Here is a 55,219-nt window from a genome sequence, read left to right as displayed (position 1 = left end):
GCGGCGGCGACCGGCAGCAGCACGTACGGGTACGACACCAGCGTCAGCACCACGAACGCGCCCGCGAACCCGGTGAGCTCCGGCGCCACCGAGATCCAGGTGAACCCGGCGACGTACGACGGCACCGCGAGCGGCAGCACCAGCAGCACCCCGAAAGCCCGCCGCCCGAACAGATCCGAGCGCGTCACGAGCCACGCGCTGAGCACGCCCAGCACGACGCACGCGGCCGTCACCGCTACCGCGAGCGATAGACTGCGCAGTGCCAGTTCCGCGGTCCGGGTCCGTGCCAGCACGTCCCACACGACTCCTCCGCCGCGTTCGAACGAACGCACGGCCAGGTACGCCAGCGGCAACACGGCCACCGCGGCGACGAGGAGCGAAAGCGTGGTCAGTGCAGGTGCGGCCCGGTGCGCGGGCCTCAGGACAACCCCGCTTCCTGCAACAACTTCACTGTCTCCTGCAGCGACGACAGCTTGGAGAGGTCGATGTCGGGCGCCTGCAGATCCGTGATCGGCGGCAGCTGGTGCTTGCCCGGCTTCACGCCCGGATTGGCCGGGTACTCGGCGGTCACGTCGGCGAAGTGCCGCTGTGCCCGCTCCGACAGCAGGAACCGCACGGCCTTCTGCGCGGCCTCGCTCTGGTTGGAGCCCTGGATCACCGCCACACCGGCCACGTTGACCAGTGCGAGCGGATCACCACCGCCGGCCCGGTGCAGCCTGGCCTTGACGTTGGCCTCGCCACCCTTCTCCGCGACCATGGCGTACCAGTAGTAGTGGTTGATCAGTCCAAACGGGAGCTGACCGTCGTCGACCGCTTTGAGGATGTTGTTGTTGTTGTCAAAGCGCTTCGGCTCGTTGGCGGCGAACTTCTTCAGCCATTCCCTGGCGAAGTCCTCGCCCTTGAGCACGCGCACCGACGTCACGAACGCCTGCCAGGACCCGTTGGTGGGCGCGTAGCCGATCTTGCCCTTCCACTTCGGGTCGACGACCTCGTCGATCGACTTGGGCAGCTCGTCCTCGTCGACCACGCGGGGGTCGAACGCGATCACGCGGGCTCGTGCGCTCGTCGCCACCCAACGCTTGTCGCGCGCCTGGTAGTTCTCCGGCACCATGCCGAGCACGTCCGCGGGCAACTCGGCCAGCCTGCCCTGCGCCCCGACCGCGCCCAGCGCGCCGGCGTCCTGCGAGAGGAACAGGTCCGCCTCAGTGCCCTGGCCTTCTTCCAGCAGCTGCGCGGCCATTTCTCCGCTGCCGCCGTAGCGGACCTCGACGTCGATTCCGACGGCGTCCTCGAGCTGGTCCAGGAGGGCCCCGACCAATTGTTCGTTGCGGCCGGAGTAAATGATCAGGTCGTCTGCTGAACTGCAAGCAGTCAACGCCGACGCCAACAGTGCTGCCACCAGCGTCACGGTGCGTGCACGACGCCTCACCAGCGGTCCTCCTCGACTCACCCCCAGGTCAGAACGGGCGTCGACAAGGTAAAGCTAACCTAAGGCACATTCAAGATGTGGATGCCATTACGTGATGCGACGACGGACACATCACCTGTTCGGCCCCTTACTGTCGGCGAGTTCGTGTTCGGCGCCGAATTGTGGTGGTGAGATGCCTGGTGTATGGACACGTGGACTTTCGTGACGCCGCCGGAGGACGTCTCGGGGCAAACCAGGAGAACTCGCCTCGCCCAGTGCCGGCTCGGTTTCGTGAAGGTGCGGGTTGTGGGCTTTCCTGCGGACCGTCACACCGGGAGCGGGCCGGGACGTGAAGTTCGCGCGGCTCGTGCGTCCGGACCTGGTCAGGCCGGGCGGGTGCACGAGTGCCATCTGTTCACGGTAACCCGTCGGTCACACGCGGGCGATGAACTTGATCTCCACCAGCTGTTCCGGGAACGCGAGCCCGGTCGTGCCGACGAGCGTGCTCGCGACCTGCGGGTCGGGCCTGCCGTACGCCTCCTTGCGCACCTTGCCCGCGACGGCGAACGCCGCGGGGATGTCCAGCACGTAGACGACCTCCTCGACCACGTTGTCGAGCGTGGCGCCGAACCGTTCGAGCAGCTTCGCGGTGTTGATGTAGGTCTGCCGCATCTGCGCTTCCATCTGCTCGAAGCTCGTCGCCCTGCCGTTCTCGACCGGGGCCGGCGCGACGAGGTCCGCGCCGTCGTGCGACAACTGCCCGGAGATGTAGATGGTGTCGCCGTGCTTGAGCGCCTGCACGTAGCCGTAGGCGGATTCCCAAGGCACGTCGTGGTTGTGCGTTTCCATGCTGCTGAGCCTTGCGAAGATCGCGTGCGGAGACGATCCGTGTTGGTGCCGGAAACCGCAAGGATCGTGACACCCGGAGTACGGTCGGGTGCGTGCTGACCGTCGCGATTCTCGCGCTGCCCGACGTGTACCCGCTCGACCTCAGCATCCCGGCCCACGTGCTCGGGACACAGCCCGGCTACGCCGTCGAGGTCGTGCGCGAGCTCAAGCCGGCCGACGTCGTCGTGGTGCCGGGCTACGAGAACCCGGAGACCGCGCCCGCTGCCGAGCATCTCGAAGCCCTGCGCGAGGCGCACGCTCGCGGCTCCCGGATCACCGCCATCTGCACCGGCACGTTCGCGCTCGCCTTCGCCGGATTGCTCGACGGCCGTGACGCCACCACGCACTGGCGCTACCTCGAACTGTTGCGCGTGCTGCGGCCGTCGGTGAACGTGCTGGAGAACCGGCTCTTCGTCGAGGACGGCACGTTGCTCACGTCGGCGGGCGGTGGGGCAGGCATCGACGCGTGCCTGCACCTGATCCGCACCGACTTCGGTGCCGCCGCTGCGCATGAGGCCGGACGTGAGGTCGTGGCGTCTCCTGCCCGTGACGGCGCCGAACCGCAGTACATCGACGTGTTGAGCCCGGCGCGTGCGGACCTGACCGCGGTGCGGTCGTGGGCGATGGCGCACCTCGGCGACACGATCACGGTCGACCAGCTCGCGGTGCGGAGCAACCTGGGGCGGCGGACGTTCATCCGGCACTTCGAACGGGAGACGGGGTACTCGCCGATGAGGTGGGTGACGATGCAGCGGGTGCTGAGCGCGCGGCGGCTGCTGGAGACCTCGGACTGGCCGGTGGACCGGATCGCCGCTGCCACCGGTTTCGGCACGGGGTCGAACTTCCGGTCGGTGTTCCGTCGTGAGGTGGGCGCGACGCCGAGCGGGTACCGCAGGGCGTACCGGGGGACTCTGGGCGAGGCGATGAGCGGGGCCCAGGCGGGGGAGCTGTCCACCTGATCGTCCCGAATCTCTCCCCGGCCAGACAACTCGCGATCCCCGCCGCCGGCTCGCCACCCCGCCACAGCACCTCGAAGTACAGCCTGCGCCGAGGCTCAGGATGATCCGAGCGGGCAGCAAGCGAATCGAAACCGTGCTTATTCGCCTGATTCGACCCGCTTCGGTAGCTGTCGGCGGGTCATCCGCGTTGTCGGCGAGCACGCGAGGCAGCCCAGCGGCGCAGGTGCTCGGTGATCTGGGCCTCGTAGCCGTTTTGGGTGGGCTGGTAATACGTCTCGCGGTCCATGCCGCCGGGGAAGTAGTCGGCACCGGAGAAGCCGTCTGCGGTATCGGGGTCGTACTGGTAGTCCTTGCCGTAGCCGAGGTCCTTCATCAGCCGGGTCGGGGCGTTGAGGATGTGGGCGGGTGGCATGAGCGAGCCGGTGCGTCGGGCTGCGTCATGTGCCGCGTTGAAGCCGCGGTAGACGGCGATGGACTTCGGGGCGGTGGCGAGGTAGACGACTGCCTGGGCGATCGCCAACTCGCCCTCGGGGGAGCCGAGGCGTTCGTACACGTCCCAGGCGGCGAGCGCCTGCTGAACCGCGTGCGGGTCGGCCATGCCGATGTCCTCGTTTGCGAAGCGGACCAGTCGGCGGGCCACGTACAGCGGGTCCTCGCCACCGTCGAGCATGCGGGCGAGCCAGTACAGAGCCGCGTCCGGGTCGGAGCCGCGCATCGACTTGTGCAGCGCGGAGATCAGGTTGTAGTGGCTCTCCTGCGCCTTGTCGTACAGCGGGGCGCGCTGCTGGATGTGGTGGGCGAGCGCGATGGTGTCCAGGGGAGTCTCGACGTCGGGGATGGCCTGGAGCTGTTCAGCCATGTTGAGGAGGTAGCGGCCGTCGCCGTCGGCCATGGCGATCAGGGCGCGACGGGCGTCGTCGTCCAGGGGCAGCCGGTGGCCGGTGAGCTGCTCGGCGCGGTCGAGCAGCGTGGACAGTGCGGCTTCGTCGAGGCGTTTGAGCACGAGGACCTGGGTGCGGGAGAGGAGGGCGCCGTTGAGTTCGAAGCTCGGGTTCTCCGTGGTGGCACCGATCAGGGAGATCGTGCCGTCCTCGACGTAGGGAAGGAAGCTGTCCTGCTGGGCGCGGTTGAAGCGGTGGATCTCGTCGACGAACAGCAGGGTGCCCTGGCCGACACGACGCCGATTCTGTGCGGCGGCGAAGACCTTCCGCAGCTCGGCCACACCGGAGAAGGTGGCGGACACCGATTCGAAGGCGAGGTTGCTGCCGTCCGCGAGGAGCCGGGCGATGGTCGTTTTCCCGACGCCGGGCGGTCCCCACAGGATGGCGGAGCCGAGGCGCTGCTGGGCGACCATGCGGCCCAGCGGGGCGTCCGGGGCCAGGAGGTGGTCCTGCCCGACGACATCTTCCAGCCGGGTGGGGCGCAGGCGGTCGGCGAGTGGCCGGGCGGGCTCCTCGTCGAAGAGCGGCAGGGTCGGTTCGATCGGTTCCATCGGGACTCTCGGGTGGGAGGCGGGACGTGTGCGGACGTGGCGAGCGTTGCACGGGACACCGACAATTGAGAGCTCAGCCGCCGGCGGGGGCGAGGGCCTCGCCGGGGTCTGCTTTGAGGATCACGACGGGACGCCCCGGGATCTCGGTCATCAGCATGAACACCTTGCCTCGTACCTTGAAGACCCCCAGTCAGGGCCGAAGGGATGCTCCAGCCCGGCTCCGGGAAATTCCTCCGACACTCCGGGCCGCGCGGTCAGGCTGGACCGGCCGCAGTTCGGCTGTACGGGTTCCAGTCCCCGGTCGGCACTCCGTACGGGCTTGAGGTGACCACCGTTGAAGACTTCTTCGCCCAGCACGACGACTGGCCGTGGAACCCGCCCCGTCCGGGCCGCGCCACCTTCCACTACCTCATCCTGGTCACCGCGGGCGAGCTCCTGCACGATGTCGACTACGTCACGCGGACCATCGCCCCAGGCCAGTGGTTGTGGGTGCGTCCCGGACACGCGCAGTGCTGATGCTCGGCACCGCCCACCTGCTGACCCCCGCTCACCGCGCACGAGGCGCCCGCCGTGCTGAGCCCGCACCCCGATGACGCCTCCTGGCTCGAGCAGACGGCACTCCAACTGCTGGACGAACACCGGGCGCTCGGGCGCCGCCCTCTCGATGTCCACCACGCCCTGCGCCGCAGCCTGCTCGAATCGCTGTTGCTGCGCCTCGCCAACGCCCCCGGCGTCGCCCCCGCCGACACGACGGCCGGCGAGGGCCGTGGTGACACCTACGGACGATTCGGCGGTTGCTCGAAGCCCGGCGCTTGCTGGGAGGCGCCCGGTGGGATGCCCGAACCGTGAGCACCATCGTCACGGCCGTCGAGCTTGCGAGCAGATCGAGTCGATGTGCGCGATGACCTTGTCGCGTCCCGCGATCAGTTCTCCGTCGCCCAGGACGACGACGTGCTTGCCCGGCGTGATGCCGGACTCGACGTCGGTGTCCCACCGCCAGGAGGCCCGCACCGCGGCACCGAGGCAGATGGCTCCGAACAGGAGGGGGAGTGCTCTTGGAGTCACGCTTGCTGTTGGGCGCGAACGGTTTCACGGTCCGGGCTGGTCGCCATGGTCGCCGACGGCGCGGTGCGGGGCCAGGTCCAGGCATACCTCACGATGAGGGCGAGAAGGATCAATTCCAGTACGACGCCAAGGCCGTAGAAGTACAGCCAGGACTCGCCCACCGCGTTGAATGCCGTGACGGGGACGTAGAGCGAGGCGACAGTGAGGTTGGTGATGCGGTTCGCCCGGGCGGGCAGCGTCATCGACAGCACGACCATGAGGATCGGGATGGCCACGAGGGTCAGCGCCGTGGTCGAAAAGGTCTGGGAGAGGTCGAACTCGAAGACCTTGCCGTTGAGGATGTCCTGGATGACGCCGGGAGTGAAGAAGTTGAGAATGTCCACATAGGCGTACAGGAACATGAAGCTTGTCCACGTAGCGGCGAGCTTGGCTCTCACCGAGATCCGCTGGTCTTCCAGTGTGGCGGTGGTGGGTTGACGTGTTCTCATCATGGGCTCCGTTGTTCGTGGTGAGGATCGGTAGGCCCACGATCGCTGAACCCGGCGGCGGGCGCCCCGGCCCGGAGGCTGAGGTTCGCCTGGCCGATGGCATGGTCTCTCTCCTGTTCTTTCGGCGGGTACACCGAGGCACGCCGATCCCTAGGCTGGTGCCGTGGTCACTGTCTGGCGCTCCATCTGGCGTGAGCCGCGGCCTGCTGACGCCCCACCCATCGGTCGGCTCGACTGGCTGCTGGTGGGTGTGGTCGTGGCCGCCACCTTGGTCGAGGGCATCGCTCGGCCGGGCTTGGCCTGGCAACCCCTTGTGACGGTGCTCGCCCTGGCGCTGGTGCCTGCCCTGCTCTGGCGGCGGGGCCGCCCCCTGATGGCCGCCCTGGTCGGGTGGGGCGTCGCCGGGCTGCTCTCGGTCCTCCAGCTGATTGCGCACGCCGGGGAACTCGGCCTCTACTCCACGATGGCCGTCCTGATCCTGCTCTACTCCCTGGTGCGGTGGGGCTCGGGACGGGAGATGGTCTTGGGGACGGCGTTCGTGACGGTCGTCGTCGCGCTGGGGACGTACGCCTCCTCCGCGGGCTGGGCCGACGTTTTCGGCGGGAGCGTCCTCTTGCTGTTGTTCGTCGCCCTCGCGGCGGTGGTCCGCTACCGCGCGGACCTCTGGCATCGCCAACAGCGCGAGATCCGCAATCAGGAACGGGTGGCGCTGGCGCGCGAGCTGCACGACACAGTGGCCCACCACGTCTCGGCCATCGCGGTGCAGGCGCAGGCCGGTGGTGTGGTCGCCGGCATCCAGCCTGAGAAGGCTGCCGAGTTCCTGGCCGTGATCGAGTCCGAAGCGTCGCGAACCCTGGCGGAGATGAGATCCATGGTGCGGGTGCTGCGGGAGGAGGAAGCCGTCGCCTACTCACCGCAACTGGGTGTGGCGGACCTGCCTGCTCTGGCGCGCGCCGACGCGACGCCCACCGTCGAGGTCTCGCTGGACGGTTCGTTGACTCGGCTGGCACGACCCGTGGACACCGCGCTTTATCGGCTCGCGCAGGAGTCGCTGACCAACGCCGTGCGGCACGCCCGGAGCGCGACCCGCGTCGGGATCGACGTACGCCGGGAGGGCGGCGCCGTCAGGCTGCGTGTCAGCGACGATGGACAGACCGAGCCGCGGCCAGCTCCGGAGCCCGGGTTCGGCCTGCTGGGCATGGCCGAACGTGCCCAGCTCCTCGGCGGATCGCTCTCCGCGGGGCCGGGGCCTGAGGGTGGCTGGGTGGTCGAGGCCGTGCTGCCGGTGGAGGCGTTGGGATGAGCATCCGTGTTGTCGTAGCCGACGACCAGGACTTGGTCCGGATCGGGCTGGTGACGATCCTCGGCGCGCAACCCGACATCGAGGTCGTGGGGGAGGCAGCAGACGGGCTCGCAGCGCTCGACCTGGCGACCCGGCTGCGTCCTGATGTCCTCCTCGTCGACATCCGGATGCCTGGGCTCGACGGCGTCGAGGTGACGCGGCGCCTGGCCGGGTCAGACGTGACGGACCCGATGGCGGTCGTCGTGATCACCACCTTCGACCTCGATGAGTACGTCCTCGGCGCCCTACGCGCCGGCGCCCGCGGCTTCCTGCTCAAAGACGCCGGCCCGGCGCTCCTCGTGCAGGCCGTCCACGCGGCGGCCAACGGGGACGCGCTGATCGCCCCCAACGTCACCAGTCGGCTGCTGGCGATCTTCGCCGGCCAGGCGCCGGTGGTACCGGTCCAGCCCATCGACCCGCTCACCGAGCGCGAGGAGGAGGTGCTCGCGCTGGTGGCACGGGGCCGGACCAACGCCGAGATCGCCACCGAGCTCTTCGTCGGCCTGAGCACGGTCAAGTACCACGTCGCATCGTTGATGACCAAGCTCGGCGCACGCAACCGCGTCGAGATCGCGATGTGGGCATACGACACCAGACGCGTGAGAGCGACTTAGTGGGGGACCAGAACGGGTGGATGTTGAGGCATTCGTCGCGCAGGCCATGGCGAGCACTTCGCCGGTGATCGAGCACTCGACCAGTGAAGTGTTCAGCAGTCGAAGGCGAGGTGCTCCTCGAACCGGTACCCGGCGAACGCTTTGCGTAGATCGTCCAATGTGGATCCCGAGCGAATGCCGCCGATCTCGGTACGCGCAGTCCGGTCCGCTCCAGAGACGCTGATGGCCAGGACGCGTCCGGTCGCCGACTCGACGCTGAACCCCGGTGATCCTTGATCTTTGCTGTAGCGGACGCAGGGAGCGTTGGCACCCTGGTACTGGTTTCCCTTGTCGGTGTAACCCTTTGCCAGCAGGTCTTTGGCGGTAAGTCGCAGGGTCGACTCACCGATGCCGTCGAATCTGACCACGGTCCCGCCAGCTGGTGGAGTGGCCTTTGGTTTGACCTTGGTGAAGAGGGTGACGGTGAACGCACCGGCGTCGAGCATCAGCGTCGTGGCGGCGTCGGTGGTCACGAAGGTGATCTCGGCGATGGCGAGCACTCTGCCCAGTGCACGTTTGGCGGCGTTTGCTGATCGCTGAACAGCCGCTGCCAAGCCCACGACGGCGTGACCGGCGAGCTGACCACCATTGCTCCGCCTCGATTGTTGGCGATCTTCACCACCGCGACCGCGGCGTTCTTCGGATCCGCGCCGACGCAGACCCTGATCGGGCCGTTGATGTCGTCGAGGAAGATGGTGTCGTCCAGCCACTCGGGCGCCTTGCCTTCACACTTCGGTGCGTCCGCTCGGGTGCCGAAGAACTTGCCCAGCGCGTTGGAAGTTGCGCTGATGACGCCTTCGAACCACGACTTGAAGCTGAGGTGGTCCACCGACACCGTGCCGGTGCGACGGTCGGCGGACATCTCAGCGACCCGGACGTGGGCGTTGGTGACTGCTGTGGAGTCGTCCACGGCGGGGTCGTACCCGCTGCCGTCGCCGGAGTCGTCGACGAGGTAGAGCACGTGGTCGTCAGGCAACGGTTGGTCGGCCCGCCAGACGAACGTCCACGGCGCGCTCGGCTGGCCGCTGGTCAACGGGCCACAAGAACCAAGTCACGAGCGCGGCCACGACGAAGGTGGCCAGGCCGGCTGTAAGGAGGAAGCGACGCCGTCGGGGTCTAGCAGGATCCGCAGCGGCTAAGTGCTACGGCATTCGGGTGAGCGCCGTAACCACGACAGGTGACTTCACCCGTGCCAGGCGCCACACGTCCCGGTTGTCCACTACGCCTGGGGCTTCGTCGCGCCTCTCCGGAATTCATTGCCAAAAAGCGTCGACTTGCGAGCATCCGCCGGTACTACGATTCGTCGCCGAAAGACGAGGATGGACGCGTGCTCGGCCGGACCACGGTTAATCGGACCGGCTACATGTCTGGTTGTGGGAGAGCCGATGAGTGACCGAGTTTTTCTGCTCTGGCACGTGCATCACGTTGCTGAGGGCGAGGACGGGGAAACCCGGCACTTCTCCGATGACGGTGAGTTCCGGGCCGACGAGGAAGAAGGTGACGACGTCAAGCTCCTCGGCGTCTATTCCACACGGGAGCAGGCGACGGCGCGGATCAATCGTGCCAGCCAGCTCGAAGGGTTCCGGGACGAGCCGGAGTGCTTCTACATCGATGAGTACGCGCTCGACGAAGATCAGTGGACTGACGGGTTCATCACGATCTGACGGAACTCGAGCATCGCAAGTGAGAGCGCACGCAACTCTCCCGCGCGTCGCCGGGCTGCTCGACGTCCGGCCCGCCACCCCGGTGCTGTCGGTCTCGTGGCTCGGCACCGACCTGCGCGGGGTGGCGGTCGAGCGGTCGCGGGTCGTCCTGCGTGGCGATCGCGCGCGACTCGGGCTCAGCGCACCTGCTCGGCCTTGAACTGCATCCGCGGCGTCGCGTAGAACTCCTGGGCCTGCACCAGCCGCAGTTCGCGCTCACCGGAGCGGTAGGTCAGGTCGATCAGGTCGAAGACGCTGGACGCGGTGCGCTCCAGCGCCAGCGCCGCGTCGTTGGTCTGGACGTAGTGGGCGGTGAACAGCGCGGCCGTGACGTCGCCGGAGCCGTTGGCCTTGAACGGCAGGTGCGGGGTGCTCACGAGCCACGACCCGGCGGTGTCCACGACGAGCATCTCGATCGTGTCCTCCTCCCGATCGGGCCGCTCGACGCTCGTGACCAGCACGGTCGACGGGCCCATGGCGCGGGCGAGGTCGGCCGACGCCAGCGTCTCCTCGACGCTCACCGGCTCGGTGTCGGTGAGGAAGCCCAGCTCGAACTGGTTCGGGGTGATGATGTCGGCCGCCGGCACGACCCGGTCGCGCAGCAGCACGGGGATCTCGGGTGCGACGAAGCAGCCGGACTTGGCGTTGCCCATCACCGGGTCGCACGCGTAGAGCGCTGCCGGGTTCGCGGCCTTCACCCTGCGCACCGCGTCGATGATCACATCGGCGATGCCCGTGCCGCCCTGGTAGCCGGACAGCACGGCGTCGACCTGCGGGAACACTCCGCGTTCCTCCACCCCGAGCAGGATCTCGGCCACGTCCGACGGCGGCAGGAGCGGACCGCGCCACGCGCCGTACCCGGTGTGGTTGGAGAAGTTCACCGTGGGGATCGGGACGACCTCGACCCCGAGGCGCTGCAGCGGGAACACGGCGGCGGAGTTGCCGACATGCCCGTGGGCGACGACCGACTGGATGGACAGAACCTTCATCCGCCCACCCTAGAACGGACGCCTGGACGTCGTGGTACCGCCGGACCACGTTGGTGTTGGTGGCGCATCTGTTCCTGGCCGTCACGATCGCCGCTGAACGGAATCCTGGTGACTCCCGTGGCGTAAGAGTGGCACTGGGAGACTTGTGCCGGTGTGGTGACCGGGAGCGGCACAAGCCGTGGCGGATGTCGGTTGAGCTGGCACACTGAACACGACCACGAGGGTCGTCTGTTCTGCTTCGGTGACCGGGCGAGGTTCGCCTCCCGGTTGGCCGTGGGGGTACAGGCGCTCCTTCTTCGCCGTGCGAAGGAGAGCTGCGCATGCTCAGTCCGCGTGAATACGAAGTGCTGCGGGAGTTGGCCGAGGACAGGACCGACCGCGAGATCGCGCGGCGGCTCGGTATCAGCGAACGGACCGTCCGCGCCCACGTCAGCAGGATCATTCTCAAACTCGGCGTCGCGTCACGGGTCGGCGCGGCGGTGACGTTCGTGCGGTCGAGCTTCGGCGGCGGTTCCGACCTGGCGTAACCGCCAATAGCTGCACGGCGCGTCGACGCGCGAGGCTTGTTCCAGATCGTCAGGCGTGGGGGCGCTGGTGGGGGTGTCGATTCGTCGGGCCGGCTCTGCCGTGGGGGAGCAGAGCCGGCCCGGCCTGCTGACGCGGGTGGGCTCGGCCTCTCGAAGTGGGTGACTCGCCGTGTTCGAGTCCTGGCCGGCGAAGATCGAACTCGTGCGCTCGCTCGTCGAGTGCGGAACAGTCCTCCGTGTGAACCCGTACCGCCACAATGGAATCCCGCGGTATGTCCCTGCCGTGCAACGCAGGATCGTGCCCACTCCAGATAGGACACGAACGCGGCGCGGACCTCAGGATCGTCCGGCAGCGGCTCGGCAGCGGGTCTCCTCGATCGGCCTGCGCAGGGTGGAGTAGAGCTCGGCCGCTTCGAGGAACAGCGCGGCCGCCTGGGTGGTCTGCCCGGCTGCTCGGCGCAGTTCGGCTCGGATCTCCCACAGCGCGGCCGACCACGGGCCGCCCTGCCACAGTCCGGTGATCCGTTCCGCGTCGGCCAGGTGCCGCCGGGCCCGGCCCAGCTCGTTCGCACGGGCGCAGGCCCGTGCCGCCTCGATCCGGAAAGCCATCGAGCACGGGTCGCACACATGCGTCGCCTCGTCGAGCATGCGTTCGCCATCGCGGACCGCGCCGAGCGCCTCGACGAGCCCGCCGGCGGCGAGCACGCGCAGTCCGTGGATCCGGATGACCAGGTGGGACCGGATGGCCGACGAGTGAGCGAGCGGCACAGCGCGGTCGAGCAGAGCGACGGCGACGACCCGGTCTCCGCGCCGGACGTTCGCTTCCGCGGCACGTTCGAGCGCGATGCTCTGTGCCGAGAGGCAACCTGCCCGCTTGGCGTCCGTCAGCGACTGCTCGAGATGTTCACATGCCTCGTCGAGGTGGCCGGACAGCAACGCGAACTCACCGAGCAGCAGGTGGGCCAGTGCCCGGCCGGCCGGCGAGTCCGCCTCGGTCGCGATGCCGAGCAGGTCGCGGCCGAACGACTTCGCGCCCTCATGGCCGTCCGGACCGTACAGATAGAACTCCTGGAAACACAGATGCGCGTCGAACACGGCGCCTTCCAGATTCGCGGACCGCCGGACGGAGTCGGAGAACTCCTGCCGGAACTGTTCGTGCCACGTGCCTCGCGCGTAGGCGACGAGCGCCAGCAGCGTGGACGCCTCGCCCAACTCGTACCCGAGGTTCGCGTCCAGTGCCAGCGCACGTGCGCTCTTGGCCAGTCGCTCGGCCTCTTCGACGTTGCGTCGTCCCCAGGCGACCAGCCCGTTGGCGAGGGTCACCGCCACCGTCTGCGCCACCGACGGCGGTTCGGCACCCTCGGCCAACGCTGTTTCGTAGAGGGCGACCGTCTCGGCGTCGGGCCCGACGCCGATGCGTTCCCGCAGCGCCGCACGGAGTTGTTCGAACTGGCGTAGCGCTTCGCGACGCCGCCCGGCCGCGAGATGGCGCCGCATGATCGCACGGTGCGCCTCTTCGTCGGTCTCGTCCAGCTCCAGCAGCCGGGTCCAGTCGCAGGCGGTCCGCAGCAACTCGATGTAGCGGGTCCTCGCCCTGCTCCGCCGTTCCTCCGCCCACCACTCGTACCGGTCGTCCGGCAGCAAGTCCCCGCCGTATGCCGCGGCCGCGGCGGCGCACGCCCGAGCGTTGCCCGACTCCAGCGCGGCGTCCGCGGCCCGGTCGAACCGCGCGAGGTCGCAGTCGAGGCGACCGTCCGGCCACAGCACCAGAACGTGGCTTTCGACGCCGATCGAGCCGGGGCCACCGAGTGCCCGGCGGGCGTAGTGCACGGCCTTGCGCAGGTTCGCCCCCGCCGCCTCGGTGGGCAGACCCGGCCACAGCAGCTCCATGACCTGCTCGCGGTGCAGCCGGTGTCCGGTCTCGATCGCCAGGAGTTTCACCACGTCGGCGGCTCGCCGGCTGCGCCAGGCGTGGGACGGGACGGGCTGGTCGTCGACTGTGACGCCGAACCCGCCGAGCACGCGCACCTGGCAGGTGGTTGGCATGGGCCGACCCTACGTCGGCCGGCGTGGGAACGCTCGGGGAACGCGGTGCGGCCTAGCCTCGCCGAACACTCGGAAAGAGGAGGCCCCGATGTTGTTCATGGATGTTCACAACGCACTGCCCGATGGCGCGACAGCGAAGGACGTGGCGGAAGCCCACGAGGCCGACCTGCGCACCCAGGACGAGCACAGCGTGCGGTACCTCAACTACTGGGTCGACGACCAGGCGGGCAAGGTGTTCTGCCTGGTGGAGGCCCCGGACGCGGAGGCCGCGCACCGAGTGCACCGCGAAGCGCACGGTCTCGTCGCCGACGAGATCTATCCGGTCGTGCAGGGATAGCGCCGTCCACATCGGACAGCAAACCCGGTGACCTCGCCACGGCGCACGAGATCTGCCTGCGCCGTGGCGTCGAGCGTGGCGAGCTCGGTCACCTCAGTCCCACCGTGACGAAGTGGACCTGGCCGTCCTCGAGCCTGGCGCCGATCCGGTAGGTGTACCCGGCGGTCGGTCCCTTGGTCTGCCAGTTGTAGATGTACTGCTGTGCCGTGGCATCCCAGCGGAACGTGCCGTCACCACGACGACGCAACTGTCCACACCGGACACGGCGTCCGTGGCGGTGCAGGTGGGAGCCGGTGCGGTGAAACGGTAAACCGCGCCGTCGGCCACGCTGACCGACTCGATGACCGGGCACGCGGTGTCGATGTTGATGCCGCCGACGGTCTTGCCCTGCGCTCCTTCTCCCTCGGCGGCACCGACCACCGCACCCACACCGAGCAGAACGCCGCCATCAACTACGCATGGTCTTGAACGTGCGCTGCTGTTCCGGCGACTAGAGCGGGGCGCTTGTTCAGGTCCGCGAGTTGGGGCGCGTGCAGGAACATCTCCGAGGTGGGCGCGCGAAGCTCCCGCTTGAGTGCGATGGCTTCGTGGGGTCGGCCGGCTTCGTGTAGCAAGTCAACGCAGGTTTTCAACGTCGCGCGCAGCTCCTTGGCGTGTACCGGGCCGAGCTGTTGGTAAAGCTCGACGGCCATCTTCGCGGCGAGCACGGCGTCGTCGAGTTCGAGCTTGGAGACCATCCTGACCCATGCGAAAGACCGCAGGCATCCCGCCGTCTGGTGCGCGTTGCCGATATCCCTGATCCGTTCGACTGCCAGCTTGGTCGCGGCGAGCGCTTGGTCGCGACGGCCGAACTCGACGAGGCGGGCGCCGAGGTTGGCGAGAGACATGGCGGAGTCCGCACGGTGGGTCAGGTCGATGTGGGCGAGCCGCTCGTGGATGGCTGCAGCCTGTTCGGCGGCCCGGAGTGCGTCTGTCTGCCTTCCGAGCGCGACGTGGCGGGTGCTGAGATTGCTCAAGGTCCTGGCCAACTGCGCTTCCAGCGTGATGAGCCTGGCAGCCACGGGGGTAAGCAGGTCGGCGTGCTGTGGAAGGCTGACGCAGATCGCGGCGGTGAGCTGGTGCGCGGTCGTCGACCGTTCGGCGAGTTTGTCCGTCGACTGTGCGAAACCGCGCGTGGACTCCAGGAAGATCTCGTTCACCTGCTGCTGTAGTTCGCACGCGCGCTCGGGCAACGGTTCGCGCGCTTCTTCGGCCGCCAGTGGTTCGGTTGACTCAGGCGACTCGGAAGTGCGCGGAGAGTCGGGTAGCGCGATGCCGAGTTCGATCAGCATGGTGTTGAGCTGCAGTTCGTAGGCGCCGAGCTTGTCCTCGAAGATGGTTGATCTGAGCAGCCAGGCCTGGCGTGCAGAGGCCAATGCCTGCTCGTGGTTACCGATGTGGGCCAGGTAGATGCCTTGGTTGTGCAGTGAGGTGGCGAGTTCTGCCTGGAATGCGGCACGGCTGACCAGTACGAGATTGTTGTGCAGGTGGACGGCCTGCCCGATGGAGCTCACCGCGTCGTGGGCGCGGCCGAGCCGGAAGTGCACGGCGGCGAGTTCCCGCAGGGACGCGGCGAGTTCGGGTTCGAACCTCGACGGGTTCGCGTTTGCGAGCCGCTTGCGGATGGCGACGGCTTCCTCGGTTGCGATCAGAGCCAGGCTCCAGCGGTCTAGCTGTGCGCTGTGGTGTCCGAAGTTGTGCAGCGATGCCGCAAGGTCGGGTTCGAACAGCATTCGGTTCGTTTTGGCGAGCTGGAGGTGCAGTTGCATCGCCTCGCGGGCCGCCTCGAACGCCTCCTGGTGGCGCCCGGCGTCGGAGAGGTGCATGGCGACGGTGTTCAAGGCCGTCGCGAGATCCGGTTCGTGGAGTGAACGGTGTCCGGCTGCGAGGCGCCGCTGGATCGCCACCGCTTCTTGCGCGACACGCAGCGCCGGGCCGTGCAGACCTACGTCAGCCAGGTCGAGTGCCTGGTTGTTCAACGACGATGCCAGGCTCGAATCGTGCGCGGCCGGGTTCGACTCGGCCAGCTGCCTGCGCAGTGCCACCGCTCTGTTCGTGGCGTTCAACGCGCGTTCGCCGTAGCCGGCTGCCGCGAAGTGCGAGCCGAGGTGGTGCAGCGCCTCGGCCAGGTCGGCCTCGAACCAGCCGGGACGTGCAAGCACCATGCGCTCGTAGATGTCGACGGCCTGCTCGCTGGACTTGAGCGCTGCGTCGAAGTCCCCGGCGTTTGCCAGTTTGCGCCCCAGCACGAGGTGGAGCTTGGCCCTCGCGGCCGGATCGCCTGTCCTGTCGAGTCGCAGTGGGGTGAGGCGTTGAGTGAGCCTGGCCGCGGGGTAGTCGAGATCGACGTGGCGGTGTTCTGGCAGATGAGGCTCGATCGCGGCGAGCAAGTCGGGATCCGCTGTGTCGACGACCGCCATCACCGCGCTGCCGCCGGCGGTGATCAGCCGGTCCGGGTCTTCGCGGACGAGCGAGGCCAGGTGATGGGTGACGTGCGGCCACCTCTTGCTCGCTTCAGCGAGCACCGTGATCACCTGAGCCCGGCGTAGGGCAGGCAGTGTCAGCATCCTGGAGATCAGTTCGGGGGCGCGTGGATCGCCGGGTTCGTCGCCGCCCGGCAGGCACCGGGCGATGAAGTCCTCGCCCATGCGGTCGGGCGACAGCGAGGTGAGCACCGCCGCGTCGTCTGCCGACGGGTAGCAGGCAAGGTGGTCGTCGAGCAGGCGACCGGCCTCATCGTCGTTGCCGGCGAGACCGGTGATCCGCAGGGTTTCCGAGCCCTCCGAGTAGGACATCGGGCCGGTGAGCGTGGCGAGGAAGACGAGGCGCGCCACCACGTTCGTCGAGGACTCGATCGTGCCGGCCGAGCGCATCCGCGCCCAGTGGTCGGCTTCGCGGTCGAGCAGGTAGCTGGCGAGTGCGCCGGGGTGTGCTGGTGGGGTCCGATCACGGTCGCACGCATCCACTGCGGCCAACGCGGCCATGTGGATCGTCAGCACTGATCGATACGCGTTGTCTGTCAGCGATCCGGCAGGACGGACACCGGTGATGTCGGTGCCGAGCACGGAGGCGAAGCTGTCGCGAGCGGAGTTGAAGACGGCCGTCCGTGACCGCGCGTCGGCGGCAAGCTCGGTGAGTCGCTCGGTACTGGTGCGGATGCCGAGCTTGTGCAGGGGATAGCGCAACGGGTCCCACCAGCACGAGCCGGATCGGGCCAGCAACAGCACCCTGGCGGGCCCGCTGTGGCGGATCCGGCCGTCCTCGAACAGAGCCAGGAGGTCGCTGCGCGGCCACCGTTCCGCGTAATCGACGATGACGAGGAGCCCTCGGCCTGCCGGATGTGAAGTCCGTTCGTAATTCGAGCCGGCGAAATCGCTCGCATGATGCGCGACGACCACCGTCCAGCCCGCGCGTGCGGACTCCGCCGCGAATTCGTCAGCGAGACGCGTCTTGCCTTGACCGCCGGGACCGAACATCAGCGTCGCACCGATCCGCCAGGGCTCGTTCAGCCACTGTCGCAGGCGAGCCAGTTCGGTTTCGCGGCCCGTGAACGGAACGACTCGGTTGGCCGCGAGCAGAAGCTGACTGGGCTGTACGCGCAGCTCAGCAGGGTCTGGACGGCGTGGCTCCGAGAACGGGCGCAGGTCGTAGCGGTGCCGCTGCGGGTGCAGGTGAACGTCACCGTGAACGCTGCCTGCCTGGAACACCAGGCCGCTGGCAGACCCGGTGAACTCATTGCGCACGTAGGAATCGAGACCGCCTCGATTCCTATTTCCGTCGCCCCGCATCGATTCTGTCCCCTGAGCGCGTGGATTGAGGCGGATGAGCGTAGCGGAGCCGCTGTGGCCTGGATTACGTGGCCATAAAATGGCACAGAACGTGTCGGCGTTGCGCAGGTATGAGAAGTGTGGTTTTGGGACGTGCGCTCGTCGTGGACCGCGCTGAGCGCGTATGCCGAGGCGGTCGTGCCAAATTAGAGGAGTCCGGCGGCTTCCTCGTAGCCTTGAGTGGAGGTCAAAGCAGTGGCGGCTCCCTCCTCGTGTGGAGGTCCTCCAAGCCTGGCTTGGTCTGAGCAACGAAAGTTGTCGTTGAGCGGGATCCGGACGGCGAGCTCCGCGGATGAACGCGCAGTGCGAACCGATCATCGGCAGCATCCGCCGTGAGATTCTCGACCACGTCCTCATCATGGGAGAAAGTCATGCGCGTCAAGTACTCGCGGCCTACCAGACGCACTACAACGAGCACCGGCCTCACCAGGCCCGCGACCAGCTACCGCCAGACGTTCAAGAACACACCGGAACGGTGCACGATCTTGACGTTTCTGGCTGTCGACCTGTCCGCACGCGGATCCTCGGTGGGGTGATCAACGAGTACCGATATGCGGCTTGAGCTGCAGCGATGACTATTTGAGCGGCACAAGATCGTCGGCCGACAGCGCGCGTTCGAGCACCAGATCGGCGAGAAACGTGATGAGGACGTCCGCATATTCGGGCAACGGCTGGTGACGGCGCGCGAACTCGGTGACTTCGGCGATGTACTCACGGCGGAGCTGCCGCGCGTCGGGATCAGGATGTACATACGGCGCCTGGGACACTGGACCCCCGACCATCCGTGAGACCAGGAGTGCACCGTGCAGCAGGGAACCGTCCGTTGGTACGACCTCGAGCGCGGCTTCGGCTTCCTCGCCCCCGACGACGGCAGCGACGACATCTTCGTGCACGTCTCGCAGGTGCAGGGCGAGGGCGCGGCCCGGGCGCTGCGCGAGGGCCAGACGGTGGAGTTCGAGACCGGTGAGGGACCCCGCGGTCCGCAGGCGCTGCACGTCGCCGTCACCGGGGACGTCGCGCCCGACGCGGCCCTGGGCGTGCTCGCCACCGTCTCCTGGTACGAGCCGGCCAAGGGCTACGGGTTCGCCGCGCCGGACGGCGGGGGTGCGGAAGTGTTCGTGCACTCCTCCTCCATCGTCACCGGGGGCGTCCTCGCCGCCGGGCAGCGGGTGGCCTTCGTCATCATCGCCGGGGAGAAGGGGCCGCAGGCCCAGCACCTGGTGCCGCTGAGCTTCGACGCCGGGGTCCGCAGAGCCCCTCTGGTCGCGCCCGGCGACGGCGCCGACGGCTCCGTCCTGTGGTTCGACGAGGAGAAGGCGTTCGGCTTCGTGGCCGCCGACGACGGGGCGGGCGACGTCTTCCTGCACGTGCGCGCTCTGGTCGACGAGGTGTACCTGCCGGCCGAGGGCGACCGGGTCTCGTTCACCACGGTCACCGTGGACCAGGGTCGTCAGGCGCGCGAGGTGCGGTTCGTGGCCACCGGCGAGCCGGTGGAGGCCGCCGCGGCCCCCAGCCAGGCCCGTTCGGTCGCCCGGCCCGCAGCCCGCGCCGGCGACGGCTCGGTGGCCCGCTACGACGCCGACCGCGGCTTCGGCTTCATCACCCCCGACGCGGGCGGGCCCGACCTCTTCGTGCACGTCTCGGTGGTCTCCGGCGAGCCTCTGGTGGCTGGCGAGCGGGTGCGCTTCCGCATCCGGCAGAGCGACCGGGGCCCGCAGGCCGATGCCGTCGAGCACGCCTGACCGTCCGGGACGGTCCTACGACGCCTTGAAGCGGGCGATGTAGCGGCGCTGCCACGGCGGGTCGGTTCATGAGCCGGACTACGCGGCCGCGCGGACGCTCACGGTCGCGGCGTTGGAGACATACGGTTTGCGGTCCTGATGGTGAAGTCGACCGGTGCGGACCTCGCACCGGTCGGAGCGGCGAGTTCGAGGACATCTTCACCGTGGCGATTCGGCGCTCGGCCAGAAGCGGTCCCGGAAAGCGGCTGGGGTCGTCCCGGTGCGGTGCTGGAAGTACTTGGAGAAGTTGGACGGATCGTCGAAGCCGAGTTGTCCGGCGATCCGTACGACTGGGTCGGGTCCGTGGGCGAGGAGGCGTTTGGCTTCGAGCACGACGCGCTCGTCGATGAGTTGCTTGGCGCTGAGGCCGGTGTTCTCGCGGGCGAGTCGGTTGAGGGTGCGGGTCGAGTAGCCCAGGCGGGCCGCGTAGTCGGCGACCTTGTGCCTGGTGCGGAAGCTCGCTTCCAGCTCGTCGCGGAACCAGACGAACACCTCGTGCGTAGGCAGGCGGTGGCCGCTGCCCTCCGGTTCGGTCAGGACGAGCAGGAGCAGCACCGCGGCGAGAGCGCGGGCCAGGGCGGCGTCACGGATGTCCGCTGTGGAGGGTGCCGATGTCGCGGCGGCGGCCTGCGCGGCGTCGAGGGCGGCTGAGGCCGCCGTGCCCGCGACCGTGGCGGCGGCCCAGTGGTTGGGGGTGATCACACCCGCCGACCGGATCAGTTCCCACGTACCGGTGTCGATCGCGGACGGGGTGAACAGGAAGACCGGGCCCTCGATGTCGTCGATGGCGCCCCACTGCTGCACCTGCCTGGCGCGCACCCATACGAGGTCGCCGGGTTCGAGCGGGTAGCCGGTGAAGTCGACGGTGTGCACGGTGCTGCCCGACTCGACGCGGATCAGCAGGTCGAAGTCGAGGCGCTGGGGTGCGATGAACTCACGTGGACCACCGCGTTCCCGCATGCGCGCCAGAGAGGTGAGCTCGATCTCTCCGGTGACACCGGGCGGCGGCGCATACCGGACAGGCCGGATGGCCTCCGGGAGTGTGGTTCCCATTTTTACCATGTTACGTCCCCCAGCTACCGTGAAAACCGCAGCTCAGGTCCATAGGCTTCTGGTCATGGCAATGAGATTGACCTATGTGTTCGACGCCTACTGCGGCTGGTGTCACGGCTTCGGCCCGGCGGTCCGAGGCTTCGCCGACGCCAACGCCGGGCGGGTCCGGCTCGACGTCGTGAGCGGGGGCCTGTTCACCGGCGCCCAGGTCGCGCCGATCGGCACCATGACGTACGTGGCGGGCGCCAACGCGCGCATCGCCGCGCTGACCGGTGCCGAGTTCGGACCCGGCTACCACGGGCTCGTCGCCGACGGCCGCTTCAAGATGGATTCCACGGCCGCCGCCACCGGATTCGCCGCGCTGCGGGCGGCCGCTCCCGACCGTGCCCTGGAGTCTGCGGAGGCGATGCAGCGGGCGTTCTACGTCGACGGGCTGAGCCTGTCGGAGGCGTCGACCTACCGTCACATCGCCGAGCAGCAGGGCTTGGACGCGGACGCGGTCGTGAGCGGGTTCGCCTCGCCCGCGAGCAGGACCGCGGCGGCACAGGACTTCACTCGCGCGGCCCGGCTCGGGGTCAGTTCCTACCCGACCCTCCTGTTGCACACCGACACCGGCGTGATCCGGCTCGGGGGTCCCACGTCGACGGCCACCCAGCTCACCGATGCGATCGACCGGCACCTCGCCCTCTCCGAGTGACAATCCGAAGGAACACAGCAATGAGCGCCCTCACCTACAAGATCATCGACGCGGCCGCGAGCTCGCTCAACAAGACCAGCACGCTCGTCACGGGTGACACCGAGGCAGTCGTGGTGGACTCGGCCTTCACCAGGGCCGACGGGCACCGGATCGTCGCCGAGGTTCTTGACTCCGGCAAGCGGCTGACCACCGTGCTGATCACAGCCGGTGACCCGGACTTCTACTTCGGCGCCGAGGTCGTCGCAGACGCCTTCCCCGAGGCCGTGTTCGTGGCACCGGCCGACGTCATCGAGCACATCCGCGAGACCTACGAGAAGAAGCTGGCCGCCTGGGCACACCTCGGCGACAACCTGCCCACCAGGTTGGTCGACATCGTGCCGCTGACCACGCCTTCGGTCACCGTGGACGGCGTCGAGCTCGAGGTGCGCCGCGGCAGCGACGCTCTCGGCGACCGCGCCTGGTACGTCTTCGAGCCCGCTGGCCGCGCCCTGCTTGGTGGTGTGCTGCTGTTCGAAGGGCTGCACGTGTGGACCGCTGACACGCCGAGTGTCGAAGAGCGCGCGGAATGGCTCCGCTTCCTCGACGGTCTCGAAGCGCTCGACCCCACCTTCGTCGTCGCCGGCCACCGCGTCGCCGATGCGCCCACCGACACGACCGCCATCCGGCACACTCGCGACTACCTGCGGCTCTTCGAGAAGACCGTGGCCGACGCCGACGACGCCGCAGCGGCCGAGGAAAGCCTGCTGGCCGCCTACCTGGACGCCGGGCTGCGGATCGCCGCCTCGCTGGGCACCAAGGTCGCGAAGGGAGAGATGACGTGGGGCTGACCCCGGCCGACGACACGGCACCTGCCGCCGTGGTCCGGCGCCAGTACCTCGCCTCCGCCGCGGGCGACCTCACGGCCCTGCGCGCGACCCTCGCTCCCGACGTGGAGTGGACGGAGATGGCGGGTTTCCCGCTCGCCGGCACCTACCGCACACCCGAGGGCGTGACGAGCGGGGTGATGGAGGAATTGGCGCAGGACTGGGACGGCTGGGTCGCCCACGACGACACCTACGTCGTGGACGGCGAGGACGTCGTTGTCCTGGCCCGCTACACCGCGACGCACAAGGCGACCTGCAAACCGCTGAACGTTCGGGTGGCGCACCACTTCACGGTGCGTGGCGGGTTGATCGTTCGGTTCGAACAGTTCGTCGACACCGCGCTCGTCCGCGACGTTGCCACCCCATGATGCGCCTGAGATGGAGCACCCGCGCCACACAGGTCAGCCGGTAGTGATCACAGCGTCTCACCGGCTGTGCGCGGGTGTCCGTGTTCGGCGCACCCGCGAACGACTGTCGTTGCTCTGGGAAGTCACGAGCCGGGAGTTCGGAGTGTTCGCTTTGACGCGTGAGCGCCGGGCGAGTGCGGCAGCGGTAGCCGTACCGATGCTGAGACCGCCAACTGCAGGCGGGTCAACGCTCAGTCGGCGACGCACCAACAGCAGTCCAATGTGAACGACACGAGAACCACGTCACGGTCGTTGCGTTCGCCGACATCTGGCACGGCAGATGCTGTCTTGTCAGGTCAATGCTTGCCGCCGTCGTTCCGGCAGGTCGGCGTTCCCTTCCCTGTCCACGCTCAGAAAGGGTTGCCCAGTGACCAGTCTTCCCAGTCGACGGCGCTTCCTCGCCGCCGGAGCGGGTGCCGCGCTCGGCCTCAGCACGCTCGGTGCCACCGCCTCCACGGCCGCGGCCGCTCCCGCCGACTCGTCGCGCGGCTCTGGCCGCGAGGAAACCAGGACCCTCGATGAGCTGTACCGCGACGCTCTCGCCGAGGGCGGCAGGCTGGTGATCTACGCGGGTGGAGACCTCGCCGACTCGGGGAGCGGCGCGGGTGCGCGAACAGCCTTCCGCCAGCGGTTCCCGGAGATCGACCTCCGGCTGATCGTGGACTACAGCAAGTACCACGACGTCCGCGTGGACAACCAGCTGGCGACCAGCACCTTGGTCCCTGACGTCGTGCAGTTGCAGACGGTGCAGGACTTCACCCGGTGGAAGCGCGAGGGCCGGCTGCTGCACTACAAGCCCGCCGGCTTCGGCAAGCTGTACAACAAGTTCCGGGATCCGGACGGCGCCTGGATCGCCGGCATGGTCATCGCCTTCAGCTACATCTACGACGTGGCGGCGGCCGGGGCCAATCCGCCACTGTCGCCGCTGGACCTGGTCGACCCGCGCTGGAAGGGCGTCGTCGCCTCGTCCTACCCGCACGACGACGACGCGGTGCTCTACCTCTACTCCCTCTACGTCGCGACCTACGGCTGGGACTGGATCGCGCGTCTCGCCGCCCAGCAACCGCAGTTCGCCCGCGGCTCCTTCTCGCCGGGCACCGCGATCAACAACAAGTCGGCGGTCATCGGCGTCGGCGCGGGCGGCAACCCCACCAGCACCGGCCCGGTCCGCATGGGAATGCCCGATGGGCACCCGTTCATGGCGTGGGGCCAGCGGATCGCGATCCTCAGGCAGGCAGCCAACCCGACGGCGGCCAAGCTGTACCTGAACTGGCAGCTGTCCACCGAACGCCAGACCTCCAACAGCTGGTCGGTACGCACGGACATCGCCCCACCCGCCGGCCTGAAGCCGATCTGGGAGTACCCGAACGCCAACGTGGACGGGTTCCCCCGGTTCATGGAGGACCGCGCCAAGGTCGAGCAGCTGAAGCAGACCTTCGCCCTGTACTTCGGCGAGGTCAAGGGCGACCCGACACCCGGCTGGCCCGGCTTGCATCCAGGAGCATGACCCTGCGCGACACGTCCTTTCTCGAACGGCCACAGTGGGATCGCGCCACCGACATTGGCGCGATCCCACTGTCATCATCGCCACCTCTCGTCACCAGATCTGGTGCCTCCCGGTGAACGATCGAGGGTTGGATGCCAAAGCGAGGCGCGGCGGGCCGGGATCCCCTTTCGCGCATTCGAGCGTGGCTGTCCCGCGTGCGTCACGCACTCATTTCGGCCCTTGAGTCCGCAGGCGAGTCAGTGCTCGACGACATGGCTTCCGCAGTAGCGGGTGACGACGCGTTGAGCTGGCCTCCAGACCGCCTCCGGTATCGCTACTGGGCCCTGCCCGTGGCCGAGGAGACGTCGCATTGCCTACCAACAGGTAGTACTCCGTGATCGTGTGTCCACACGCGACACGGCCGCAGCGTTCCCTGGGTGCGCGCTTAAGGCGTAACACCCCAGCCGCGTGCTCTCGATCTCCGGTCACCGGTCCGGGACAGGCAGCCCTCGACGTCCCCTTGGGGGACTCTTTGAGCTGCATGGACAGGGGAGTCAGCAGCCCAACGTCGACCAGGCCGTCACTGCTAACGGTTTTCGAAACTTTTAGCTAGTTCGCGTTCACAAAGTTTGTGGCAAAGGTCCATTGTGGATCAATTTCTGGTTGGGCGATTGCAAGTATTACAACGGTTCTTGACGACACCTGTGACGCGGCTTACTGTCGTGAGCGCTAACAATCGGAGTTGAGACGGAAAGTTTCGACCGCACGGTGCGGCAGGAGCTCGACCCGATTCACGCGATCGCCCGCTTGCGGTGGCCCACCGCGCGGTGGCGGTGCCGCCTGTTCTCGCACACCTTGGAGAAGCGTCGTGAACCTCCGCTCGCCCCTGCTGCGCACCGCCGCGGTCTTGGCCCTCCTCACTGCCTGCACACCCGGCACTGGAGGCGGCGGGGGAGGCGACGGCAAGTCCTTCGAGTTCTGGTCGTTCTCCGCCATCAACCAGAAGCTGACGGTGGAGGCGTACCAGGTGAAGCGCCCGGACATCCAGATCAAGCTGACCGAGGTGGGCACCTCCACGGAGACCGCCCAGTCGCTGACCACGGCGCTCGCTGGCGGGAAGGTGCCGGACCTGGTGCTCATCCAGGGCGACAACCTGCCGCAGTTCGTGGAGCAGCCGCAGAACTTCGTGGACCTGAGGACGCTGGGCGCCGACGACGTCAAGGGCGACTACCTGGACTGGGTGTGGAAGCAGAGCGTCGCCAAGGACGGCGAGGTGCTGGGCGTCCCGACCGACGTGGGCGGCATGGCCGTGGCGTACCGGACCGACCTGTTCGCCGCCGCCGGGCTGCCCACCGACCGGGAGGCCGTGAGCGCGCTGTGGCCGACGTGGGACGCGTTCATCGAGACGGGCAAGCGCTACAAGCAGGCCACCGGCAAGGCGTTCACCGACAACGCGGCGACGAGCGTCTTCTACCAGGCGGTCAACCAGGTCTCGGAGAAGTACTACAGCGAGGACCGCAAGCTGGTCTACAGCACCAACCCGCAGGTGAAGGCCGCGTTCGACCTCGGCATCAAGGCGGCCACCGCGGGGATCACCTCCGGGCAGTCCTCGTTCGAGAGCGCGTGGAGCACCGGCATGGCGCAGGGCCAGTACGCGGCCGTGTCCGCGCCGTCGTGGATGCTCAACAGCATCCGCAGCACCGCCCCCGACACCAAGGGCAAGTGGGACATCGCGAAGATCCCCGGCGGCTCCGGCAACTGGGGCGGCAGCTATCTGGCTATCCCCAAGCGCGCGAAGAACCCGCAGGCGGCCTGGGAGTACATCAAGGAGATGCAGTCGCCGCAGGGCCAGCTGGAGCACTTTGCCCGGGTCGGCGCGCTGCCCTCGACGCCCTCGGTTTACCAGGACTCGAAGCTCACCGACGCGAAGGACCCGTTCTTCTCCGACGCGCCGACCGGCAAGATCTACACCGACTCGCTGCTCGGCCTCAAGCCGTTCTACATCGGCCCCGACAGCGCGGCCATCGGCCAGGAGTTCCTCAACGCCATCACCAACGTCGAGCAGAGCGGCGGGAACCCGGCCACGGCGTGGGACGACGCGCTGCGCAACATCAAGACCGCTATCGGCGAGTGACTGCCGTGACCGTCACGCTCTCCCCGCCGCTCGACACGGTGCCACCGCCGCCCAAGGCCCGCAGGACGATGGGCGTGGGCGAGCGGTTGTCGGCGTACGTCTACATCGCGCCGTTCTTCCTCATCTTCGGGGTGTTCGGGCTGTTCCCGTTCGCCTTCACGTTCTACGTGGCCCTGTTCGACTGGAACCCCATCGGCGACCAGGTGTTCATCGGTTTCGACAACTTCGTCCGGATGTTCGCCGATCCGCGGTTCTGGAACGCCGCCGGCAACACGGTGAGCATTTGGGCGCTGTCCACCGTGCCGCAGCTGCTGCTCGCGCTGGTGCTGGCGCACGTGCTCAACCACGCCCGGCTGCGGTTCGCGCTGTTCTTCCGGATGTCGGTGCTGGTCCCGTACATCACCTCGGTGGCGGCCACGGCGATCGTGTTCGTGCAGCTGTTCGACCGCGACTACGGCCTGTTGAACTGGTTGCTCGGCTTCGTCGGCGTGGAGCCGATCGACTTCGTGCAGTCCACTTGGGGCAGTCACCTGCTGATCGCGACGATGGTGATGTGGCGGTGGTTCGGCTACACCACGCTGCTCTACCTCGCCTCGCTCCAGTCGGTGCCCCGGTCGGTGTTCGAGGCTGCGGCCATCGACGGCGCGGGCCCGTGGCAGCGCTTCCGCCACATCACCGTGCCCTCGCTGCGACCGGTGATCATCTTCACCGTGGTCACCTCGACCATCGGCGGCCTGCAGATCTTCACCGAACCGCTGCTGATCGCCTCGGGTGCGCCGCTCACATGCGGGGCGGTGCGGCAGTGCCAGACGTTGACACTGTTCCTGTACGAACAGGGCTTCGGGCAGTTCGAGTTCGGCTACGGCTCGGCGGTGGGCGTCGCCCTGTTCGTGATGGTCGTGGTGATCGCCGCGATCAACTACCTGCTGTCCACCCGGATCAAGGCGGACCGATGACGACCACCGCGCCGCGCCGCCGGCACCTCGACCGGGTTCGCTGGTGGACGTACCTGCTGCTGATCCTTGCCACCGTCGCGTGCCTGTTTCCGCTGTACTGGATGTTCATCGTGGCCACCTCGGACACTGCGACCGCGACGCGGATGCCGCCCGAGGTCGTGCCCGGCGGCAACTTCTTCCACCTCGCCGGCCTGGTCATGGAGACGGTGCCGTTCGTGCAGTCGCTGCTCAACAGCCTCGCCGTGGCCACGGCGATCGGCATCGGCCAGGCGGTGCTGTGCTCGCTGGCCGGGTTCGCCTTCGCCAAGCTGCGCTTCCCCGGCCGCAACGCGCTGTTCCTGGTCGTGGTGCTGACCATGACCGTGCCGACGCAGCTCTCGGTCATCCCGCAGTACCTGATCATGTCCGAGCTGGGCTGGGTCGACACGCTGCAGGCATTGATCGTGCCCGGCCTGGCGAGCGCGTTCGGCATCTTCTGGATGCGCCAGCACATCTCGGCCACCATCAGCGACGAGCTGATGCAGGCGGCCCGCATCGACGGCGCGAGCACCGGGCAGGTGTTCTGGCGCATCGCGTTCCCGATCGTGCGGCCGGCCGCGTTCGTCCTGGGCCTGTTCGGGTTCGTCACCGCGTGGAACGACTTCCTGTGGCCGTTCATCGTGCTCAAGTCACCCGAGCGCTACACCGCCCAGATCGCCATCAAGGCGCTGCAGAACAGCTACGACGTCGACCTCGGCCTGGCCATGTCCGGCTCGTTCCTGGCCACCGTCCCGCTGGTCGTGCTGTTCGTCCTGGTCGGCCGCCGCATGGTCGCCGGGATCCTCGAAGGCGCCTTCAAGGGCTGAAGCCCTCGCACAACAAGGAAAACCATGAACTCACCGAACTCCGGCGCGTCGTTCTACGACAACCCCGTGATCCCTGGGTTCCACCCCGATCCCAGCGTGTGCCGGGTCGGCGAGGACTACTACCTGGTGTGCTCCAGCTTTGAGTACTTCCCAGGCGTGCCGATCTTCCACAGCCGCGACCTGGTGCACTGGCGGCAGATCGGCAACGTCCTCGACCGCCCGGCGCAGTTGCCGCTGCCGTCCGACGCGATGGCGTCCGACGGTATCTACGCCCCCACGATCCGGCACCACGACGGCCGGTTCTGGATGATCACCACGAACGTGTCGCAGGGCGGCAACTTCCTCGTCACCGCCGAACGGCCCGAAGGCCCCTGGTCGGACCCGGTGTGGCTGAACCTGCCCGGCATCGACCCCGACCTGGCCTGGGACGACGACGGCAATTGCTGGTGCGCCTTCGCCGGCGCCCACGGCCCCAGCTTCTCCGGCGTGCAGATCGCCCGCATCGACCCCGAGAGCGGGAAGGTGCTGGAGGACCCGTTCCCCGCCTGGGCCGGCACCGGGTTGCAGTGGCCAGAGGCGCCCCACCTGTACCGCGTCGGCGAGTGGTGGCACCTGCTGATCGCCGAGGGCGGCACCGAACGCGGCCACACCGTGGCCATGGCGCGCGCCCGTTCGCCGCGCGGTCCGTGGGAGTCGGCGCCGACCAACCCGATCCTGTCGCACCGCAGCACCAACCACCCGATCCAGAGCACCGGCCACGCCGACCTGGTCACCACGCCGGACGGCGAGTGGTGGATGGTCCTGCTGGCCACCCGCCCGGTCGGGTACAGCCCCAAGTTCCACGTCCTGGGCCGGGAAACGTTCCTCACCCCCGTCCAGTGGGAGGACGGCTGGCCGCGCGTCGGACCCGTCAACCTGCGAGAGCGGGCGCCGGGCGCCCCGCGACCGCAGGAGCCGACACCGCAGCGCGACGACTTCGACGCGCCGGAGCTGGAGCCCCGGCTGATCTCCCTGCGGTCGCGCCCGAACGGCTCGTGGTCGCTGACCGAGCGGCCGGGGTGGCTCGCCCTGCACGCCACCGGCGGCACGCTGGACCAGCCGGGCTGCACCTTCGTCGGCCGCCGCCAGCAGCACCCCGAGAGCCGGACCGCGGTGCTGTTGGACCACGGCGCCGGTCGCGCCGGCCTGTCGGTGCGCCTGGACGAGGGCCACCACTACGACCTGGAGGTGGCCGACGGACAGGCGAGCGTGATCGCACGCATCGGACCCCTGCGCCAGGTCGTGGCCACCCGCACCGTGCCGGCGGGCCCGGTGGCCCTCGTGATCTCCACCAGGTCCGCCCGGGAGTGGTCGGTGGGGGAGGAGAGGCTGTCGGGCCTGCACGTCGCCGCACCCGACTTCGTCGCCTTCCACGTCGGCACGGACCCCGAGCCGCTGGCCGAGCTCGACGGCAGGTACCTGTCCACGGAGGTCGCCACCGGCTTCACCGGCCGGGTGATCGGCATGTACGCCACCGAGGGCACCGCGTGGTTCGACTGGTTCGACCACGGCCCGCTTGACGCACCTGGTCGCTTCTGACGACGAACCTGTGGCCAGTCACCGTGGACGAGTGGTGGCGGACGTTCCTGCGGGCGAGGCGACACCGTTCCCGCCTCGTTCCAGATCATCGACACCTCGAGGCTGGTTCCTATGTGCTCTACCTGCGCTCGTTCGAGGAAGACGAGCGGCAGACGGTCCTGCACGAGATGCCAGCGTCGGGTGCCGGGTAGCGCCTCAGTCTGCGAGCGGAGGAATGCCGACCAGGTCGTCGAGGTGCGCTCGGGAGCCGAGTCGAGCCCGGCGTCTTTGAGGATCTGCCAGACGGTGGAGGCGGCGATTGTGATGCCGAGGACGAGTGGTTCGCCATGGATGCGGCGGTAGCCCCAGGCGGGATTCTCGCGTGCCAGGCGCAGCACCAGGAGTCGGATGGTTCGTGGTCGGCCGGGACGCTTGGGACGAGGTCTGGCTGCGTGGCGGCGGGCGAGCAGGTCCCTGTGCCAGCGCAGGACTGTTTCCGGTCGCACCAGTAATCGGAGCCGACGAAGCATGGCGACCGGGGCGTCGGTGCAGCAGCGCCGCGAGGAACGCGCAGTCGCCGATGGGAAGCAGTCGCACCTCAGGAGCTTCCGACCCCTAACGCTACGCACGACTTCAACCTGCATGGATGGAGTTGTCGGCAGGCACAACCTCATGCCTTACTTTAGTCAGGTGTCCGGCGATCAAGGTTGTTGATAGACGCGATGGGGGTAGAAGTTGTACGCCTTCTGTCGATACGGGTCCGCGTTGGTGCTGGTCGTCTATGGGTTCGCAAAGCTCAACGGGTCGCAGTTCACGGTTCTGTCGTCCGAATTGGACAAGCCAATGGGTGATGTCTCAGGTTTCTGGCTGACCTGGCATTACTTCGGCTTCTCGCCGATTTTCGGCACGTTGGTCGCGCTGGTCCAAATCGCCCTCGGCGTACTGCTGTGCTGGCGCAAGACCACATTGATGGCCGCGTGCGGCGGGCTGGGCGTGCTCGCCACGATCACGCTGATCGACCTGACCTATGGCGTCGACACCATAGGTACCGTGATGGCTGCGGCAACCACCGCCTGCCTGGGTTTCGTGGTGGCCCGGCATCGCGCTGACCTCGTGCGCGTGCTCTGGACCGACCAGCATTCCACCGACACACAAGGTATGCGCGAGGTCATCGTGAGGGCGATCATCCAGGTCGCGGTGTTGGGCGCCGCGTTCGCTGGCACATACTGGATTGCCAATGAGAACAACCGTGCGCCGACGCCGCTGGATGGCGCCTGGGAGGTCCGTACCGGGACCTACCAGCCAGTCGGCACTGTTCATCCGGTTGAGCGCCTGTACTTCGAGTACAACCGCGCCTACCTGGTGGTCTTCCGCTTCGGTAACCAATGGATCGAGCACCATTTCGAGGTTGACCCCGCGCGGCGAGAGCTGCGGATATGGGAACAATGGCTCCGCAAAGACACGCCCCTGTTGTTCAACGGTGCCTATGAGCTGACCGGCGATCGACTGGTGATCACCGGAACCTTTGACGACAACGCCTCACCCGTTCGCCTCGAGCTCACTCGACTCAGGAATCACTGAAACGGGTCTCGTTTGGTGAAGTTTCTCTGCACTTGTCAAGTTGATCAAGCATGGCGTTGGCGTAGGCAGGTGTGCTGCCATCGTTCGTGCGAGGTTCGGGCACTCAATCCGGCGGCAACCGCTCACAGAAAAAACGATCGGCTCGCCGGCGGACCACTGCTACGTTGCCACGGGTGCCCGCCTTTGAGGAGATCACCCGACACGACGACAACGACCCGTCGGAGAACCCTTGGGTGAATGGCCCCCCACTGCCGGAGACGGTCGCGATCGTTGCCTACCAGCCCGATTGGCCGCGCCGCTACCAGGCCGCGGCGGCGGAGATCCGCAAGGCGCTCGGCGCGGTGGTACTCGACATCGAGCATGTCGGGTCGACTTCCGTGGAAGGGCTGGCCGCCAAGGACATCATCGACATCGACCTGACGGTGGCCGATCCCCGCGATGAGGATGGGTACGTCCCCCCACTCGCCCGTATCGGCTACATGCTCACGATTCGGGAGCCGTCCTGGCACGAGCACAGGTGCCTGAGGTTGAGCGAGCCCCGCGTGAACCTGCACGTGTTCGGGCCGGACTGCCCGGAGATCATCCGGCACCGCATGTTCCGCGACTGGCTGCGCGCCCACCCCGAGGACCGCGCGCGGTACGAGGACGCGAAACGGGCGGCGGTCCCAGGGGGCGGGAACGTCATGGACTACAACGCGCGCAAGCAGGAGATCGTCCGCGCGATTTATGACCGGCTCTTCCGCGCGGCGGGAATGCTGTAGGACCCGGACAACAGCCACACGATCTGGTTCGGCAGGCACCTCAGGTCATCGCAATGCCGTGATGACGGGTATGCCGCGGCCGACCGGTGCGATGCGTGTGGGGTGCCAGAACTCCGCACACACGCGCTGAGCTGCGGTGGTCGGGCTCGATCGTTCTGACGGCATGATCGTGGGCATGGCGCCGTGACTGCTGTATCTCATCTTTGTCCATCTGGCTGGCTGGCTGGTTCTGCTCGGACGGTCCTCGGTGGCCAATGACGTGGAGTTGTTGGTGTTGCGGCATGAGCCTGTCTGGTTGCGGGACGGGCGATCTCGTCGCGTTTTGCGGTCTCGGCCTGCGCTGCAGGCCGTACGCCGACGCGGCCACAACGCCGGGTATCGCGACTAGCAGGCTCGCGCAGACGAGCAGCACCGACGACATCCGCGGCTGGCCTTCCTTGGCGACTTGCACGGCCGCCGCGAACACCGCCGCGAGGATCGCGCACATGAGGAGGACGAGCCCGCGCTTGCGCGTAGGAACCACCCCTTATCGGCATCCAGCCATCCGGGCAGCTGAAGTTGGCACGAACAACACCGTGCGGCGCAGAAATCCGACGCAGGTAGCACTTGCGGGGCTGGCTCACTGGCCCCTGATCGCCGACTCGACGGTGTCGCCGACCAGGTAGTCCGTGACCATGTAGGCGGCCACCCCGACGAGGAACCCCACTGCGGCGCCGAGCGGCGTCGCGGGTGCGCCGACGATCGCGCCGGTGATGCCCGCCGCGAGGACGCCCGACACCGCCGCCCGGCCGCCGCGTGCCGCGTAGTCCACGCCGTGGTAGTCGGCGGTGCCTCGCATCTCCTCGATGGCCATGTGTCCCACCTCGATCAGCGGGGCGGCGACCGCGGCACCGGCGGCACTCGTGCCTGCGCGGCCCAGCACGACGTACACCCGTCCCGCTCCGCCGGTCATCAGCGCGTTGCCGACGGTCGCGCCCACCCTCGTCTCCACCGCGCCACCGACGCCCGCGCCGAAACCGGTGGACGCCGCGGTCGTGCCCAGGTCCGCCCCGGACGGCATGCCCTGTCCGTCAGCGAGCGAAGCACCCGCCTGGAACAACACGCCAGCACCCGCGCCCATGGCACCCGATCGCGCGCCTGCGCGGCCCATCGCGCCCGGCGCGCCGTGCTGGGCCACTGACAAGGCCTCCGGGAACGAGCGCATCGCGATGTCCGGCCGCGGACCGCGGCCTGAACCGCCCAGGCCCGCCGCGAGCCGGAAGTTCTGGAGGGCCTGCAGGCCTGCGGTGTCCGTGCCGTGGCTGACGACCTTCTCCGACAGCGCCTGCGCCAGCCGGGTGAGGATCGGCGTGCGCTGAGCGGGAGCCAGGGCGTTGAGTTGGGCCAGCGTGCGGATCTGAGCGCCGGCGACGTGCTCGTTCGCGACCGCGAGGTGTGCCTCGATCGCGGCCTGGTGGCGTGCCGGGTCGGTCATGACACCGGTGGACACGGTGGCCCGGAACGTGGTCACGTCGTCGGCGTTGACCGCGAGCCTGCCTCGGCGGATCACGTCCTGGCGGGCGGCCTGCCAGGCGGCCGACGCGGCCGGTGGCCACGGGAGTGTCGGGTGCTGGTTCCACACTGCCCGGTCGAAAGCGGTGCTGCCGCTGGATCCGGTGAGCTCCGCGAAGGACCGGCGGTAGTAGTCGCGGCGCCCGGCGACGTCCTGCGTGGTGCCTTTGACGCTCACCAGCCGCCCGCCGGTGTCGGCGTAGTCCCACACCGGATATCGGCCCGTCTGCGCCGCCGAACCGCTCCCGTTCATCCGCCACGGCTCCTGGTTGAGGTCGCGGGCGAACGGACCGCTTTGGCCGGCGCTGTAGGACTGTTCGCCCACGGCACCGGTGAACCCCCGGCGCAACACATTGGGTCCGCTGACCTCGGTGCCGACGACGGCGGGAAGTTGCCGTTCGAACGCGCTGGTCTGCAGCCGCGGTCCGAGCACGCCGGTGGCCGCCGCCTCGTCCAGGCTCGTGATCGGCACACCAAGGCCGGTGATGGCCCGTTGGAACTGGCGCTGCGTCACGATCACGGCGGGCGCCGACCGGGTCCAGGTCAGCGGCGCGGTGCCGACGTCGACAACCTGCGCGACCAGACCGCCGTCTGTGAGGGCGAGGAACTGCCCTCGGCCACCCGCGGTGCGTTCCTCGGCGAGGAAAGCCTGTCCGGCGTCGATGCGGGACCGCCGCTCCTGGTCCAGCGCGGTCTGGCGGGCGGTGGCCGCCTGACGTTCCGCGGCGGCCAGTTCGGGCCGGGCGAGCTGCTGGCGGACGGTCTCGATCTCGTCCAGCAGGCCGTTGTTGGTGAGGTCGCCGACCGGGGTGGCATCGGCCCGCGCCGGTGTGGTGGCCGGTCGTTGCTGTCGCTGCACCCAGGCGGTGACGGCCGCGTTGCCCGCGGCGCGGGGCATGGCGGGCAACGGCGGGTGTGTTCCGCGGTGTTGCGATCGCGGTTGTCCCGCGCCGGAGCCGGGCTCCGGAGAACGGTGGGCGTGGGTGGGCACCCCTTCAGGCTCTCGGTGCTGCAGCGGGGATGTCGATGGCCTGCGGGGCAGACCCAGGGGCAGCGGGGATGCGGACCGTCTACGACGGCCACGCCCGCAGCAGCGAGTCGAGCGCACGTCGTTTCTGTGGTTGGCGATCAGCGGGAGCTGCCGGTTGGTGTGCTCGCGTCGCTACGCCAACAGGGCGGCGTGTTGCGAACAGCGAGAGGGCGGGATGGCGGAACAAGCTGATCCAGGCGTCGTCCGGCAGCGGGCCGCAGTCGACCGTCCGGCGGGTGCGCTCGGAGGTCTCGTTCTCGGGGCGCTCGCTGCCGCCACCATGGGTTCACCTGGGCTGGTTGTCGGACCAGCTCTTGGGGCGACGTCCGCACCCTGGCTCGAAGAACTGAGTCATTACGCGCGCATTGCTGTAGGCCGACGCGCCGAGAAAGTCCGTCGTGCCGTGGCGGAGGCGAGTGACGTCACCGGCATGGAGGAGTACGAACTGTTCGGCGCGATCCTGGTGGACGACAAGTTGACGGAGCTTGCGAACAGAGTCATCGAGGCTGCGGCCACGAGCTCGTTCGAGCAGAAGATCCTCATGTTGGGTCGCGCTCTGCGACGTGCTGTGGCTGAGCAGGACCGAGCGCGCGTCGACGCGGAGATGGTTGTTGTCGACGCGATCTCGAAGATCGAGGTGGCCCATCTGCGTGTGCTTGTGGTGCTTGCTTCAGAGCGTCCGATGGAGATGATGCCGCCGGTTCAAGGCACGCCGACGAAGTACGACGTCTCTGGAAAGCCTGACGCGTGGGCGTATTCGTGGACGGATGATCAGCTGAGGATCGCCAATCCGGGGCTCGTGGACGTCAGTGGGGTCCTGACGGCCCAGCTGGTCTCGTTAGGCATGGACTGGCTCACCCGTGTCGAGGTACGCAGTAGCTCAAGGCGCTTCCGGGTCTGCTGCTCGTCGGCAGAAGTGTGGCTGGCGGTTCAGTGTGGCGGCTCGACGCTGTCGGACCGTTCGAGGTCGGAGATCCACAGGGCAAGCGCTGCCCGTGCGTCGCGCAGGGTGCGTGCCGGCTCGCCGAGTCCGCCCAACGCCAGCCGCCGCTGTTCGAGCTTGGGGCTCCGGAACTTCGGGAAGGCGAGTTTGAGGCACGTGTCGATCATCTCGGCGTGGTAGTGCAGTAGCTGAGTCACCCGGAACTCCAGTGACGCGCGGTCGGCGTCGCCGATGAGGTCCAGAGCCCATCCGTGCAGCCGGCAGTAGTCGGACGCGATCCGGCCGCCTCGGCGGGCCACCTGTGCCGGGACGTCGCCAGGTTGCGCGCAGGCGTCGATGATGTGCTCGGCGGCGGGTTGGAGTGTGACCGCATGGTTGGCTACCTCCAGCAGCGACTGCAGCGCGACCAGACGCGCGGCGGCGGGATCCTTCGCAGCTGCCACGGCCGCGCCTCGCCGCGGGCGACGTCCCGGAATCCGCATGTGAGCCACCAGCCTCGATGAGCCAGCCCGGAAGCATCCAGTATGAAACACCACGAGGCGCGCCGCGAGGTGCGGGAGTGTGGATGGGCTTCCGGCCGGTTGGGCGTCGCGCTAGACGCCGCCGAGGTGACGAATTGGCAAGAGTAGCTCGTTGCGACAGCTCAGAGTCGTGAGCGGCGGATCCGTTCGCTTCAGTGCCCTCGCGCACTGCCGTTGGAACGGATTGAGGTGACCAGTGCTCGCGCTGGATTGGTGTGTGCTGACGTAGCAGTGGCCGAACGCTCGCGGCGGCGTGACGCTGGCCGCGCCGGCGATCGGAAGATCGCCGAGGAACTCATGGACGAGTTCGTCCGCAAGCACTTCATCCAGCCTGACCTGGACACGAACGACATGTCGTACCCGGGTCCGCGGCTCAGCCTCGTGACGGTGCTCAACCGGGGTGGCTGGCAGCAGCCGTGACGTGCGGACGGCGCAGCGTCGTCCAAGCAATAGCGGTACTTCACGCGTGGTTCAGGAGTTACCGCGGTAAAGCCGTTCGTAGGCGGCTTTGGCGCGTGCGTCTGCCTCAGCGTGTTTGGCCCGGCGGGTCTGCTCGCCGAGGCCGCGTGGAAGTCCCTGTTTGACCAGGCGGTGCTCGGTCGTGTGCCACATGTAGGTCATCGAGTAGAAGTAGCCGACGCACATGCCCAGCACGATCGACAGGATCCTGATGTAGAGCGGTCCGGGTAGCAGGAGCAGCAGCAGGATCGGTGATATCTGGACGAGGCCGCGTACGAAGTGTCGTACCGCCCATGTGCGGCAGGTGACGTCGTGCAGCACCCACGGGTTGCATCGCTGAGGCAGCCGTCCGCCGACCGCGTACCACAGCCACTGGGCCGGATTGGGTCTGGTTCCACGCAGTGTCATCGGTCGGCGTTCTCCTCAGCCGCTCTGTGGATTGCCGCGACGATCTTGCGGTTCGGCACGCCCTTGATCACGTACTCGACCACGCCGAGCTCTCTGAGTTCGGACTCGGACGGGGCATCGATGAGGCCGCACAACGCGACGAGCCTGACCGCCGGCACCCGCTGATGCATGCGGCGGATGGCGTGCAAGCCGTCGCCGGGCAGGTGCACGTCCACCACGGCGACATCCGGCAGGTGCTGTTCGGCCAGCCGGATCGCGCCGTCCGCGGTTCCCGCGACCGCGACCACGTCGATGTCGGCGGCGCTCTGGAGGACCTCCCGAAGCGTGTCCCGGAACAGAGGGGAGGCGTCGGCGACGAGAACTCTCAGCCGGTCGGGAGTTCCGGTCACGATGTGGTCCTGTCAGGCTGTGCGTGTTTTCGGACTTGCTAAGATTAGCAAGTGCTGAAGCATGCGACCAGCTGTCGGGCACCGCACGAGCGGGGAGGGGGAGCGGATGAGCAAGCCGCTGTACCAGCTCAAGGCGGAGTTCTTCAAGACGCTGGGCCACCCTGCGCGGATCCGGGTGCTGGAGCTGCTCAGCGGGCGTGAGCACGCGGTCGCCGAGATGGTGCCGCAGGTGGGTGTCGAGACCGGGAACCTCTCCCAGCAGCTGGCGGTGCTGCGCCGGGCCGGCCTGGTCACCACCCGCAAAGAGGGCGCGACGGTCTACTACTCGCCGACCAGCACGCACGTGGCCGAACTGCTGGCCGTGGCGCGGCGGATCCTCTCGGCCGTGCTGTCCGGGCAGGTCGAGTTGCTCGAGGATCTTCGCACCGCCGGCCAGCCGGTGCCGCGCGGCGGTTGAGCGATGATCACCCCGCGTCCCTCCCCCGAGGCGGGGTGACCACACCCTCCTTCGAACTACCGACTCCATCGCGGGAGCAAGAGCGTGCTGAGTTTATGGCGCAAGATCCGCCGAACCGGGCGAGTGGCCGAGCCTGCACCGCCGCTGCCTGCGGGCGACCGGCCGGCGCAGGCGGCGGTGCTGGGCGGGTCGGTGCAGATCCGGCACGTCGACGCGGGATCGTGCAACGGCTGCGAGGTCGAGATCGGGTCGGCGTTCGGGCCGGTCTACGACGGCGAGCGCTATGGGGCGCGGCTGGTCGCTTCGCCTCGGCACGCGGACGCGTTGCTGGTGACCGGTGTGGTGACGCGCAACATGGCTGAGCCGCTGCGGCGGACGTTCGACGCGGTCTCAGCGCCGAAGCTGGTGGTGGCAGTCGGGGACTGCGCACGCAACTGCGGGGTGTTCGCGGGCGCCTACGGGGTTGCCGGTGCGGTGCGTGACGTGGTGCCGGTCGACCTGGAGATCGCTGGGTGTCCGCCGCGGCCGGAGGCGATCGTCGAGGGGCTGCGGAAGCTGACCGGCCGATGAACCTCGCTGCGACAGGTATGGCCGCGGCGGTGGCCATCGGGCTGCTGACCGGGTTGGCCGCGTTGGTCGTCCCGGCGCGGGCAGCTGTGGTGGGCGCGGGGACGGCATTGACGGGTGTGGCCGCGGCGTTCGCGGGGGCCGTTGCGCTGGGCGGGGGTTCGTTCTCCGTTGAGCTGCCTGGGTTGTTGCCGTTGTCTGGAGTGTCACTGGCGCTGGACCCGCTGGGCGGGTTGTTCGTGGCGGTGACCGGCGGTGTCGCGGTGGCTGCCGGGATCTACGCGGTGTCCTGTGCGGACACGGCGGATCTGCGGGCACGAGGTGTGCAGGTGGCGCTGCCGCTGTTCGTGGTGGCGATGGTGCTGGTGCCCGCTGCCGCGAACGTGGGCACGTTGCTGGTGTGCTGGGAGCTGATGGCACTGGCGTCGCTGGTGCTGGTGGTTGCCGAGCACCGGCGTGGCCCGCAGGTGGCTTCGGCGGGCCGGTGGTACGCGGTGATGACGCACCTGGGTCTTACTTCCGTCCTGATCGGACTGATGGTGTTCGTCGCGCACACCGGAGACGACTCGTTCACCGCGCTGCGCGAAGCAGGTCCGCGCCTCTCGCCCGCAGTGGCGGCGGTCGTGTTCGTGGCGACGCTGGCAGGGTTCGCGTCGAAGGCGGGGATCGTGCCGCTGCACGCCTGGCTGCCGCGCGCACATCCGGAGGCGCCGAGTCATGTGTCGGCGTTGATGTCCGCCGCGATGGTGAATCTCGGGGTGTACGGGCTGCTGCGAGTCGGGGTCGACCTGCTCGGCGGGGGTGTGGCGTGGTGGTGGCTGCTGGTGCTCGCGTTGGGCACCGTGTCGGCCGTGTACGGGATCCTGCAGGCGGCGATGAGCTCGGATCTGAAGCGGCTGCTGGGGCAGTCGACGACGGAGAACATGGGGCTGGTGCTGGTCGGAGTCGGTGCGGCCGGGCTGTTCGCCTCCTCAGGGGGCCGTTTTCTGGCCGCATTGGCGCTGACCGCCGCCCTGGTGCACGTGGTCGGCCATGCGGCGTTCAAGACGCTGTTGTTCCTGGCGGCAGGATCGGTCCTGCACGCCACCGGCAGCCGAGATCTCGACGCGCTGGGCGGACTGCGGCCGACGATGCCGGTGACCACGGCCGCGTTCGGACTGGGGGCGCTGGCGGCGTCGGCGTTGCCGCCGGGCACGGCGTTCGTGTCGGAATGGCTGTTGCTCCAAGCGTTGATCCACGGCCTGCCCTCGGGCGGGGCGGCGGTGAGGATCGCCATGCCGGTCGCTGTGGCGGCGGTGGCGCTGACCGCCGGGCTGGCGGTGGCCACCTTCGTGAAGGCCTTCGGCGTTGGATTCCTGGCGAAACCGCGCAGCGACGCAGCTGCTGCCGCGCACGAGAGCCCCGCCAGCATGCTCGCCGGCATGGGTGTCGCCGGGCTGGCCTGCGTGGTGCTCGCCCTCTGGCCGGCCGGGATTCTCCCGGCGGTGCAGGCCGCGGCCGGTGGGGCAGCGGTGTCCGGCGATGTCACTTTGCGGCTGACACAGGTAACCGGTGCGTTGTCGCCACTGCTGCTCATGCTCGGTCTCGTCGCCGCGCTGGTCGTGGCGGTCGGTGGGATGCGGGTGGCCGCGGCGAGGCGAATGCGTCGGGAGGCCCGCTTGTGGGACTGCGGCGGTGGGCCGATGTCTTCCCGGATGGAGTACACGGCGACGTCGTTCGCCGAGCCGTTGCAGCGAGTGTTCGACGACGTGGTGCAGCCGGAGCTGGACGTGGACGTGACTCACCACGAGGAATCTCGGTACCTGGTGCAAGCCGTGGAGTACCGCAGGAAGGTCCCGGACCGGATCGAGCGGCGTCTCTACCAGCCGGTGCTGAGCCTGATCGCCGCGTGGGGCCGGGCCGGGCGCGGACTGGCGTCGGGCAGTGTGCACCGCTACCTGGGCTACGGCTTCTACGCGGTGTGCAGCGTGCTGATCCTGCTGGCTGTGACCCGATGAGCGCGCTCGGAGTGGTCGGCGGGGTCGTGCAGCCGTTGCTGATCGTCGCTGGATCACCGCTGTTGGTCGGTCTGATGCGGCAGGTGCGGGCCAGGTTGGAAGGCCGTGCCGGCGCCGGGGTCGGGCAGCCGTGGCGTGACCTGCGCAAGCTGCTGCACAAGGAGTCGATCACCCCGCGCGGTACCAGCGAGGTGTTCCGCGTCGCACCGTTGGTGCTGATGGCCACGACACTTCTGGTCGCGGTCGTGGCGCCGTTCGTGACGACCGACTCAGCGCTCGACCCGGCAGCTGATCTGTTCGCGGTGGTGGCGTTGCTGGCGCTGGGCGCGGTGGCGCTCGCGTTGGCCGGGCTGGACACCGGTACGGCGTTCGGTGGGATGGGTGCCAGCCGGGAGATGACCATTCTCGCGCTGGTGGAGCCGACTCTGCTGGTGGCGATCTTCGCGTTGTCGGTGCCGGTCGGGTCGACCAACCTGAGCGCGATCGTGTCGTCGACCCTGCACGATCCGGCACGGGTGATCTCGCCGGTGAGCTTGCTGGCCGCGGTCGCCTTGTTCGTGGTGATCGTCGCGGAGACCGGGCGGTTGCCGGTGGACAACCCGTCGACACATCTTGAGCTGACGATGGTTCACGAGGCGATGGTGCTCGAGTATGCGGGTCCTGATCTGGCGCTGGTGGAACTGGCGTCCGCGATGCGGCTGTCGGTGTTCCTCGGACTGCTGGCGAACCTGTTCCTGCCGTGGGGAATCGCCACCACGGCCACCCCGGTGGCGCTGCTGATCGGGGTACTGGCCCTGGTCGTGAAGGTCGGCGTGCTCGGCGTGCTGTTGGCCGCCGGTGAGGTGTTCGTCGCCAAGCTGCGGCTGTTCCGGGTGCCCGAGCTGCTGGCCGGGTCGTTCCTGCTGGCCCTGCTGGCGGTCGCGGCCTCGTTCTTCCTGGCCTGAAGGGAAATGCCGATGAGCGAGAGCCTGTACGTGTCGCTGCTCGATCTGGCGTGCGGTGCCTTGCTGCTGACGGCCGTGCTTGTGTTGTGGCTCCGCGAGCTCGCGGTGATCATCCGGGTGTTCGCGTTGCAGGGTGCGGCACTTGCCGTCCTTGTGGGTGTGCTGGCAGCCCACGAGAACTCCGCGGAGCTGTGGGCCGTGGCGATGGGAGTCCTGGTGCTGCGTGCGGGACTGCTGCCTCACCTGTTGCGGCGGGCCCTGGCAGGTGCGGGGGAGTCGCAACGGGAGACCAGTCCGCTGGTGAACGTGGCGTCGTCGCTGCTGGCAGCCGCCGCGCTGACGCTGTTGGCCTACGCGGTGTCGCAGCCGTTGGTGGCGCTGGCACCGTCTGCGGCGACGCAGGCGATCCCGGTCGGGGTGACCGTGATGCTGATCGGGTTTTTCGTGTTGGTGACCCGGCGTCGCGCCTTGTCGCAGCTGGTCGGGTTTCTGTTGATGGACAACGGGATCACCGCGGTCGGATTCCTCGCCACGACCGGGGTGGGCCTCGTGGTGGAGCTCGGGGTGTCGCTGGACGTGTTGCTGGCGGTGCTGGTCCTGCAGATCCTCACCACTCGGATGCGGAAGACCTTCGGCGACACCGACCTTGACGAACTGCGGGAGTTGCGCGACTGATGACAGTGCTTGTTCCCGTGGGAGTGCCCGTGCTCGGCGCACTCACCTACGTGGTGTTCGGCTGGCGACGCGCCACCGCGTGGATCAGCGCTGTGAGCGCGAGCGTTGTGTTGACCGCCGCGATCGTCCTGGCGGTCGCGGTGATCCGATCCGGGCCGCTGACCGCGATGGGCGGGTTGCTGCGCGTGGACGCGCTATCGGCGTTCATGCTGCTGGTGATCGGTGCGGTTGGGCTGATCGCCACCGCCGCGACCCCGGCGTATCTGCGGGAGGAGATCGCGGCAGAACGGGCGACCGGTCGTGCCGCCGCGCGACACAGCCTGCTCGTGCAGCTGTTCCTGGCCACCATGGCGCTGGCGGTGCTCGCGGCGAATCTCGGCGTGGTGTGGGTGGCCGTCGAGGCCACCACGATCGTGACCGCGTTCCTGGTCGGGCAGCGCCGCACCCGCGCCTCCGTGGAAGCGGCGTGGAAGTACGTGGTGATCTGTTCGGCCGGTATCGCGCTCGCGCTGCTGGGCACCATCGTGCTCAACTTCGCCGCCGCCCACGCTCCCGGAACCGCCGGGCTGGACCTCGCCGCGCTCGCCGCGCACGCACCAGGTCTCGACCACGGTGTCACCCGCATCGCGATCGTGTTGCTGGTGCTCGGGTTCGGCACCAAGGCTGGCCTGGCCCCGCTGCACGCGTGGCTGCCGGACGCGCACTCCCAGGCACCGGCGCCGGTGTCGGCGCTGATGTCCGGTGTGCTCCTTTCGGTGGCGTTCTACGCGATCCTGCGCGTCAAGGTGATCAGCGATGGTGCGCTGGGCGCCGGGTTCGCCCGCACGCTGCTTGCAGTGATGGCGCTGGCGTCACTGCTGCTGGCCGCGTCACTGCTCATCGCCCAGCGCGACTACAAGCGAATGCTGGCCTACTCCAGCATCGAACACCTCGGCCTGGTCGCGTTCGGCGCCGCGATCGGCAGCCCCCTCGCACTGGCCGCCGCGCTGCTACACGTTCTCGGCCACGGGCTGACCAAGTCGGTGCTGTTCCTCGGCGCCGGCCGCGTCCTGCAGATCACCGGCACCAGCCAGATCAACGGCGTGCGCGGCCTGCTGGCACGTCACCCGGCGCTCGCGGCGACGTTCGGTCTCGGCGTGCTCGCGCTGATCGGGCTGCCTCCGTTCAGTCTGTTCGCCAGCGAACTCGGCATTGTTCGCGCAGGCTTCGCCGCCGGCCTCGGCTGGCCGACGACTGCCGCGCTGCTGCTGGTGCTGGTGATCGCCGCCGCCCTGATCGTCCGTACCAGCCGGATGCTCCTCGGACCGCCCGTGTCCACTCCGGACACCGCGGCGGCCTCGCCGATCCCGATCGCGCTGGCGGGCGGGTTGCTCGCGTGTGCCGTGCTCGGTGTCGCGGCGGGACCGCTGCCGGTGCTGCTGGACCTGGCCATTGACACCCTGGTGGTGACCCGATGATCACGACCCTCACTCCTGCGGAGCTGCCCGAGCACGCCAGTTCCCTGTTGAAACAGGGATACCGGCTCGCGCTGGTCGCCGGCCATGACGACGGCAGTGTTGATTCTTCCGGCAGGCTGCGCGCGGTGTACCTGTTCACCGCCGCCGCGCCGGATCGGCGGGTCGAACTGCACGTCCCGCTCGACCCTGGCGCGCCCGCGGTGCCGAGCCTGGCGCGACTGTCGTTCGCGGCCGGACGGTTCGAACGCGAGATGCACGACCTGTTCGGCATCGTGCCCACCGACCACCCGCTACCGCGGCGGCTGGTACGCCACTTCCACTGGCCCCAGGGCTGGTACCCGATGCTCACCGACGCGGGCGACCCGCCGGAGTTCGGAGACCTCGACGGCCCGTACCCGTTCCGGACCGTGGAAGGACCAGGGGTCTACGAGATCCCGGTCGGACCGGTGCACGCCGGCATGATCGGACCGGGCCACTTCCGGTTCTCCGTGGTCGGCGAGACCATCCTCAATCTCAGGGCACGGCTCTGGTTCGTCCACAGAGGACTCGAAAAGCTGTTTCACGGCCGCACTCCGGAGGACGGGATCGAACTGGCGGAACGGGTGAGTGGCGACACCAGCGTCGGCCACACCCTCGCCTTCTGCCTCGCCGTTGAGGACGCCCATCGTCTGCCCGTGCCCGAGGACGCGCAACGCATCCGTGCGATCCTGCTCGAGCTCGAACGGCTCTACAACCACATCACCGACATCGGCGCGCTGTGCAACGACGTCGCCTACAGCGTGCTCAACGCCCACGCCCAGCGCGTTCGCGAACGCCTGCTGCGCATCAACGACACCGTCACCGGTCACCGGTTGCTGCGTGGCGCCATCCACGTCGGTGGCGCCACGATCGCCGCGCTTCCCGACCCGCGTGAGCTCGCCGCGATCGGCGTCGACATCGGCGAGATCGTCGAGCTGGCACTGTCCAACGCCGTCGTGGCCGACCGGTTCACCGGCACCGCGCCACTCAGTCGGGCTCAGGCCGCGGACCTCGGCACGTTGGGCGTCGTAGCCCGTGCCAGCGGTCTGACCGCCGACGCCCGGCACGACCACCCGTTCCTGTCCTCGGAGTTCCCCCGTGCCGTCCACACTCATACGAACGGTGACGTCCTGTCCCGCTTCCTGGTGCGTGCGGAGGAAATCGTCACCTCGATTGCCAGGATCACCAGCCTCGCCGACATGCTGGGCGCCCGAAACGCCGCGACCACACGGATCGCCATGGGGACCGGCCGGTCCGGGGTCGGCATCGTCGAGGGCTGGCGCGGCACGATCGTGCATCGCGTCGAGCTCGTCGACGGACGGCTTCGCCGGGTGAAGATCGTGGACCCCAGCTTCTTCAACTGGCCCGCGCTCCCGGTCGCGCTGGCGGACACGATCGTTCCCGACTTCCCGTTGACCAACAAGAGCTTCAACCTCTCCTACGCCGGCAACGACCTGTAGAGACACCCGATCGGGTGTGTGCGGCCTCGCACGCACAAAGACTTGCAAACTTCTTTAAGTGCGCAGATCATGGAGTTCTTCGGCCGAGGAGAGATGTTGAGGACGATGAGCGAGTTCGAAGCAGCGCTGCGGAACAAGGTCTCCGAAGCCTGGGAAACCCTGCGAGAAGCCCGGCAGGCGGGCCACGACTACGAGATCCACCTGCACAGCGCCCGGATCCGCGACCTGCTCGACCGAGCTGCCCAGCACGGCATCGACACCCGTAACTGGATCGACCCGGCGCTGCTGGAGAACTCCGGGCTCGGGCACTGACCATGAGCGCGCCATCGAGGAACGGCTTGGTCGCGGTGGTCGGCGGAATCGCTGCGACCACGACGGTGCTGCGTCGCTACGCCGCGATCGTCGAAGACCAGGCGGGACTGCCGACCCGCGTCATCGCCTCCGACTACGGATTGCACAACCTGCCGTCTGACACGGGCGCCGTGGTGCTGGTCCGGGCCACACCGGAGCGCGAGCAGAGGGCCCGCGAGTCCATCGTCGGCGTCCCGCTCCTCACCGACCAGGACACCACCGCGATCGCCCTGACCGCCGCGGTGCTCACCACGCTGACACGCGCCGGCAAAGCACCGGAGACCAGCCGGGTCGTCATCGCGGGTGCCAACACCATGCCGCTGCTCAATCCGGTCCTGCTGGCCGCGGGAGTCCGTGACATCACCACCTGGAACCCCGTCGACGCGCTCGCGTTCCCGTTGCGCCGCATCGCCGCCGACGCCGACGCGGTGATCAACCTGGCCGGCGGGGGTGGCCGCTTCGCCTGGCCACGGCACACCGCACCCGCGGTGATCGTGCCGGACCCTGCGCGCGACCCGTTGCTGGCCCTTCCGGGTCTGCTGCGCGCGTTCAGCGGGCATCCGCGCGCACGCCTGACCCCGGACGTCCAGCACGCCTGTGCGATCGCGCTGTCCGCAGCCACCCCGCCCGGCGAACAGGTGCCCCGGCGTGCCGATGAGACCCTCACCCGCCAGATCGCCGAATTCGCGACAGACGCACTTCATCGAGGAGTCGCACGGTGACCGCCCCCGACCGCACCTGCAGTGGCCGGGTTGCTCACTTAGTAGGATTAGCAACTGCTGAACCCCGTTGAAACGCATCCCGAGTCGCAGTGACTGGGATCAACCAGGGAGGATCAGCACCATGACGACGGCCGGCCGGAAGGGGCTTCGATGAGCATGCCCCTCTATCAAGTCAAGGCGGAGTTCTTCAAGACGCTCGGCCACCCGGCACGCATCCGGGTGCTCGAACTGCTCAGCGAGCGAGAGCACTCCGTCGCGGAGATGCTTCCTGAGGTCGGTATCGAAGCAGCCAACCTCTCCCAGCAGCTGGCCGTGCTGCGCCGCGCCGGACTCGTGACCACCCGCAAGGAAGGCTCCAACGTCTTCTACTCGCTGACCAGCCCCCATGTCGCCGAGTTGCTCGCCGTCGCCAGACGCATCCTCACCGGAGTCATCACCGGCCAGATGGAGCTTCTTGAAGACCTCCGCACACCTGCTGCCGCCGCCCCACGTGGCCGAGCTCGCAAGCAGCATTGAACGCCTTCTGATCACCCGATGCGCGCCTGCGAGTTCACTGCTCGAGCATGCCTGGGCCGAAGACCTCGTACTTGATGTCGTCGGCGTGCATTCCCCGCCGAAGAAGTCCGGCCCGCATGTCGCGCATGAAGGTGATCGGGCCGCACAGGTAGGCGATGGCGCCAGCAGGCAACGGGATCGCGTCCACGTCGATGACGCCGGGCTGTCCGCCGCCGTCTCCGTTCTCGTACCAGGTCAGCTGCCGGCCGTCGGTGAGGCGGGCGTACTCCTCGCGGTGTGCGTGCCGGTCCGCCAGGACTTCGGCGTGTGCGGCGACGACCATGCGTTCGGGCTGCGTGGCGGAGATGTGGTCGAGCATGGACAACATCGGGGTGATGCCGATGCCCGCGCTGATCAGCACCACGGGCCGGTTGCCGGGCTTGAGCGTGACTTCACCAGCCGGCGGGCCGACGAGCACGGTGTCGTCGGCGTGCACGTGGTCGTGCAGGAAGTTCGACACCGCACCGTCCGGGGCTCCGTCCGCGCCGCGAATCCGCCGCACGGTGATGCGCAGCTCGCCACGGCCGGGTGCCTGGGACAGCGAGTACTGGCGCGGCTGCCGGTGCCCGTCCGGCAGATCGACCGCGACGGACACGTACTGGCCAGGCTCGAACATCGAAACCGGACCGCCGTCGTCGGGAAGCAGCGTGAAGGACACCGTGTCGACCGCCTCCTCGTCGCGCTTCGCCACGCGCCAGGGACGCCACAGCGTGTCCGGCGTGACACCGGCGGTCTGGAAGAGGCGCGCCTCGGCGGCGATCAGGGAGACCGCGAACAGCCAGTAGACCTCGTCCCAGGCAGCCGCGACCTCCGGCGTGACGGCGTTACCGAGCACGGTCGCGACGGCGCCGATGAGGTGCTTGCCGACGATCGGGTACTGGTCGGGCCGCACTCCGAGCGAGACGTGCTTGTGAGCGATGCGTTCCGCGATCGGGCCGAACGGAGTGCCGTCGAGCAGGTGCTGGGCGTAGGCGACCACGGCGGCGGCCAGTGCGATCTGTTGCTTGCCGCTGGCTTGGTTGCCGTGGTTGAACAGGTTCAGCAGTTCCGGGTGCGCGGCGAACATCGACGGGTAGAACTCGGCGGTGATCTCGGCGGCGTGGTCGCGGACGACGGGCAGGGTCGCGCGCACTACGGCAGCCGAAGCAGCGGAAAGCACAAGCAGCTCCTCGGGGATGTCCCAGCCAGGACGGTCAGGGCGGCGATGCGGCCGCACCTTGAGTTTGTGCGACCAGGACCAGTCGAATGCAGGTAGGAACGTCGCCTTCGCTTCAGGACTTTCGTCCCTGCCGTTCGCGACAGAGGCTTCCAGGCCAGGCCACTACGATTCGCCGATGGCGAGAGCGCAATCTGGCGGATTCGGTCAGGACGGCGTGCAGAACGTGATGAGCGGTACGGCCGAGGTCGTAGTGCAGGCTGGCCATGTTCACGGAGATGTCGTCGTGAGTCCTGGGCCTGAGTAACTGGACGTCGAGGTCTGGTGTGAGGCGGCGGAGATCGAGGCCATGCCCAACCAGTTGGACCTGATCTACCTGTGGATAGATGCCGAATTCGCGATCTCCGGACACGTGAGGTCTATGAGTCGCACGTTGAGGACTACCTCGCAGGCTGCTGAGGTTCTCCAGCAGAGAGCGTTGATACACCTTGAGAACCACGAACGCGCTTGCGTGCACCACCAGGCACGCGGACCAAGGACGTGTTCAAGCACCAGATGTTCCGCTGAAGGTGCTGATGCTGCCGAAGGCGATCTTGACCGGTCATTGGGATGCGACCGCCGATTCCGCACGCCGAGATCGCCCGACCGGGTCCTCTCAGCGAGAACAACGGAAGCGTGGCGAACGTACTTGCGGTAGCGGCAGCGGCACTCGTCGGGCACATGCTCGAGCGGAAACGGAACTCCGGGTTGGTTGGCGGTGCTGAGACGTTCAGCCAAGCAGATCGAGCTCGGCCTGCAGCGCCTGAGTGAGCACGAGCAGGTCGGGCACGTGATCGGGATCGGCGACCACCGTGATGGTGAACGCATCGCCGTAGGACAAGGCAGCGAACGCCACCGTCACGTTGCCGGTGGTGGCCGACAACGGGATGAGACCGACGACCGGTGCGCCGCCCAGCCGCATGGGGTGATCAGGGCCGTGCACGTTGGTCACGACGGTGTGGACCATGCGCTGGTGGTTCATGAACCAGTCCGCCATCCCGAGCAACTTCAACATCCGGAAGATGGGCGTGACGGACGTGGCCGACTTCTTGTGTGACCGGGTGATGTCGGCGATCCGGGTCAGGCGTTCCAAGATTTCGCCACCGGTCGGCAGCGTGACGGGCATGACGCCGGTGCTGTTGCCGAGGTGAGCAGCGGTGGTCGATCGACGTGTCGACACGGGAATCGAGACGACCAGCTCGTCGACGTGGTCACCGCGCCCGGTCAGCACAGTGCCCAGTGCACCCATGACGGCGGTGAGAAGGGCATCGTTGACTGTGCCTCCGCAACGGTGCGCAGCGGCGTGCAATCGGGAAACGCTGGTCCGCGCGATGGTCTGTCGCCGCCGTGGGCCGGTCGGCTGGTTCAGGGAGCAGCGTGGGCCGCGTGACGGCCACTGCAGCGCGGCGAACGAGACGCGCCCAGGGAGCCTTCGACGGGCCGTCCAGGCGTCCTTCGCGAGTTCACGACGGGAAGGTACGGGAACAGGAAAGGGCGCGGTCTCGGGTCGAGGTGCGCCGTCGACCAGGTTGGCCAGCACGGCGAGGCCGCCGATGCCGTCGGACAACACGTGGTGGAACACCAGAATCAGCGCTGCCCTGTCGCCACCCAGCCCGGTGACCAGCGTCGCCGACCAGAGCGGTGACGAGTGGGGCAGCGGACGGATCACCAGCGAGGAGGCGATGTCGAGCAGTGCTGCCTCGTTGCCAGGAGCTGGGCAGACCATGCGATGCACGTGCCTGGTGATGTCGAACCTGGCGTCGTCGATCCACACGGGGCGGCCACAACCGAACGGTGCGCGGACCAGGCGCCGGCGCAGCCGCGGAACGGTCCGCACGCGGTCCGCGAGCAAGGATTCGACGTCGCCAGGATCACGTCCCAGCACCACCACTGCGCCGACCTGCATGCCCGAGGCCAATGACACCAGGTCTTCCGGACTCGTCCGGTCGATCATCGGAGGTACCGTTCGGCTTGGCGAACGTCTCACATCGCCGCGAGCTTCGATCACGTCATTTCCTCCTCACGAGCCGGATCAGTGCTGCGCCCGTGACGGCCGCCATGATTGCCGCCATCAGCAGGCCGCCCAGAGCACCGATCAGAGCGATGAGTTCCGCTGACTGACCTGGTTGCCACAGGGGAGTGGTGACAGCGGTGAACACCACCAGGCCGACACCCCACGCCAGGGCGTTGGCCCAGATCCACAAGTGGGCGCGGGCGAAGTGGTTGCGCATGAGGAACCACTGCGCTGTTCCCAATGACAGCAGCACTCCGGTACCCGCCACGGCGGCGATGGGCAGGACAGCGGCGAGCGGCAGCGTGTTCAGTCGGCCGCCGTTGTGCACCGCGAGCATTGCGACCGCCCAGGCGAACCCCGCTGCCAGTGCCGTGACGCCGATCCAGTTCCGCCCGTTCAAGGTGGAGTCGACGCGGCGCAGCACCACGGCTTGCGTCGCGCCAAGCACAGCGCCTTCGATCACTCCGGCGAGAACGAGCAGTTGCGGTGACGAGGTGAGCGCGCCCGCGAGCGCCGGTGCGAGGAAGCCCGCGAACTCTCCCGCCGTCGTCCAGCGGAACCACGACCGCCAGATGTCGCGCGCGGCCAGTTGTGTTCTCATCCCTCAACGTTGCGCGCTCTCGCGCTCGAAGTTCAGGGACCAACGTCCTCATCGGTCAGGCCCAAAGGGAGGGACGAAGCCAACCAGGAGCGGGTGTTCCGAGTACTCTGGCGCCGCGCCGCAGAACTGTCGCGCACACGGCGATCATCACGGCGAACAACCCCGCGACCGCCCAGTTGGGCTGCTGGCCGTTGATGAGCAAGGCGATCGCCATCGCCCAGATGGCGAGCCCCATGGTCAGCACCTTGATCAGAACGACGGCGCCGAGGACGGGCGCCGCCACGTGACCGCGGACCAGAGCGACACCGGTGGTGACGACGGCGGGCAGTGCGAACGCCAGGTCGGCGACGTAGACCGGGTACGGCAGTTCTCCGACGTTGAGAGTGCCAGGCAGCCCGCCGCCGATGGTCGGCACGATGTCGGAAAGCCACAAGCCTGCGAACGCGACACCGATCACGATCAAGAACCAGCCGACGCCGACATGGCCTGGGAGAGGCACCTTGCGCACCTCGATGCGCGCGATGCCGTCGATGAGAGCGGCGATCGACAGCGTCAGCGCGGCGATGTAGAGCAGGAACGCCGAGTTGTGCGGTACGCCGAAGGCGTAGATCAGGTACGTGTACGCGATGTAGCCGAGCAGGCCGAGCCACAGCAGGTGTCCGCGCAGCGATCCGGCGCTGCTGCGATGGCCCGCCCAGATCAGCACCGGCACGATCGCCAGCGTCAGGACGTCTTGCGCCAGCGACTCGAGGTGCGTCGTGCGGTCCAGCCGATACGCTCGTTCGGAGAAGAGGCCGTACAGCGTGGCCGCGGCGAGAACAGGCGCCAGCAGCCACGTGACCCCTGTCGTCCACGATGTCCGCTGAGTGCGCGCCGCTAGGGCGCTGCTTGTGGGAAGAGTGCTCATGACTCAACGTTGCGCTGTCAGAGCAGCAGGATGCAGGGGCGAAGGGCCATGCTGTCGCAAGCCGTCTGGCTCATTCAGCGGTGAATTTACTGTTGTGTCAACGGAACCACGCTGACCGGGCAGTGTGCGTGATGGATCAGCGCCTGGCTGGTCGAGCCGAGCAGCAGTCCGCGGAAGCCGCCGCGTCCTCGGGTGCCGGCCACGATCAGCTGCGCGTCCGAGGACTGCTTGATCAAGGTGTGTGCGGGGCGGTCACGAGTGAGGATCTGCTGCACGGGCACATCGGGATGCGCGGCTGAACGACCAGCGACCTGTTCGGCCAGCAACCAGTGTTCGGCGGCCTCGATCGACGCGAGGTTCGTCGTCGTCAGCCCGAGTTGCCATGCGGTTTCGGCGGTGATGTCCCACCACGTCCGCACCGCGTGCAAGGACACGCCGCGCATTGCGGCGGCTTCGAAGGCGAAAGCCAGGGCGGTGTCGCTGGCGGACGATCCGTCCAGCCCCACGACCACTGGCTTGGTCACGGTCATCGCTTCCTCCCACTCGGTTCGTTCATGAGCGCGCGGGTCTGCGTGGCGATCTCGATGTCCTCCCGTGCCTCGACGACCCAGACCTCGACAGCGGAACCGCTCGGGCTGATGCGGCTGTCCAGCACGGCTTCGGAGTTGCGTTCCGCGTCAACGCCGATGCCGAGGAAATCCAGTCCGGCAGCGGTGTCCGCCCGCAATGCCGCGTCGTGCTCTCCGACGCCACCGGTGAACACGAGCAGGTCGACGCCGCCCAGCGACGCGGTCATGGCGGCGATGCTCTGCCGCAGTCGGTGCACGTATACCTGCAGTGCGAGGGCGGCGTGTTCGTCGCCGTTCTCTGCCGCCTTGCGCACGTCCCGCAGGTCACCGCCGACCTCGGACAGGCCGGCGAGCCCGGAGTGGTGTTCCAGGCCGTCTTCGAGGTCGTCCAGCGTCAGTCCGGCACGCTGCAGCCACACCAGCAGGCCTGGGTCGACGTCACCGCTGCGGGTGGCCATCACCAGACCTGCCAGCGGGGTGAAGCCCATCGTCGTGTCGATCGAGCGTCCGTCGGCGACCGCGGTGAGCGACGCCCCGGAACCGAGGTGGCAGTTCACCACGCGAGCGCCAGGTTTGTCTGCGAGCTCAGCCGCTCGTCGGGACGCGTAAGCATGGGACAGACCGTGGAACCCGTACCTGCGCAGGTCCCACTTGCGCCGCCACGCGGCGGGCAGGGCGTAGGTGGTGGCGGCCGTAGGCATCGTGGTGTGGAACGCGGTGTCGAAGCACGCGATCTGGGGCACGTCCGGCAACAGCTGCCGGGCCGCGTCGATGCCGGCGAGCGCGCGGGGCTGGTGCAGCGGTGCCAATCCGGTCAGCGCGTCGATCCTGGCGCGCACGTCGTCGTCGATGGCGGTTGCGCTGGTGAACGCGGGGCCGCCGTGCACGACGCGGTGCCCGACCGCGTCCACGGACGGTGTATCACGAAGGAAGTCCTCCAGCGGTCTGGTTTCGTCGCCTCCTGACCACCGTTCAACCTGCGTCTCGGCGAGGACGGTGTCGTCCTCGCCGAGGACGCGGAGCTTGAGGCTGGAGGAGCCGGCGTTCACGACGAGCACGTTCATTGCCACGTCCAGTCGCGGATCTCGGGCATGTCCTCGCCGTGCTCGCGGATCCAGTTGTGGTGGCGGGTGCGCTGGTCCTGCATGTGCTGGCGCAGCCGGGCTGCCTTGGGGCCGAGTCCGGGGACGCGGTCGATGACGTCGATCACGAGCCGGTAGCGGTCCATGTCGTTGAGGACCAGCATGTCGAACGGTGTCGTGGTGGTGCCTTCTTCCTTGTAGCCGCGGACGTGCAGGTTGTGGTGGTTGGTGCGGCGGTAGGTCAGGCGGTGGATCAGCCACGGGTAGCCGTGGTAGGCGAAGATGACGGGCCTGTCGGTGGTGAACAGCGCGTCGAACTCGCGGTCCGGCATGCCGTGCGGGTGCTCGGTGTCGGGTTGCAGGCGCATCAGGTCCACGACGTTGACGACGCGGACCCGCAGTGAGGGCAGGTGTTCGCGCAGGAGTTTCGTCGCGGCGAGCACTTCGACGGTGGGGGCGTCGCCGGCACACGCCAGCACGACGTCCGGTGCCTCGATGCTGTCGTCGTTGCTCGCCCACTCCCAGATACCGGCGCCGCGGGTGCAGTGCAGGATCGCTTCGTCGACGTCGAGCCAGTCCGGTGTCTCGTTCTTGCCGGCCACGATGACGTTGACGTAGTCCTTGCTGCGCAGGCAGTGGTCCGCCACCGAGAGCAGGGTGTTGGTGTCCGGCGGGAGGTAGACGCGGACGACCTCGGCCTTCTTGTTCATCACGTGGTCGATGAAGCCGGGGTCCTGGTGCGAGAAGCCGTTGTGGTCCTGACGCCACACGTGCGAGCTGAGCAGGTAGTTCAGCGACGCGACGGGCCTGCGCCACTCCAGCTTCTTGTGCGTCTTGAGCCACTTGGCGTGCTGGTTGAACATCGAGTCGATGATGTGGATGAACGCCTCGTAGCAGTTGAACAACCCGTGCCTGCCGGTGAGCAGGTAGCCCTCCAGCATGCCCTGGCACAGGTGCTCCGACAGCACCTCCACCACGCGGCCGTCGTGCACCAGGTGCTCATCGACGGACAACCTCTCGGCCTGCCACTGCTTTCCGGTCACCTCGTAGACGGCGTCGAGCCGGTTGGACGCCGTCTCGTCCGGCCCGAAGATCCGGAACGAACGCGCGTCGACGTTGAGCGTGATGATGTCGCGCAACATCCGGCCGAGCACCCTGGTCGGTTCGGAGTGCGTGGTGCCGTGCTTCACGACCTCCGCCGCGTGCGCGCGGATGCCCGGCATCTTCAGCTCGCGCAACAACAGGCCGCCGTTGGCGTGCGGGGTTGCGCCCATCCGATGCTCACCGGTGGGCGCCAGCGCGGCGAGTTCCGGTCGCGGTGCTCCGTTGTCGTCGAAGAGTTCGGCCGGCCGGTAGCTCTGCAGCCACTCCTCCAACTGCCGCAGGTGGTCCGGGTTGCAGCGCACACCCGCCAGCGGCACCTGGTGCGAGCGCCAGGTGTTCTCGACCGGCACGCCGTCCACTTCGGACGGACCGGTCCAACCCTTGGGGCTGCGCAGCACGATCATCGGCCACCGCGGCCGACTCTCCGAGGCCTTGACGCGGTGGATCTCGTCCACGATCTGGTCGAGCACCTCGGCCATGCGGGCGTGCATCGCCTTGGGTTCGTCACCCTCGACGTAGAACGGCGTGTAGCCGTAGCCGCGCAGCAACGCGTCCAGCTCGTCGTGCGGGATGCGGGAGAGCAGGCTGGGGTTGGCGATCTTGTAGCCGTTGAGGTGCAGGATCGGCAGCACGGCCCCGTCCCGCATCGGGTTGAGGAACTTGTTGGCGTGCCAGCTGGCCGCGAGCGGCCCGGTCTCGGCCTCGCCGTCACCGACCACGCACGCCACGATCAGGCCGGGGTTGTCGAACGCCGCGCCGAACGCGTGCGCGAGCGAGTAGCCGAGCTCGCCACCTTCGTGGATGGAGCCGGGCACCTCGGGTGCGACGTGGCTGGGCACGCCCCCTGGGAAGGAGAACTGCCGGAACAGCTTGCGCATGCCCTCGCCGTCGCGCGGCACGTCCGGGTAGGTCTCGCTGTAGGTGCCTTCCAGCCACGTGTTGGCCAGCAGCGCGGGGCCGCCGTGACCGGGACCGGTCACGAACATCATGTCGAGGTCGCGCTCCCGGATGATCCGGTTGAGGTGCGCGTAGATGAAGTTCAGACCCGGCGTTGTGCCCCAGTGACCCAGCAGGCGTGGCTTGATGTGCTCCGGTGCCAGCGGTTGGGTCAGCAGGGGGTTGTCCATCAGGTAGATCTGGCCGGCCGACAGGTAGTTGGCGGCTCGCCAGTACGCGTCGACGAGCTCCAGGTCGGCGTTCGGCATCTCGCGCTCCTCACTCGGGTTGGTGCCTTCTACGCTGCCGTCCTGATCGATCACGGGACAGGGCATCCGGACCGTGCAGGCCGGGACTGAAGTCCCTGGGTGCCCGGATCAGTGGACGGGGACACCGCAGCCGGCGAACTGACCGCGCACCCGC

General features: G+C 68.3%; 59 protein-coding genes and 1 pseudogene (2 of these 60 running past the window's edge). 33 read left to right on the top strand and 27 right to left on the bottom strand.

What is annotated here, in order from left to right; all coding sequences use genetic code 11:
* The 3 genes from ACWGE0_RS12575 to ACWGE0_RS12565 all read right to left on the bottom strand — a co-directional run.
* Positions 1–362, bottom strand: partial view of an ABC transporter permease gene (locus tag ACWGE0_RS12575; protein ID WP_452261011.1) — the 5' end (the start) only. Its footprint begins 1,099 nt before the window's first position; the window shows 362 of its 1,461 coding nt (coding positions 1–362); its start codon is at positions 360–362; the stop codon falls past the left edge of the window.
* A 56-nt stretch (positions 363–418) separates the two neighbouring features.
* On the bottom strand, positions 419–1,399 hold the full coding sequence (locus tag ACWGE0_RS12570; RefSeq protein WP_452261010.1) for an iron ABC transporter substrate-binding protein: 981 nt from the start codon (positions 1,397–1,399) through the stop codon (positions 419–421).
* Positions 1,400–1,840: 441 nt separating this feature from the next.
* Positions 1,841–2,257 carry a Rid family hydrolase gene (locus tag ACWGE0_RS12565; RefSeq protein ID WP_452261009.1) on the bottom strand — a complete coding sequence of 139 codons (417 nt, stop codon included), beginning with the start codon at positions 2,255–2,257 and terminating at the stop codon, positions 1,841–1,843.
* A gap of 92 nt (positions 2,258–2,349) precedes the next feature.
* Here ACWGE0_RS12565 and ACWGE0_RS12560 point away from each other — a divergent pair, with 92 nt between their 5' ends.
* The gene (locus ACWGE0_RS12560) at positions 2,350–3,255 is read left to right on the top strand and encodes a GlxA family transcriptional regulator (protein ID WP_452261008.1); all 906 of its coding nucleotides are present in this window, start codon (positions 2,350–2,352) and stop codon (positions 3,253–3,255) included.
* Positions 3,256–3,433: 178 nt separating this feature from the next.
* On the opposite strand, the gene ACWGE0_RS12555 is transcribed toward ACWGE0_RS12560, so the two are convergent.
* On the bottom strand, positions 3,434–4,747 hold the full coding sequence (locus ACWGE0_RS12555; RefSeq protein WP_452261007.1) for a replication-associated recombination protein A: 1,314 nt from the start codon (positions 4,745–4,747) through the stop codon (positions 3,434–3,436).
* A gap of 324 nt (positions 4,748–5,071) precedes the next feature.
* Between ACWGE0_RS12555 and ACWGE0_RS12550 the strand changes: the two genes are divergently transcribed.
* Together ACWGE0_RS12550 and ACWGE0_RS12545 are read left to right on the top strand one after the other, a co-directional pair.
* On the top strand, positions 5,072–5,263 hold the full coding sequence (locus ACWGE0_RS12550; protein ID WP_452261006.1) for a hypothetical protein: 192 nt from the start codon (positions 5,072–5,074) through the stop codon (positions 5,261–5,263).
* 54 nt (positions 5,264–5,317) lie between these two features.
* Entirely contained in the window at positions 5,318–5,596 is a 279-nt protein-coding gene (locus ACWGE0_RS12545) for a hypothetical protein (RefSeq protein WP_452261005.1), read from the top strand.
* 9 nt (positions 5,597–5,605) lie between these two features.
* Here ACWGE0_RS12545 and ACWGE0_RS12540 read toward each other — a convergent pair whose 3' ends face one another.
* Together ACWGE0_RS12540 and ACWGE0_RS12535 are read right to left on the bottom strand one after the other, a co-directional pair.
* Positions 5,606–5,812: a hypothetical protein gene (locus ACWGE0_RS12540; RefSeq protein ID WP_452261004.1), complete on the bottom strand. Its 207-nt coding sequence runs from the start codon at positions 5,810–5,812 to the stop codon at positions 5,606–5,608.
* Positions 5,809–6,300: a DUF6326 family protein gene (locus ACWGE0_RS12535; RefSeq protein WP_452261003.1), complete on the bottom strand. Its 492-nt coding sequence runs from the start codon at positions 6,298–6,300 to the stop codon at positions 5,809–5,811. Before ACWGE0_RS12535 ends, ACWGE0_RS12540 begins: the two co-directional genes overlap by 4 nt.
* Before the next feature lie 163 nt (positions 6,301–6,463).
* On the opposite strand from ACWGE0_RS12535, the gene ACWGE0_RS12530 reads away from it, so the two are divergent.
* Both ACWGE0_RS12530 and ACWGE0_RS12525 read left to right on the top strand, forming a co-directional pair.
* Positions 6,464–7,603 (top strand): sensor histidine kinase, encoded by a 1,140-nt coding sequence (locus ACWGE0_RS12530; protein WP_452261002.1) that lies wholly within the window; start codon positions 6,464–6,466, stop codon positions 7,601–7,603.
* Entirely contained in the window at positions 7,600–8,256 is a 657-nt protein-coding gene (locus ACWGE0_RS12525; protein ID WP_452261001.1) for a response regulator, read from the top strand. Before ACWGE0_RS12530 ends, ACWGE0_RS12525 begins: the two co-directional genes overlap by 4 nt.
* Before the next feature lie 92 nt (positions 8,257–8,348).
* On the opposite strand, the gene ACWGE0_RS12520 is transcribed toward ACWGE0_RS12525, so the two are convergent.
* On the bottom strand, positions 8,349–8,795 hold the full coding sequence (locus ACWGE0_RS12520) for a hypothetical protein (RefSeq protein ID WP_452261000.1): 447 nt from the start codon (positions 8,793–8,795) through the stop codon (positions 8,349–8,351).
* Entirely contained in the window at positions 8,765–9,328 is a 564-nt protein-coding gene (locus ACWGE0_RS12515; protein ID WP_452260999.1) for a hypothetical protein, read from the bottom strand. Before ACWGE0_RS12515 ends, ACWGE0_RS12520 begins: the two co-directional genes overlap by 31 nt.
* A 352-nt stretch (positions 9,329–9,680) precedes the next feature.
* On the opposite strand from ACWGE0_RS12515, the gene ACWGE0_RS12510 reads away from it, so the two are divergent.
* Both ACWGE0_RS12510 and ACWGE0_RS12505 read left to right on the top strand, forming a co-directional pair.
* A complete protein-coding gene (locus tag ACWGE0_RS12510; RefSeq protein WP_452260998.1) occupies positions 9,681–9,959 on the top strand; it encodes a DUF7336 domain-containing protein in 279 nt (92 codons plus the stop codon).
* Between the two features lie 19 nt (positions 9,960–9,978).
* Positions 9,979–10,158 (top strand): hypothetical protein, encoded by a 180-nt coding sequence (locus tag ACWGE0_RS12505; RefSeq protein WP_452260997.1) that lies wholly within the window; start codon positions 9,979–9,981, stop codon positions 10,156–10,158.
* On the opposite strand, the gene pdxY is transcribed toward ACWGE0_RS12505, so the two are convergent.
* Entirely contained in the window at positions 10,136–10,987 is an 852-nt protein-coding gene (pdxY, locus tag ACWGE0_RS12500) for a pyridoxal kinase PdxY (protein ID WP_452260996.1), read from the bottom strand. The genes ACWGE0_RS12505 and pdxY overlap by 23 nt on opposite strands.
* Before the next feature lie 320 nt (positions 10,988–11,307).
* Here pdxY and ACWGE0_RS12495 point away from each other — a divergent pair, with 320 nt between their 5' ends.
* The gene (locus ACWGE0_RS12495) at positions 11,308–11,514 is read left to right on the top strand and encodes a response regulator transcription factor (protein ID WP_452260995.1); all 207 of its coding nucleotides are present in this window, start codon (positions 11,308–11,310) and stop codon (positions 11,512–11,514) included.
* A gap of 336 nt (positions 11,515–11,850) precedes the next feature.
* Here ACWGE0_RS12495 and ACWGE0_RS12490 read toward each other — a convergent pair whose 3' ends face one another.
* The gene (locus tag ACWGE0_RS12490; protein ID WP_452260994.1) at positions 11,851–13,560 is read right to left on the bottom strand and encodes a BTAD domain-containing putative transcriptional regulator; all 1,710 of its coding nucleotides are present in this window, start codon (positions 13,558–13,560) and stop codon (positions 11,851–11,853) included.
* 88 nt (positions 13,561–13,648) lie between these two features.
* Here ACWGE0_RS12490 and ACWGE0_RS12485 point away from each other — a divergent pair, with 88 nt between their 5' ends.
* Complete coding sequence (locus ACWGE0_RS12485; RefSeq protein ID WP_452260993.1) at positions 13,649–13,897, top strand: DUF4242 domain-containing protein; 249 nt, start codon at positions 13,649–13,651, stop codon at positions 13,895–13,897.
* Positions 13,898–13,985: 88 nt separating this feature from the next.
* On the opposite strand, the gene ACWGE0_RS12480 is transcribed toward ACWGE0_RS12485, so the two are convergent.
* Positions 13,986–14,144 carry a PxKF domain-containing protein gene (locus ACWGE0_RS12480; protein ID WP_452260992.1) on the bottom strand — a complete coding sequence of 53 codons (159 nt, stop codon included), beginning with the start codon at positions 14,142–14,144 and terminating at the stop codon, positions 13,986–13,988.
* A 205-nt stretch (positions 14,145–14,349) separates the two neighbouring features.
* Positions 14,350–18,090, bottom strand: coding sequence for a tetratricopeptide repeat protein (locus ACWGE0_RS12475; RefSeq protein ID WP_452260991.1), 3,741 nt, complete (start codon positions 18,088–18,090; stop codon positions 14,350–14,352).
* On the opposite strand from ACWGE0_RS12475, the gene ACWGE0_RS12470 reads away from it, so the two are divergent.
* Positions 18,056–18,325, top strand: coding sequence for an integrase core domain-containing protein (locus ACWGE0_RS12470; RefSeq protein ID WP_452260990.1), 270 nt, complete (start codon positions 18,056–18,058; stop codon positions 18,323–18,325). The two genes, ACWGE0_RS12475 and ACWGE0_RS12470, sit on opposite strands and share 35 nt — an antisense overlap.
* Positions 18,326–18,338: 13 nt before the next feature.
* On the opposite strand, the gene ACWGE0_RS12465 is transcribed toward ACWGE0_RS12470, so the two are convergent.
* On the bottom strand, positions 18,339–18,545 hold the full coding sequence (locus ACWGE0_RS12465) for a hypothetical protein (protein WP_452260989.1): 207 nt from the start codon (positions 18,543–18,545) through the stop codon (positions 18,339–18,341).
* A 21-nt stretch (positions 18,546–18,566) separates the two neighbouring features.
* On the opposite strand from ACWGE0_RS12465, the pseudogene ACWGE0_RS12460 reads away from it, so the two are divergent.
* Positions 18,567–18,770 (top strand): annotated as a pseudogene (locus ACWGE0_RS12460) (cold-shock protein); the annotation flags it as partial.
* Between the two features lie 30 nt (positions 18,771–18,800).
* Positions 18,801–19,505 (top strand): cold shock domain-containing protein, encoded by a 705-nt coding sequence (locus tag ACWGE0_RS12455; RefSeq protein WP_452261131.1) that lies wholly within the window; start codon positions 18,801–18,803, stop codon positions 19,503–19,505.
* 198 nt (positions 19,506–19,703) lie between these two features.
* Here the strand turns inward: ACWGE0_RS12455 and ACWGE0_RS12450 are convergent, their stop codons facing one another.
* Complete coding sequence (locus ACWGE0_RS12450; RefSeq protein ID WP_452260988.1) at positions 19,704–20,597, bottom strand: helix-turn-helix domain-containing protein; 894 nt, start codon at positions 20,595–20,597, stop codon at positions 19,704–19,706.
* A gap of 64 nt (positions 20,598–20,661) precedes the next feature.
* Here ACWGE0_RS12450 and ACWGE0_RS12445 point away from each other — a divergent pair, with 64 nt between their 5' ends.
* The 10 genes from ACWGE0_RS12445 to ACWGE0_RS12400 all read left to right on the top strand — a co-directional run bounded on the left by ACWGE0_RS12445 (position 20,662) and on the right by ACWGE0_RS12400 (position 31,884).
* Positions 20,662–21,294, top strand: coding sequence for a DsbA family protein (locus ACWGE0_RS12445; protein WP_452260987.1), 633 nt, complete (start codon positions 20,662–20,664; stop codon positions 21,292–21,294).
* Positions 21,295–21,314: 20 nt separating this feature from the next.
* Positions 21,315–22,121, top strand: coding sequence for an MBL fold metallo-hydrolase (locus ACWGE0_RS12440; RefSeq protein ID WP_452260986.1), 807 nt, complete (start codon positions 21,315–21,317; stop codon positions 22,119–22,121).
* Positions 22,112–22,525: a nuclear transport factor 2 family protein gene (locus tag ACWGE0_RS12435; RefSeq protein WP_452260985.1), complete on the top strand. Its 414-nt coding sequence runs from the start codon at positions 22,112–22,114 to the stop codon at positions 22,523–22,525. Before ACWGE0_RS12440 ends, ACWGE0_RS12435 begins: the two co-directional genes overlap by 10 nt.
* A gap of 406 nt (positions 22,526–22,931) precedes the next feature.
* Entirely contained in the window at positions 22,932–24,071 is a 1,140-nt protein-coding gene (locus ACWGE0_RS12430) for an ABC transporter substrate-binding protein (protein WP_452260984.1), read from the top strand.
* Positions 24,072–24,918: 847 nt separating this feature from the next.
* Positions 24,919–26,184 carry an ABC transporter substrate-binding protein gene (locus tag ACWGE0_RS12425; RefSeq protein ID WP_452260983.1) on the top strand — a complete coding sequence of 422 codons (1,266 nt, stop codon included), beginning with the start codon at positions 24,919–24,921 and terminating at the stop codon, positions 26,182–26,184.
* Positions 26,181–27,140 (top strand): carbohydrate ABC transporter permease, encoded by a 960-nt coding sequence (locus ACWGE0_RS12420; protein ID WP_452260982.1) that lies wholly within the window; start codon positions 26,181–26,183, stop codon positions 27,138–27,140. The genes ACWGE0_RS12425 and ACWGE0_RS12420 overlap by 4 nt, the downstream gene beginning before the upstream one ends.
* The gene (locus tag ACWGE0_RS12415; RefSeq protein WP_452260981.1) at positions 27,137–27,985 is read left to right on the top strand and encodes a carbohydrate ABC transporter permease; all 849 of its coding nucleotides are present in this window, start codon (positions 27,137–27,139) and stop codon (positions 27,983–27,985) included. The genes ACWGE0_RS12420 and ACWGE0_RS12415 overlap by 4 nt, the downstream gene beginning before the upstream one ends.
* Positions 27,986–28,009: 24 nt before the next feature.
* Positions 28,010–29,563 (top strand): glycoside hydrolase family 43 protein, encoded by a 1,554-nt coding sequence (locus tag ACWGE0_RS12410; protein ID WP_452260980.1) that lies wholly within the window; start codon positions 28,010–28,012, stop codon positions 29,561–29,563.
* A 744-nt stretch (positions 29,564–30,307) separates the two neighbouring features.
* Positions 30,308–31,123, top strand: a complete 816-nt coding sequence (locus ACWGE0_RS12405; RefSeq protein WP_452260979.1) for a hypothetical protein — start codon at positions 30,308–30,310, stop codon at positions 31,121–31,123.
* Between the two features lie 173 nt (positions 31,124–31,296).
* Positions 31,297–31,884 carry a GrpB family protein gene (locus ACWGE0_RS12400; protein WP_452260978.1) on the top strand — a complete coding sequence of 196 codons (588 nt, stop codon included), beginning with the start codon at positions 31,297–31,299 and terminating at the stop codon, positions 31,882–31,884.
* A 619-nt stretch (positions 31,885–32,503) separates the two neighbouring features.
* Here the strand turns inward: ACWGE0_RS12400 and ACWGE0_RS12395 are convergent.
* The 3 genes from ACWGE0_RS12395 to ACWGE0_RS12385 all read right to left on the bottom strand — a co-directional run bounded on the left by ACWGE0_RS12395 (position 32,504) and on the right by ACWGE0_RS12385 (position 35,851).
* Positions 32,504–34,342 (bottom strand): hypothetical protein, encoded by a 1,839-nt coding sequence (locus tag ACWGE0_RS12395; RefSeq protein ID WP_452260977.1) that lies wholly within the window; start codon positions 34,340–34,342, stop codon positions 32,504–32,506.
* A gap of 409 nt (positions 34,343–34,751) precedes the next feature.
* A complete protein-coding gene (locus tag ACWGE0_RS12390) occupies positions 34,752–35,111 on the bottom strand; it encodes a hypothetical protein (RefSeq protein ID WP_452260976.1) in 360 nt (119 codons plus the stop codon).
* Positions 35,112–35,395: 284 nt separating this feature from the next.
* Positions 35,396–35,851: a hypothetical protein gene (locus ACWGE0_RS12385; protein WP_452260975.1), complete on the bottom strand. Its 456-nt coding sequence runs from the start codon at positions 35,849–35,851 to the stop codon at positions 35,396–35,398.
* A 309-nt stretch (positions 35,852–36,160) separates the two neighbouring features.
* Between ACWGE0_RS12385 and ACWGE0_RS12380 the strand changes: the two genes are divergently transcribed.
* Entirely contained in the window at positions 36,161–36,349 is a 189-nt protein-coding gene (locus tag ACWGE0_RS12380) for a hypothetical protein (RefSeq protein WP_452260974.1), read from the top strand.
* A gap of 51 nt (positions 36,350–36,400) precedes the next feature.
* Here the strand turns inward: ACWGE0_RS12380 and ACWGE0_RS12375 are convergent, their stop codons facing one another.
* Positions 36,401–36,796 carry a DUF5313 family protein gene (locus tag ACWGE0_RS12375; protein ID WP_452260973.1) on the bottom strand — a complete coding sequence of 132 codons (396 nt, stop codon included), beginning with the start codon at positions 36,794–36,796 and terminating at the stop codon, positions 36,401–36,403.
* Entirely contained in the window at positions 36,793–37,185 is a 393-nt protein-coding gene (locus ACWGE0_RS12370) for a response regulator (protein WP_452260972.1), read from the bottom strand. Before ACWGE0_RS12370 ends, ACWGE0_RS12375 begins: the two co-directional genes overlap by 4 nt.
* A 106-nt stretch (positions 37,186–37,291) precedes the next feature.
* Between ACWGE0_RS12370 and ACWGE0_RS12365 the strand changes: the two genes are divergently transcribed.
* The 10 genes from ACWGE0_RS12365 to ACWGE0_RS12320 all read left to right on the top strand — a co-directional run bounded on the left by ACWGE0_RS12365 (position 37,292) and on the right by ACWGE0_RS12320 (position 46,349).
* Positions 37,292–37,642 carry an ArsR/SmtB family transcription factor gene (locus tag ACWGE0_RS12365; RefSeq protein ID WP_452260971.1) on the top strand — a complete coding sequence of 117 codons (351 nt, stop codon included), beginning with the start codon at positions 37,292–37,294 and terminating at the stop codon, positions 37,640–37,642.
* A gap of 84 nt (positions 37,643–37,726) precedes the next feature.
* Positions 37,727–38,212, top strand: coding sequence for an NADH-quinone oxidoreductase subunit B family protein (locus ACWGE0_RS12360; protein WP_452260970.1), 486 nt, complete (start codon positions 37,727–37,729; stop codon positions 38,210–38,212).
* Complete coding sequence (locus tag ACWGE0_RS12355) at positions 38,209–40,206, top strand: proton-conducting transporter transmembrane domain-containing protein (RefSeq protein WP_452260969.1); 1,998 nt, start codon at positions 38,209–38,211, stop codon at positions 40,204–40,206. Before ACWGE0_RS12360 ends, ACWGE0_RS12355 begins: the two co-directional genes overlap by 4 nt.
* Positions 40,203–41,150: a respiratory chain complex I subunit 1 family protein gene (locus ACWGE0_RS12350; protein ID WP_452260968.1), complete on the top strand. Its 948-nt coding sequence runs from the start codon at positions 40,203–40,205 to the stop codon at positions 41,148–41,150. The genes ACWGE0_RS12355 and ACWGE0_RS12350 overlap by 4 nt, the downstream gene beginning before the upstream one ends.
* A 12-nt stretch (positions 41,151–41,162) precedes the next feature.
* Positions 41,163–41,825 (top strand): hypothetical protein, encoded by a 663-nt coding sequence (locus ACWGE0_RS12345; protein ID WP_452260967.1) that lies wholly within the window; start codon positions 41,163–41,165, stop codon positions 41,823–41,825.
* Entirely contained in the window at positions 41,825–43,282 is a 1,458-nt protein-coding gene (locus ACWGE0_RS12340) for a proton-conducting transporter transmembrane domain-containing protein (RefSeq protein WP_452260966.1), read from the top strand. The genes ACWGE0_RS12345 and ACWGE0_RS12340 overlap by 1 nt, the downstream gene beginning before the upstream one ends.
* Positions 43,279–44,760 carry a hydrogenase large subunit gene (locus tag ACWGE0_RS12335; protein WP_452260965.1) on the top strand — a complete coding sequence of 494 codons (1,482 nt, stop codon included), beginning with the start codon at positions 43,279–43,281 and terminating at the stop codon, positions 44,758–44,760. The genes ACWGE0_RS12340 and ACWGE0_RS12335 overlap by 4 nt, the downstream gene beginning before the upstream one ends.
* A 105-nt stretch (positions 44,761–44,865) precedes the next feature.
* Positions 44,866–45,072 (top strand): hypothetical protein, encoded by a 207-nt coding sequence (locus ACWGE0_RS12330; RefSeq protein WP_452260964.1) that lies wholly within the window; start codon positions 44,866–44,868, stop codon positions 45,070–45,072.
* A gap of 2 nt (positions 45,073–45,074) precedes the next feature.
* Positions 45,075–45,833 carry a hypothetical protein gene (locus tag ACWGE0_RS12325; RefSeq protein WP_452260963.1) on the top strand — a complete coding sequence of 253 codons (759 nt, stop codon included), beginning with the start codon at positions 45,075–45,077 and terminating at the stop codon, positions 45,831–45,833.
* 150 nt (positions 45,834–45,983) lie between these two features.
* Entirely contained in the window at positions 45,984–46,349 is a 366-nt protein-coding gene (locus ACWGE0_RS12320; RefSeq protein WP_452260962.1) for an ArsR/SmtB family transcription factor, read from the top strand.
* Positions 46,350–46,383: 34 nt separating this feature from the next.
* On the opposite strand, the gene ACWGE0_RS12315 is transcribed toward ACWGE0_RS12320, so the two are convergent.
* The 8 genes from ACWGE0_RS12315 to pflA all read right to left on the bottom strand — a co-directional run.
* Positions 46,384–47,547 carry a globin domain-containing protein gene (locus ACWGE0_RS12315; RefSeq protein WP_452261130.1) on the bottom strand — a complete coding sequence of 388 codons (1,164 nt, stop codon included), beginning with the start codon at positions 47,545–47,547 and terminating at the stop codon, positions 46,384–46,386.
* 766 nt (positions 47,548–48,313) lie between these two features.
* On the bottom strand, positions 48,314–49,537 hold the full coding sequence (locus ACWGE0_RS12310; protein WP_452260961.1) for a wax ester/triacylglycerol synthase domain-containing protein: 1,224 nt from the start codon (positions 49,535–49,537) through the stop codon (positions 48,314–48,316).
* A gap of 55 nt (positions 49,538–49,592) precedes the next feature.
* Entirely contained in the window at positions 49,593–50,198 is a 606-nt protein-coding gene (locus tag ACWGE0_RS12305; RefSeq protein ID WP_452260960.1) for a hypothetical protein, read from the bottom strand.
* Between the two features lie 55 nt (positions 50,199–50,253).
* Positions 50,254–51,105, bottom strand: a complete 852-nt coding sequence (locus tag ACWGE0_RS12300) for a hypothetical protein (protein ID WP_452260959.1) — start codon at positions 51,103–51,105, stop codon at positions 50,254–50,256.
* An 86-nt stretch (positions 51,106–51,191) separates the two neighbouring features.
* On the bottom strand, positions 51,192–51,629 hold the full coding sequence (locus tag ACWGE0_RS12295) for a universal stress protein (RefSeq protein ID WP_452260958.1): 438 nt from the start codon (positions 51,627–51,629) through the stop codon (positions 51,192–51,194).
* 2 nt (positions 51,630–51,631) lie between these two features.
* Positions 51,632–52,738 carry an acetate/propionate family kinase gene (locus tag ACWGE0_RS12290; RefSeq protein ID WP_452260957.1) on the bottom strand — a complete coding sequence of 369 codons (1,107 nt, stop codon included), beginning with the start codon at positions 52,736–52,738 and terminating at the stop codon, positions 51,632–51,634.
* Positions 52,735–55,065 (bottom strand): phosphoketolase family protein, encoded by a 2,331-nt coding sequence (locus tag ACWGE0_RS12285; protein WP_452260956.1) that lies wholly within the window; start codon positions 55,063–55,065, stop codon positions 52,735–52,737. Before ACWGE0_RS12285 ends, ACWGE0_RS12290 begins: the two co-directional genes overlap by 4 nt.
* 108 nt (positions 55,066–55,173) lie before the next feature.
* On the bottom strand, positions 55,174–55,219 hold the 3' portion of the coding sequence (gene pflA, locus ACWGE0_RS12280; RefSeq protein ID WP_452260955.1) for a pyruvate formate-lyase-activating protein. The gene runs 683 nt beyond the window's last position; the window shows 46 of its 729 coding nt (coding positions 684–729); its start codon lies beyond the right edge, outside the window — the gene reads right to left on this strand; its stop codon occupies positions 55,174–55,176.

The organism is Lentzea sp. NPDC054927 (genome assembly GCF_053610285.1).
The sequence above is the reverse complement of the archived record's forward strand: the minus strand, read 5'-3'. Positions and strand labels throughout refer to the sequence as shown.

What these genes read in the sequence shown, in the direction of transcription:
- ACWGE0_RS12565 (WP_452261009.1), bottom strand. Translation starts at nt 2,257, where the DNA reads ATGGAAACGCACAACCACGACGTGCCTTGGGAATCCGCCTACGGCTAC.
- ACWGE0_RS12555 (WP_452261007.1), bottom strand. Translation starts at nt 4,747, where the DNA reads ATGGAACCGATCGAACCGACCCTGCCGCTCTTCGACGAGGAGCCCGCC.
- ACWGE0_RS12535 (WP_452261003.1), bottom strand. Translation starts at nt 6,300, where the DNA reads ATGAGAACACGTCAACCCACCACCGCCACACTGGAAGACCAGCGGATC.
- ACWGE0_RS12525 (WP_452261001.1), top strand. Translation starts at nt 7,600, where the DNA reads ATGAGCATCCGTGTTGTCGTAGCCGACGACCAGGACTTGGTCCGGATC.
- ACWGE0_RS12510 (WP_452260998.1), top strand. Translation starts at nt 9,681, where the DNA reads ATGAGTGACCGAGTTTTTCTGCTCTGGCACGTGCATCACGTTGCTGAG.
- pdxY (WP_452260996.1), bottom strand. Translation starts at nt 10,987, where the DNA reads ATGAAGGTTCTGTCCATCCAGTCGGTCGTCGCCCACGGGCATGTCGGC.
- ACWGE0_RS12495 (WP_452260995.1), top strand. Translation starts at nt 11,308, where the DNA reads ATGCTCAGTCCGCGTGAATACGAAGTGCTGCGGGAGTTGGCCGAGGAC.
- ACWGE0_RS12490 (WP_452260994.1), bottom strand. Translation starts at nt 13,560, where the DNA reads ATGCCAACCACCTGCCAGGTGCGCGTGCTCGGCGGGTTCGGCGTCACA.
- ACWGE0_RS12485 (WP_452260993.1), top strand. Translation starts at nt 13,649, where the DNA reads ATGTTGTTCATGGATGTTCACAACGCACTGCCCGATGGCGCGACAGCG.
- ACWGE0_RS12470 (WP_452260990.1), top strand. Translation starts at nt 18,056, where the DNA reads ATGAACGCGCAGTGCGAACCGATCATCGGCAGCATCCGCCGTGAGATT.
- ACWGE0_RS12475 (WP_452260991.1), bottom strand. Translation starts at nt 18,090, where the DNA reads ATGCTGCCGATGATCGGTTCGCACTGCGCGTTCATCCGCGGAGCTCGC.
- ACWGE0_RS12465 (WP_452260989.1), bottom strand. Translation starts at nt 18,545, where the DNA reads ATGGTCGGGGGTCCAGTGTCCCAGGCGCCGTATGTACATCCTGATCCC.
- ACWGE0_RS12450 (WP_452260988.1), bottom strand. Translation starts at nt 20,597, where the DNA reads ATGGGAACCACACTCCCGGAGGCCATCCGGCCTGTCCGGTATGCGCCG.
- ACWGE0_RS12445 (WP_452260987.1), top strand. Translation starts at nt 20,662, where the DNA reads ATGGCAATGAGATTGACCTATGTGTTCGACGCCTACTGCGGCTGGTGT.
- ACWGE0_RS12440 (WP_452260986.1), top strand. Translation starts at nt 21,315, where the DNA reads ATGAGCGCCCTCACCTACAAGATCATCGACGCGGCCGCGAGCTCGCTC.
- ACWGE0_RS12415 (WP_452260981.1), top strand. Translation starts at nt 27,137, where the DNA reads ATGACGACCACCGCGCCGCGCCGCCGGCACCTCGACCGGGTTCGCTGG.
- ACWGE0_RS12410 (WP_452260980.1), top strand. Translation starts at nt 28,010, where the DNA reads ATGAACTCACCGAACTCCGGCGCGTCGTTCTACGACAACCCCGTGATC.
- ACWGE0_RS12390 (WP_452260976.1), bottom strand. Translation starts at nt 35,111, where the DNA reads ATGGGCCACCTCGATCTTCGAGATCGCGTCGACAACAACCATCTCCGC.
- ACWGE0_RS12375 (WP_452260973.1), bottom strand. Translation starts at nt 36,796, where the DNA reads ATGACACTGCGTGGAACCAGACCCAATCCGGCCCAGTGGCTGTGGTAC.
- ACWGE0_RS12365 (WP_452260971.1), top strand. Translation starts at nt 37,292, where the DNA reads ATGAGCAAGCCGCTGTACCAGCTCAAGGCGGAGTTCTTCAAGACGCTG.
- ACWGE0_RS12355 (WP_452260969.1), top strand. Translation starts at nt 38,209, where the DNA reads ATGAACCTCGCTGCGACAGGTATGGCCGCGGCGGTGGCCATCGGGCTG.
- ACWGE0_RS12350 (WP_452260968.1), top strand. Translation starts at nt 40,203, where the DNA reads ATGAGCGCGCTCGGAGTGGTCGGCGGGGTCGTGCAGCCGTTGCTGATC.
- ACWGE0_RS12345 (WP_452260967.1), top strand. Translation starts at nt 41,163, where the DNA reads ATGAGCGAGAGCCTGTACGTGTCGCTGCTCGATCTGGCGTGCGGTGCC.
- ACWGE0_RS12340 (WP_452260966.1), top strand. Translation starts at nt 41,825, where the DNA reads ATGACAGTGCTTGTTCCCGTGGGAGTGCCCGTGCTCGGCGCACTCACC.
- ACWGE0_RS12335 (WP_452260965.1), top strand. Translation starts at nt 43,279, where the DNA reads ATGATCACGACCCTCACTCCTGCGGAGCTGCCCGAGCACGCCAGTTCC.
- ACWGE0_RS12330 (WP_452260964.1), top strand. Translation starts at nt 44,866, where the DNA reads ATGAGCGAGTTCGAAGCAGCGCTGCGGAACAAGGTCTCCGAAGCCTGG.
- ACWGE0_RS12325 (WP_452260963.1), top strand. Translation starts at nt 45,075, where the DNA reads ATGAGCGCGCCATCGAGGAACGGCTTGGTCGCGGTGGTCGGCGGAATC.
- ACWGE0_RS12320 (WP_452260962.1), top strand. Translation starts at nt 45,984, where the DNA reads ATGAGCATGCCCCTCTATCAAGTCAAGGCGGAGTTCTTCAAGACGCTC.
- ACWGE0_RS12310 (WP_452260961.1), bottom strand. Translation starts at nt 49,537, where the DNA reads ATGATCGACCGGACGAGTCCGGAAGACCTGGTGTCATTGGCCTCGGGC.
- ACWGE0_RS12305 (WP_452260960.1), bottom strand. Translation starts at nt 50,198, where the DNA reads ATGAGAACACAACTGGCCGCGCGCGACATCTGGCGGTCGTGGTTCCGC.
- ACWGE0_RS12300 (WP_452260959.1), bottom strand. Translation starts at nt 51,105, where the DNA reads ATGAGCACTCTTCCCACAAGCAGCGCCCTAGCGGCGCGCACTCAGCGG.
- ACWGE0_RS12290 (WP_452260957.1), bottom strand. Translation starts at nt 52,738, where the DNA reads ATGAACGTGCTCGTCGTGAACGCCGGCTCCTCCAGCCTCAAGCTCCGC.
- ACWGE0_RS12285 (WP_452260956.1), bottom strand. Translation starts at nt 55,065, where the DNA reads ATGCCGAACGCCGACCTGGAGCTCGTCGACGCGTACTGGCGAGCCGCC.